The organism is Pseudomonas peradeniyensis (assembly GCF_014268935.2).
GTDB classification, from domain to species: domain Bacteria; phylum Pseudomonadota; class Gammaproteobacteria; order Pseudomonadales; family Pseudomonadaceae; genus Aquipseudomonas; species Aquipseudomonas peradeniyensis.
Genome location: NZ_JABWRJ020000005.1, coordinates 1 through 56125, shown reverse-complemented (window position 1 = coordinate 56125; position 56125 = coordinate 1). Strand labels below are relative to the sequence as shown.

53 protein-coding genes (1 of these 53 cut by a window edge) are annotated in these 56125 nt (G+C 64.4%); 22 read left to right on the top strand and 31 right to left on the bottom strand.

The genetic code is table 11. The features are described from left to right. A protein-coding gene (locus HU751_RS24505; protein ID WP_186733020.1) for an ABC transporter ATP-binding protein crosses the window boundary here: on the top strand, positions 1–1584 show its 3' portion. Its footprint begins 249 nt before the window's first position; the window shows 1584 of its 1833 coding nt (coding positions 250–1833); its start codon lies off the left edge, out of view; it ends in the stop codon at positions 1582–1584. A 120-nt stretch (positions 1585–1704) separates the two neighbouring features. On the opposite strand, the gene HU751_RS24500 is transcribed toward HU751_RS24505, so the two are convergent. Further along, positions 1705–2832: a GNAT family N-acetyltransferase gene (locus HU751_RS24500; RefSeq protein WP_186733022.1), complete on the bottom strand. Its 1128-nt coding sequence runs from the start codon at positions 2830–2832 to the stop codon at positions 1705–1707. 239 nt (positions 2833–3071) lie between these two features. Between HU751_RS24500 and HU751_RS24495 the strand changes: the two genes are divergently transcribed. After that, complete coding sequence (locus tag HU751_RS24495) at positions 3072–4316, top strand: putative porin (RefSeq protein ID WP_050706803.1); 1245 nt, start codon at positions 3072–3074, stop codon at positions 4314–4316. Between the two features lie 125 nt (positions 4317–4441). Here HU751_RS24495 and HU751_RS24490 read toward each other — a convergent pair whose 3' ends face one another. From HU751_RS24490 to HU751_RS24470, 5 genes are all read right to left on the bottom strand, one after another. Continuing rightward, positions 4442–5563, bottom strand: coding sequence for a beta-ketoacyl-ACP synthase III (locus HU751_RS24490; RefSeq protein ID WP_028693068.1), 1122 nt, complete (start codon positions 5561–5563; stop codon positions 4442–4444). A gap of 219 nt (positions 5564–5782) precedes the next feature. Then, complete coding sequence (gene hrpA, locus HU751_RS24485; protein WP_186733024.1) at positions 5783–9688, bottom strand: ATP-dependent RNA helicase HrpA; 3906 nt, start codon at positions 9686–9688, stop codon at positions 5783–5785. Between the two features lie 105 nt (positions 9689–9793). Then, positions 9794–10042: a hypothetical protein gene (locus HU751_RS24480; protein ID WP_186733026.1), complete on the bottom strand. Its 249-nt coding sequence runs from the start codon at positions 10040–10042 to the stop codon at positions 9794–9796. Between the two features lie 81 nt (positions 10043–10123). Next, the gene (locus HU751_RS24475) at positions 10124–10375 is read right to left on the bottom strand and encodes a hypothetical protein (RefSeq protein ID WP_050706807.1); all 252 of its coding nucleotides are present in this window, start codon (positions 10373–10375) and stop codon (positions 10124–10126) included. Positions 10376–10388: 13 nt separating this feature from the next. Continuing rightward, positions 10389–10886: a hypothetical protein gene (locus HU751_RS24470; protein WP_050706808.1), complete on the bottom strand. Its 498-nt coding sequence runs from the start codon at positions 10884–10886 to the stop codon at positions 10389–10391. A gap of 456 nt (positions 10887–11342) precedes the next feature. On the opposite strand from HU751_RS24470, the gene HU751_RS24465 reads away from it, so the two are divergent. Further along, positions 11343–12707, top strand: a complete 1365-nt coding sequence (locus HU751_RS24465; protein WP_186733028.1) for a glutamine synthetase family protein — start codon at positions 11343–11345, stop codon at positions 12705–12707. A gap of 29 nt (positions 12708–12736) precedes the next feature. Beyond that, positions 12737–14044: an NAD(P)/FAD-dependent oxidoreductase gene (locus HU751_RS24460; RefSeq protein WP_186733029.1), complete on the top strand. Its 1308-nt coding sequence runs from the start codon at positions 12737–12739 to the stop codon at positions 14042–14044. 131 nt (positions 14045–14175) lie between these two features. Here HU751_RS24460 and fadD1 read toward each other — a convergent pair whose 3' ends face one another. Both fadD1 and fadD2 read right to left on the bottom strand, forming a co-directional pair. Next, positions 14176–15873, bottom strand: a complete 1698-nt coding sequence (gene fadD1, locus HU751_RS24455; protein ID WP_028693064.1) for a long-chain-fatty-acid--CoA ligase FadD1 — start codon at positions 15871–15873, stop codon at positions 14176–14178. Between the two features lie 298 nt (positions 15874–16171). Beyond that, positions 16172–17860 (bottom strand): long-chain-fatty-acid--CoA ligase FadD2, encoded by a 1689-nt coding sequence (fadD2, locus tag HU751_RS24450; RefSeq protein ID WP_050706811.1) that lies wholly within the window; start codon positions 17858–17860, stop codon positions 16172–16174. Between the two features lie 201 nt (positions 17861–18061). Here fadD2 and HU751_RS24445 point away from each other — a divergent pair, with 201 nt between their 5' ends. Further along, the gene (locus HU751_RS24445; protein WP_186715733.1) at positions 18062–19006 is read left to right on the top strand and encodes an alpha/beta hydrolase; all 945 of its coding nucleotides are present in this window, start codon (positions 18062–18064) and stop codon (positions 19004–19006) included. A 35-nt stretch (positions 19007–19041) separates the two neighbouring features. Then, positions 19042–19512, top strand: a complete 471-nt coding sequence (locus HU751_RS24440; protein WP_186733031.1) for a MaoC family dehydratase — start codon at positions 19042–19044, stop codon at positions 19510–19512. A gap of 182 nt (positions 19513–19694) precedes the next feature. Here the strand turns inward: HU751_RS24440 and HU751_RS24435 are convergent, their stop codons facing one another. The 6 genes from HU751_RS24435 to HU751_RS24410 all read right to left on the bottom strand — a co-directional run bounded on the left by HU751_RS24435 (position 19695) and on the right by HU751_RS24410 (position 24319). Then, positions 19695–20933 carry an RNA polymerase sigma factor gene (locus HU751_RS24435; RefSeq protein WP_186733060.1) on the bottom strand — a complete coding sequence of 413 codons (1239 nt, stop codon included), beginning with the start codon at positions 20931–20933 and terminating at the stop codon, positions 19695–19697. Positions 20934–20974: 41 nt separating this feature from the next. Further along, the gene (locus HU751_RS24430) at positions 20975–21319 is read right to left on the bottom strand and encodes a YciI family protein (protein ID WP_028693059.1); all 345 of its coding nucleotides are present in this window, start codon (positions 21317–21319) and stop codon (positions 20975–20977) included. A gap of 42 nt (positions 21320–21361) precedes the next feature. Then, entirely contained in the window at positions 21362–21787 is a 426-nt protein-coding gene (locus HU751_RS24425; protein ID WP_186733033.1) for a YybH family protein, read from the bottom strand. Positions 21788–21881: 94 nt separating this feature from the next. Beyond that, entirely contained in the window at positions 21882–22334 is a 453-nt protein-coding gene (gene aac(6'), locus HU751_RS24420; protein ID WP_186733034.1) for an aminoglycoside 6'-N-acetyltransferase, read from the bottom strand. 24 nt (positions 22335–22358) lie between these two features. After that, positions 22359–23000 (bottom strand): LysE family translocator, encoded by a 642-nt coding sequence (locus HU751_RS24415; protein WP_186733035.1) that lies wholly within the window; start codon positions 22998–23000, stop codon positions 22359–22361. 365 nt (positions 23001–23365) lie between these two features. Beyond that, entirely contained in the window at positions 23366–24319 is a 954-nt protein-coding gene (locus HU751_RS24410) for a threonine dehydratase (RefSeq protein WP_186733037.1), read from the bottom strand. Positions 24320–24394: 75 nt separating this feature from the next. On the opposite strand from HU751_RS24410, the gene HU751_RS24405 reads away from it, so the two are divergent. Continuing rightward, positions 24395–25762, top strand: coding sequence for an aminotransferase-like domain-containing protein (locus HU751_RS24405; protein ID WP_186733038.1), 1368 nt, complete (start codon positions 24395–24397; stop codon positions 25760–25762). Positions 25763–25815: 53 nt separating this feature from the next. On the opposite strand, the gene HU751_RS24400 is transcribed toward HU751_RS24405, so the two are convergent. Next, entirely contained in the window at positions 25816–26073 is a 258-nt protein-coding gene (locus HU751_RS24400; RefSeq protein WP_028693053.1) for a DUF2790 domain-containing protein, read from the bottom strand. 332 nt (positions 26074–26405) lie between these two features. On the opposite strand from HU751_RS24400, the gene HU751_RS24395 reads away from it, so the two are divergent. After that, the gene (locus HU751_RS24395) at positions 26406–26855 is read left to right on the top strand and encodes a GNAT family N-acetyltransferase (RefSeq protein ID WP_186733040.1); all 450 of its coding nucleotides are present in this window, start codon (positions 26406–26408) and stop codon (positions 26853–26855) included. Here the strand turns inward: HU751_RS24395 and def are convergent. The 3 genes from def to HU751_RS24380 all read right to left on the bottom strand — a co-directional run bounded on the left by def (position 26810) and on the right by HU751_RS24380 (position 28647). Further along, the gene (gene def, locus HU751_RS24390; RefSeq protein ID WP_186733041.1) at positions 26810–27346 is read right to left on the bottom strand and encodes a peptide deformylase; all 537 of its coding nucleotides are present in this window, start codon (positions 27344–27346) and stop codon (positions 26810–26812) included. The genes HU751_RS24395 and def overlap by 46 nt on opposite strands. Beyond that, entirely contained in the window at positions 27346–28302 is a 957-nt protein-coding gene (locus HU751_RS24385; protein WP_186715740.1) for a YihY/virulence factor BrkB family protein, read from the bottom strand. Before HU751_RS24385 ends, def begins: the two co-directional genes overlap by 1 nt. A 165-nt stretch (positions 28303–28467) precedes the next feature. After that, positions 28468–28647: a CsbD family protein gene (locus tag HU751_RS24380; RefSeq protein ID WP_186661155.1), complete on the bottom strand. Its 180-nt coding sequence runs from the start codon at positions 28645–28647 to the stop codon at positions 28468–28470. 212 nt (positions 28648–28859) lie between these two features. Here HU751_RS24380 and HU751_RS24375 point away from each other — a divergent pair, with 212 nt between their 5' ends. Further along, on the top strand, positions 28860–29240 hold the full coding sequence (locus HU751_RS24375) for a hypothetical protein (RefSeq protein ID WP_050706820.1): 381 nt from the start codon (positions 28860–28862) through the stop codon (positions 29238–29240). Here HU751_RS24375 and HU751_RS24370 read toward each other — a convergent pair whose 3' ends face one another. Continuing rightward, positions 29241–30077 (bottom strand): CvfB family protein, encoded by an 837-nt coding sequence (locus HU751_RS24370; RefSeq protein WP_028693048.1) that lies wholly within the window; start codon positions 30075–30077, stop codon positions 29241–29243. A 130-nt stretch (positions 30078–30207) separates the two neighbouring features. Between HU751_RS24370 and HU751_RS24365 the strand changes: the two genes are divergently transcribed. Then, the gene (locus HU751_RS24365; RefSeq protein ID WP_186733043.1) at positions 30208–31068 is read left to right on the top strand and encodes a DUF6279 family lipoprotein; all 861 of its coding nucleotides are present in this window, start codon (positions 30208–30210) and stop codon (positions 31066–31068) included. A gap of 61 nt (positions 31069–31129) precedes the next feature. On the opposite strand, the gene aceK is transcribed toward HU751_RS24365, so the two are convergent. Further along, the gene (gene aceK / locus HU751_RS24360) at positions 31130–32845 is read right to left on the bottom strand and encodes a bifunctional isocitrate dehydrogenase kinase/phosphatase (protein WP_186733045.1); all 1716 of its coding nucleotides are present in this window, start codon (positions 32843–32845) and stop codon (positions 31130–31132) included. A gap of 224 nt (positions 32846–33069) precedes the next feature. On the opposite strand from aceK, the gene HU751_RS24355 reads away from it, so the two are divergent. Further along, positions 33070–33945, top strand: coding sequence for a DMT family transporter (locus tag HU751_RS24355; protein ID WP_110739181.1), 876 nt, complete (start codon positions 33070–33072; stop codon positions 33943–33945). Positions 33946–33984: 39 nt separating this feature from the next. Here the strand turns inward: HU751_RS24355 and HU751_RS24350 are convergent, their stop codons facing one another. From HU751_RS24350 to cysK, 3 genes are all read right to left on the bottom strand, one after another. Further along, complete coding sequence (locus HU751_RS24350; protein ID WP_186733047.1) at positions 33985–34866, bottom strand: DMT family transporter; 882 nt, start codon at positions 34864–34866, stop codon at positions 33985–33987. Between the two features lie 381 nt (positions 34867–35247). Next, a complete protein-coding gene (locus tag HU751_RS24345; protein ID WP_011535083.1) occupies positions 35248–36183 on the bottom strand; it encodes an aspartyl/asparaginyl beta-hydroxylase domain-containing protein in 936 nt (311 codons plus the stop codon). A gap of 269 nt (positions 36184–36452) precedes the next feature. Continuing rightward, the gene (gene cysK / locus HU751_RS24340) at positions 36453–37427 is read right to left on the bottom strand and encodes a cysteine synthase A (protein WP_186733049.1); all 975 of its coding nucleotides are present in this window, start codon (positions 37425–37427) and stop codon (positions 36453–36455) included. Positions 37428–37722: 295 nt separating this feature from the next. Between cysK and HU751_RS24335 the strand changes: the two genes are divergently transcribed. Together HU751_RS24335 and HU751_RS24330 are read left to right on the top strand one after the other, a co-directional pair. Next, complete coding sequence (locus HU751_RS24335; protein WP_011535085.1) at positions 37723–38568, top strand: AAA family ATPase; 846 nt, start codon at positions 37723–37725, stop codon at positions 38566–38568. Between the two features lie 13 nt (positions 38569–38581). Further along, a complete protein-coding gene (locus tag HU751_RS24330; RefSeq protein ID WP_050706827.1) occupies positions 38582–39760 on the top strand; it encodes a vWA domain-containing protein in 1179 nt (392 codons plus the stop codon). 100 nt (positions 39761–39860) lie between these two features. On the opposite strand, the gene HU751_RS24325 is transcribed toward HU751_RS24330, so the two are convergent. The 4 genes from HU751_RS24325 to HU751_RS24310 are packed head-to-tail and all read right to left on the bottom strand — an operon-like array spanning position 39861 to position 43564. Beyond that, positions 39861–40799, bottom strand: coding sequence for a 5-oxoprolinase subunit C family protein (locus HU751_RS24325; protein WP_186733051.1), 939 nt, complete (start codon positions 40797–40799; stop codon positions 39861–39863). Beyond that, a complete protein-coding gene (gene pxpB, locus HU751_RS24320) occupies positions 40796–41491 on the bottom strand; it encodes a 5-oxoprolinase subunit PxpB (RefSeq protein WP_186733052.1) in 696 nt (231 codons plus the stop codon). Before pxpB ends, HU751_RS24325 begins: the two co-directional genes overlap by 4 nt. Continuing rightward, on the bottom strand, positions 41488–42267 hold the full coding sequence (locus HU751_RS24315) for a 5-oxoprolinase subunit PxpA (RefSeq protein WP_186733053.1): 780 nt from the start codon (positions 42265–42267) through the stop codon (positions 41488–41490). The genes pxpB and HU751_RS24315 overlap by 4 nt, the downstream gene beginning before the upstream one ends. Positions 42268–42277: 10 nt before the next feature. Continuing rightward, complete coding sequence (locus HU751_RS24310) at positions 42278–43564, bottom strand: MFS transporter (RefSeq protein ID WP_050706835.1); 1287 nt, start codon at positions 43562–43564, stop codon at positions 42278–42280. 129 nt (positions 43565–43693) lie between these two features. Between HU751_RS24310 and HU751_RS24305 the strand changes: the two genes are divergently transcribed. The 5 genes from HU751_RS24305 (at position 43694) to HU751_RS24285 (ending at position 49709) form a co-directional block, all read left to right on the top strand. After that, on the top strand, positions 43694–44605 hold the full coding sequence (locus HU751_RS24305) for a LysR family transcriptional regulator (protein WP_186733054.1): 912 nt from the start codon (positions 43694–43696) through the stop codon (positions 44603–44605). Between the two features lie 235 nt (positions 44606–44840). Further along, positions 44841–46991, top strand: coding sequence for a T6SS effector BTH_I2691 family protein (locus HU751_RS24300; protein WP_217862552.1), 2151 nt, complete (start codon positions 44841–44843; stop codon positions 46989–46991). Continuing rightward, positions 46936–47994 carry a hypothetical protein gene (locus tag HU751_RS24295; RefSeq protein ID WP_186735937.1) on the top strand — a complete coding sequence of 353 codons (1059 nt, stop codon included), beginning with the start codon at positions 46936–46938 and terminating at the stop codon, positions 47992–47994. The genes HU751_RS24300 and HU751_RS24295 overlap by 56 nt, the downstream gene beginning before the upstream one ends. Before the next feature lie 2 nt (positions 47995–47996). Beyond that, the gene (locus HU751_RS26960) at positions 47997–48800 is read left to right on the top strand and encodes a DUF6708 domain-containing protein (RefSeq protein ID WP_225933405.1); all 804 of its coding nucleotides are present in this window, start codon (positions 47997–47999) and stop codon (positions 48798–48800) included. 390 nt (positions 48801–49190) lie between these two features. Beyond that, positions 49191–49709 (top strand): DUF6708 domain-containing protein, encoded by a 519-nt coding sequence (locus tag HU751_RS24285; RefSeq protein WP_217862551.1) that lies wholly within the window; start codon positions 49191–49193, stop codon positions 49707–49709. A gap of 172 nt (positions 49710–49881) precedes the next feature. Here HU751_RS24285 and HU751_RS24280 read toward each other — a convergent pair whose 3' ends face one another. The 3 genes from HU751_RS24280 to HU751_RS24270 are packed head-to-tail and all read right to left on the bottom strand — an operon-like array spanning position 49882 to position 51711. Then, positions 49882–50403: a DUF2937 family protein gene (locus tag HU751_RS24280; RefSeq protein ID WP_186735933.1), complete on the bottom strand. Its 522-nt coding sequence runs from the start codon at positions 50401–50403 to the stop codon at positions 49882–49884. Positions 50404–50412: 9 nt separating this feature from the next. Beyond that, on the bottom strand, positions 50413–51186 hold the full coding sequence (locus HU751_RS24275; RefSeq protein WP_110739193.1) for a class II glutamine amidotransferase: 774 nt from the start codon (positions 51184–51186) through the stop codon (positions 50413–50415). A gap of 15 nt (positions 51187–51201) precedes the next feature. Then, on the bottom strand, positions 51202–51711 hold the full coding sequence (locus HU751_RS24270) for an MFS transporter (protein WP_186735931.1): 510 nt from the start codon (positions 51709–51711) through the stop codon (positions 51202–51204). Positions 51712–51896: 185 nt separating this feature from the next. Between HU751_RS24270 and HU751_RS24265 the strand changes: the two genes are divergently transcribed. After that, positions 51897–53939 carry a S9 family peptidase gene (locus HU751_RS24265; protein WP_186735929.1) on the top strand — a complete coding sequence of 681 codons (2043 nt, stop codon included), beginning with the start codon at positions 51897–51899 and terminating at the stop codon, positions 53937–53939. Positions 53940–54115: 176 nt separating this feature from the next. After that, positions 54116–54589 (top strand): cyclic nucleotide-binding domain-containing protein, encoded by a 474-nt coding sequence (locus HU751_RS24260; RefSeq protein WP_186735927.1) that lies wholly within the window; start codon positions 54116–54118, stop codon positions 54587–54589. Here HU751_RS24260 and HU751_RS24255 read toward each other — a convergent pair. Beyond that, positions 54586–54861, bottom strand: a complete 276-nt coding sequence (locus tag HU751_RS24255; RefSeq protein ID WP_186735925.1) for a hypothetical protein — start codon at positions 54859–54861, stop codon at positions 54586–54588. The genes HU751_RS24260 and HU751_RS24255 overlap by 4 nt on opposite strands. A 132-nt stretch (positions 54862–54993) precedes the next feature. Between HU751_RS24255 and HU751_RS24250 the strand changes: the two genes are divergently transcribed. Further along, positions 54994–55359, top strand: coding sequence for a YajD family HNH nuclease (locus HU751_RS24250; RefSeq protein WP_050704320.1), 366 nt, complete (start codon positions 54994–54996; stop codon positions 55357–55359). A 73-nt stretch (positions 55360–55432) separates the two neighbouring features. Further along, the gene (locus tag HU751_RS24245) at positions 55433–55903 is read left to right on the top strand and encodes an RNA methyltransferase (protein ID WP_028693028.1); all 471 of its coding nucleotides are present in this window, start codon (positions 55433–55435) and stop codon (positions 55901–55903) included. Positions 55904–56125 lie beyond the last annotated feature (222 nt).

Here is a 56125-nt window from a genome sequence, read left to right as displayed (position 1 = left end):
CTGATCTGGATGCTGGTGGTGGTGCTGGTGCTGCGGCCGGTGTTCTTCGGCCTGCACGACCTGCTGGTGCACCAGACCATCAGCCCGGGCATGACCAGCCTGATCCGCTGGCAAAACCATACCTACGTGCTCAAGCAGAGCCTGAACTTCTTCCAGAGCGACTTCGCCGGGCGCATCGCCCAGCGCATCATGCAGACCGGCAACTCCCTGCGCGATTCGGCGGTGCAGGCGGTGGACGCGCTGTGGCATGTGCTGATCTACGCCATCAGTGCGCTGGTACTGTTCGCCGAGGCCGACTGGCGGCTGATGCTGCCGCTGCTGGTGTGGATCGTCTGCTACATCGGTGCGCTGTACTACTTCGTGCCACGGGTGAAGGAGCGCTCGGTGATCTCCTCCGACGCCCGCTCCAAGCTGATGGGCCGCATCGTCGATGGCTACACCAACATCGCCACGCTCAAGCTGTTCGCCCACACCGACTACGAGCAGCAGTACGCCCGCGAGGCGATCAGCGAGCAGACCGAGAAGACCCAGCTGGCCTCGCGGGTGATCACCAGCATGGACGTGGTCATCACCTCGCTGAACGGCCTGCTGGTGGTCACCACCACCGGCCTTGCCCTGTGGCTGTGGAGCCAGTCGCTGATCAGCGTCGGCGCCATCGCCCTGGCCACGGGCCTGGTGATCCGCATCGTCAACATGTCCGGCTGGATCATGTGGGTGGTCAACGGCATCTTCGAGAACATCGGCATGGTCCAAGACGGCCTGCAGACCATCGCCCAGCCGGTCACTGTCAGCGACAGGCCCGACGCCCCGGCGCTCAAGGTCAGCCGCGGGGTGGTGCGTTTCGACCATGTCGACTTCCACTATGGCAAGGGCAGCAAGGTGATCGATGCCCTGAACCTGGACATCCGCCCTGGCGAGAAGATCGGCCTGATCGGCCCGTCCGGCGCCGGCAAGTCGACCCTGGTCAACCTGCTGCTGCGCCTGTACGACATCGACAGCGGGCGCATCCTCATCGACGGCCAGGACATCGCCGAGGTCAACCAGGCCAGCCTGCGCGCGCAGATCGGCATGATCACCCAGGACACCTCGCTGCTGCACCGCTCGATCCGCGACAACCTGCTGTACGGCCGGCCGCAGGCCAGCGACGAGGAGGTCTGGGAGGCGGTACGCCGGGCCCGGGCCGACGAGTTCATCCCGCAGCTGTCCGATGCCCAGGGCCGCACCGGCTTCGACGCCCATGTCGGGGAGCGCGGCGTCAAGCTCTCCGGCGGCCAGCGCCAACGCATCGCCATTGCCCGGGTACTGCTGAAGAACGCGCCGATCCTGATCATGGACGAGGCCACCTCGGCGCTGGACTCGGAGGTCGAGGCGGCGATCCAGGAAAGCCTGGAGACGCTGATGCAGGGCAAGACGGTGATCGCCATCGCCCACCGCCTGTCGACCATCGCCCGCATGGACCGGCTGATCGTGCTGGACAAGGGGCATATCGTCGAAAGCGGCAGCCATGCCGAGCTACTGGCACAGCGCGGGTTGTATGCGCGGTTGTGGCATCACCAGACCGGGGGGTTTGTCGGGGTCGATTGACGCAGGTTTGATGGGCGGGTGTTCGTGGGAGCGGGCTTAACCCGCGATGGCGATGACCGGGATGGACGCTATCGCGGGGCAAGCCCGCTCCCACGCCCCCGCTCTCCCACGCAAAGGCAGTCAAACCTGACGATACGGCAACATCCCCCGCGCCTCCTCGGCGTAGGCCATCACCCCTTCGCGCTCCTGGCCCAGGAAGTCCGCGACCGCCCGGCGCAACCCCGGGTGCAGCAGGTAATGCCACGACCGCGTGATCACAGGCTCAAACCCGCGAATCAGCTTGTGCTCGCCCTGGGCACCGGCATCGAAGCGCTGCAGGCCTTCGCCGATCGCGAAGTCCATGCCCTGGTAGAAACAGGTCTCGAAATGCAGACGGTCGAATTCGTCCAGGCAACCCCAGTAGCGGCCATACAGGCTGTCGCCCCCCACCAGGCTGAAGGCCATCGCCACCTCGCGCTCTTGCTGCCGGGCAATCACCACGCGAATCGCCTCGGGCATGCGCTCGGCCACCAGGCTGAAGAACTCGCGGGTCAGGTACGGCGCCCGTCGCCGCACGGCATAGGTGTTGGCATAGCAGCGGTAGACGAAGTCCCACTGTGCCTCGCTCAGCTCATCGCCGCGGTACCAGGCGAAATCGATCCCCTGCCCCGCCACCTGCTCGCGCTCCTTGCGCATCTGCTTGCGCTTGCGTGAGCTGAGGGTGTCGAGAAAATCCTGGAAGTCCCGGTAACCGCGGTTGCGCCAGTGGAACTGGCAACCCAGGCGCTCCAGCCAGCCCGGCTGGCCGGCGATGGCCACGTCCAGCACGCTGTCGGTGAAATTGATGTGCGCCCCCGACAGCCCCCCCTTGCCCAGGTACTCGGGAATCGCCTGCAACAGCAGCAGGCCATCGGCTGGATCGGCGGCCAGCAGACGCGGCCCGGCGACCGGGCTGAACGGCACCGCGCCGAGCAGCTTGGGGTAATACGCGATGCCTGCGCGCTCGCAGGCATCGGCCCAACCATGGTCGAACACGTACTCGCCGAACGAATGCCACTTGCGGTAGGCCGGCAGCAGCGCCCGCACCTCGCCATCGCGCTCCAGCACCAGGTGTTCGGCGGCCCAGCCGGTGTCGGGCACCACGCTGCCACTGTCTTCCATGGCACTGAGAAAGGCGTGGCGCAGGAACGGCTGCCCGTCGGGCACCAGCGCGTCCCAGGTGGTCGCCGGCAGGTCGCGCAGGTGGGCAAGGCTGTGAAGGCTGATCACGGTTGCAACTCGCTATGGACAGGGCGCCAGTATTGCCAAAGCCGCCGTGACACACAAATGACGGCCTGTTTACTTAACAACAGTGCCACTATTCGGACATTATTCTGTCATTCCCCCCCGCAATACTTGCGCCTGTTTTCCGGAACCCCAGAACCTGTCTAGTCAGGCCCTTTCCGAAGACATGCCAACTCGGGGGCGGGCGCTTGAGCCTCCCCACTTTTTCCAACAGGGAGAACCTTATGCGTCTTGTTTCTACACTTACCGGAGTGAGCCTCACCGGCATGATGCTGGCTCTGAGTACTCCGGCCAGTGCTGCTGTCGACGCCAAGCTGCTCGAAATACTCCGCGCCAACGGCTCGATCAACCAGGCGCAGTACACCGAACTGCAGGGCGACCTGGCAAAGGAAACCAAGGAAAAGGCCGACCAGAAAGCCCAGTCCGAGCGCCTGAGCTCCTTCGAACAAAAAGTGGCATGGGCCGCCAAGACCCAGATCAAAGGTGACGTGCGTCTGCGCTACGAAGACGTCAACGTCGACAACCCCAACAGCCGCAGTGGCAACCAGGACCGCGAGCGTGTGCGTGCCCGCGTCGGTTTCTACAGCGAGATCAACCCGCAGGTCGACGCCGGCATTCGCGTGGCCACCGGCAGCAGCTCGGACGCCCGTTCGACCAACCAGAGCCTGGACAACTACTTCGACAAGAAATCGCTGTGGGTGGACCTCGCCTACCTCGACTGGCACCCGACCGCCGTGCCGAACCTGCACCTGATCGGCGGCAAGATGCTGCAGCCGTGGGTGAGCATGGGCGACATCATCTGGGACAGCGACATCAACCCGGAAGGCGTGGCCGTCACCTACAAGACCAACCTGGGCGGCGCCGAAGTGTTCGGCAGCGCCGGTCACTACACCCTCAAGGACAACGTCGACGGCGACGGCGTGCAGTTCAAGCACGACGCGCAGCTGTACCACGGCCAGTTGGGCACCAAGTTCAACCTGGCTGACAGCGTCAAGGTCACCGTCGGCGGCAGCCTCTACGGCTTTGACAACGACAAGAAGTCGGCCGTGCTGCGCAGCTTCGGCAACACAACCACCGAGTTCAACCTGGCCGAAGGCTTTGGCCAGGTGGACTTCACCGGCTTCGCCATCCCGCTGTCGGCCTATGGTCAGTTCGTCAAGAACACCGACAGCACCGACGGCGAGGACAAGGCCTGGCTGGCGGGTCTGAAGACCAAGCTGGGCGCCTGGAGCCTGGACTACAACTACCGCGACGTACAGCGCAACGCCGTGGTCAGCCTGTTCACCGACTCCGACTTCGGTGCCGGTTTCACAGGTTCACGTGGCCACAAATTCAAGGTCGGCTACGAGATCGACAAGAACTTCTCCCTGGGCGCGGCCTACCTGATGGCCAAGACCGACCTGTCGCAGTTGCCGAACAACAATGCTGACGTCGACACCCTGCAGGTCGACCTGGAAGCCAAGTTCTAAGCGCTACGCTCCCTTGCTCCACGCTGAGGCGGGAAATGCCGACCCCATCCGGCATTTCCCGCTTTTTTTTTGCCTGTCAGATAGCTGGGGGCTGCTTTGCAGCCCCGGCATTCTCGAACTGAAAATCAGCGCTTGCGCAGCACCACACTACCAATCGAATATCCAGCACCAAACGAACTCAGCACCCCCAGCGAACCCTTGGCCAGATCATCCTGATACAGGTGGAAGGCAATCACCGACCCCGCCGAACTGGTGTTGGCATAACGATCCAGGATCACCGGCGCATCTTCCTCGGCCACTTCACGCCCCAGCAGCTTCTTGACGATCAGGTGGTTCATGCTCAGGTTGGCCTGGTGCAGCCAGAAGCGCTTGACGTCCGACGGCTGCAGGTCGTTCTCGGCCAGGTGCTGGCCGATCAGCTCGGCGACCATCGGGCAGACTTCCTTGAACACCTTGCGGCCTTCCTGCACGAACAGCTTGTCGCGGGCACCGATGCCCTCTTCCGCGGCGCGGTTGAGGAAGCCGAAGTTGTTGCGGATGTTGTTGGAGAACGCCGTCAGCAGCTTGGTGCTGACTATGTCGAACTGGTGTTCGGAGGTCGCCAGGTCGGCACGCTCGACCAGCACGGCGGTGGCGGCGTCGCCGAAGATGAAGTGGCTGTCGCGGTCACGGAAGTTCAGGTGGCCGGTGCAGATCTCCGGGTTGACCACCAGCACCGCGCGCGACTGACCCAGCTGCACGCTGTTGGCGGCGGTCTGGATGCCGAAGGTGGCCGACGAGCAGGCCACGTTCATGTCGAAGGCGAAGCCCTGAATGCCCAGTGCCTGCTGCACTTCGATGGCGATGGCCGGGTACGGGCGCTGCAGGTTGGAACAGGCGACGATCACCCCGTCGACATCGGCGGCGGTGCGCCCGGCACGCTCCAGGGCTTGGCGGGCGGCGGCCACGCCCATTTCGCAGAGGATCGACTGTTCGTCGTTGCCGCGCTCGGGCAGGCGCGGCTTCATGCGCTGCGGATCGAGAATGCCGGCCTTGTCCATGACGAAGCGGCTCTTGATGCCCGAGGCCTTCTCGATGAAGGCGGCGTCGGACAGCGGCGCCGCCTCGACCTCGCCACGCTCGATGGCGGCGGCGTTGTCACGGTTGAAACGCTGTGCCCAGGCGTTGAAGGATTCCACCAGTTCTTCGTTGGAAATGCTTTGGGCCGGGGTGTACAGGCCGGTGCCGCTGATGACGACGTTGTGCACGGTCGTTCCTCTGGTCTGGGGCCATCGCCACAAGGCGCTGGCCGGAATAAGGGCAACTTAATGGCACCTTGGTACCAATTTTGAGGCGAGGGCTGCGCCCTCGTTCGCGGCACAAGGCCGCTCCTACAACATCGGCGTTCGCCTGTAGGAGCGGCCTTGTGCCGCAATCGGCCGCACAGCGGCCGCAAATTCCACCAAGTTTGCCACAACTTGAGGGGCTTAGGCTTCCACCTGACTCCACTGTTTGCCCAGTCGCTTGTCGGAAACCGGGACCTTCGTCCCCAGTTGCTGGGCAAACAACGACACCCGGTATTCCTCCAGCAGCCAGCGGTACAGGGTCAACTGCTCATCGCGCTTGCCTTCCTGGGCATGCTTGTCGGCGCGGGCCTGGTACTGCGCCCAGCAATTGGCCAGCTCGGCGCTCCACACCCGATCCTTCTGCACCTGCGAGCCCAGCTTCTCCAGGCGCAGCTCCACCGCCTTGAGATAACGCGGCAACTCCTTGAACCAGACCCCCGGCGTTTCCCGCACGAAGCCCGGGTACACCAGGTTGGCCAGCTGCTGCTTGATGTCGTTGAGCGCCACCGCCTGGCTCAGGTCGATCTTGCCCTTGAAGCGCTTCTGCAGGCCATGCCACAGCTTCAGCACCTCCAGGGTCAGACGGGCCAGGCGTTCGGCGTGCTCGGTCCAGTTGCCGCGCTTGCGTTCGGCCAGCGAGGCCAGGCCCGCGCCATCACGCGGCAGCGGCTCTTCGCCTTCCAGCACACAACTGTCGAGGCTGGCCAGGAGGATATCCTCGACCAGCGCCTCGACCCTGCCCAGTTCACGGTACAGCAGCCCCAGCTCGGTCAGCCCCGGCAGCTTGCCGCGCAGGAACTTGGCCGGTTCCGCCAGCTGTTGCAGCAACAGGCGCTGCAAGGCGCGACGGTGCTGGAACTCGGCTTCGGCCTGGGTCGAGAAGCGTCCCTCGCGCACCGTGCCGTTGTCCTCGACCAGCGCCGGATAGACCGTCATCGACAGCCCGGCGATCTTCTGCTGGGCGGTCTGCGCCACCTGCGCGAAGGCCTTGGCCTGTACCGGCTGCTCGGCCTTCTCGCTGCGCGGCAGGGCCAGTGCAGCCTGGCTGGCGGCGGCGAAGCGGGCGGTCAGCTCGGCCAGGTCGCGGCCTTCGCCGAGGAACTTGCCCTGGGCGTCGACCACTTCGATGTTCATGCGCAGATGGCCTTCCACCAGCCCGGCCGCCTCCGCCCAGGCCTCGTCCGACACCCGCGCCCCGGTCATGCGCAGCAACTCCTGGCCCAGCGCTTGCGGCAATGCCCCCTGGCCGAACGCCAGGCGCGACAGCGCCGCCTTGACGAAGTCGGGCACCGGCACGAAATTCTTGCGCAGGGCCTTGGGCAGGTTGCGCACCAGGGCGATGCACTTGGCCTCCAGCAGGCCGGGCACCAGCCATTCCAGGCGCTCGCCCGGCAGGTTCGGCAACAACGGCGCCGGCACCCGCACGGTCACGCCGTCACATGGGTGGTTCGGCTCGAAGTGATAGCTCAGCGACAGGCGCAGTTCCCCCACCTGCAGGTGGTCGGGGTACTGCGCGGCGGTGACCTCGCTGGCCTCGCGGGCGAGCACGTCCTCTTCGCGCATGATCAGCAGGTTCGGATCCTTCTGGCTGTTCATCCGGTACCAGCTGTCGAAGGTCGCGGTCTGGTGGATCTCTTCGGGCAGGCGCGCCTCGTAGAAGGCGTACAGCGTCTCCTCGTCGGCCAGAATGTCGCGCCGACGGGCCTTGGCCTCCAGCTCGTCGAGCTGCTCGAGCAGGCGCTTGTTGGCCGCCAGGCACTTGGCCCGGGACTGGATCTCACCACCGACCAGGCCGTCGCGGATGAACAGCTCGCGGGAAGTGACCGGGTCGATCGGGCCGAAATGCACCGGCCGGCGGCCGACCAGGATCAGCCCGTAGAGAGTGATCTGCTCGTAGGCCACCACCTGGCCGCGCTTCTTCTCCCAGTGCGGTTCGAAGTGGTTCTTCTTGATCAGGTGGGTGGCCAGCGGCTCGATCCAGTCCGGCTCGATCTTGGCCACCATGCGCGCATACAGCTTGGTGGTCTCCACCAGTTCCGCGGCCATCACCCACTGCGGGCGCTTGCGGCCGATGCCCGACGACGGGTGAACCCAGAAACGCCGCTGACGCGCGCCCTGGTAGTCGCCCTCCTCGGTCTTTTGGCCGATCTGGCTGAGCAGGCCGCTGAGAATCGCCTTGTGCAGGGGCTGGTAGTCGCAGGCGTCCTTGTTGACCGTCAACTGCAGGTCGCGGCAGATCAGCGCCAGCTGGCGATGGGCGTCGCGCCACTCGCGCAGGCGCAGGTAGTTGAGGAAGTTCTTGCGGCACCAGTTGCGCAGCGGGCTGGCGGTCAGCGCCTGGCGCTGCTCCTCGAAACCGCGCCACAGGTTGACCAGCGCGGCGAAGTCGGAATCGACATCCTTCCACTGCGCGTGCGCCTGGTCGGCGGCCTGCTGGCGCTCCGGCGGGCGCTCGCGCGGGTCCTGCACCGACAGCGCGCTGGCGACGATCAGCACTTCCTGCAGGCTGCCCTGGCGGGCGCCTTCGAGCAGCATGCGGCCCAAACGAGGATCGATCGGCAGACGCGCCAGCTGGCGGCCCAGTGGTGTCAGCTGGTTCTCGCGGTTGACCGCCGACAGCTCCTGCAACAGGTTGAAGCCGTCGCTGATGGCCTTGCCATCCGGCGGCTCGATGAACGGGAAGGCATCGATGGCGCCCAGGCGCAGGTGCAGCATCTGCAGGATCACCGCGGCCAGGTTGGTACGCAGGATCTCCGGGTCGGTGAACGCCGGCCGGCCGTTGAAATCGTCCTCGCTGTACAGGCGGATGCAGATGCCCGGCTCGACCCGGCCGCAGCGGCCTTTACGCTGGTTGGCGCTGGCCTGGGACACCGCCTCGATGGGCAGGCGCTGGACCTTGGCGCGGTAGCTGTAGCGGCTGATGCGCGCGGTGCCGCTGTCGATCACATAGCGGATGCCCGGCACGGTCAGCGAGGTTTCGGCGACGTTGGTCGCCAGCACCACGCGCCGGCCGCTGTGGGACTGGAAGATCCGCTGCTGCTCGGCCGGCGACAGCCGCGCATACAGCGGCAGGATCTCGGTGTGGCGCAGCTGCGCCTTGCGCAGGATCTCGGCGGCGTCGCGGATCTCGCGCTCGCCGGGCAGGAACACCAGCACATCGCCCGGGCCCTTGCCCTGGCTGCGCTCGTGCTGGGCGATCTCGTCGAGGCTGGCAAGGATCGCCTGGTCGACGGAAAGGTCCTCCTCGACCTGGTTGCCCTCCTCGTCGTGCTCGCTGGTCAGCGGCCGATACCAGGTTTCCACCGGGTAGGTGCGCCCGGACACCTCGATGATCGGCGCGCCGTCGAAGTGCTTGGAGAAGCGCTCCAGGTCGATGGTCGCCGAGGTGATGATCAGCTTCAGGTCCGGGCGGCGGTGCAGCAGGGTCTTGAGGTAGCCGAGCAGGAAGTCGATGTTCAGGCTGCGCTCATGGGCCTCGTCGACGATGATCGTATCGTAGCGCTCGAGGAAACGGTCGTGCTGGGTCTCGACCAGCAGGATACCGTCGGTCATCAGCTTGACCAGGGTGTTCGAATCGCTCTGGTCCTCGAAGCGCACCTGGTAGCCGACCAGCGCCCCCAACGGCGTGCCCAGCTCCTCCGCGACCCGCGCCGCGACGCTGCGCGCAGCGATCCGCCGGGGCTGGGTGTGGGCGATCAGGCCATGGCTGCCGCGGCCCAGCTCCAGGCAGATCTTCGGCAACTGGGTGGTCTTGCCGGAACCGGTCTCGCCGGCGATCACCAGCACCTGGTGCTCGGCCAGGGCCTTCTTGATCTCGTCGCGCTTGGCGGCGATGGGCAGGCTGTCGTCGTAGCGAATGCTCGGCACGCTCTGCTGGCGCGCGGTGACCTGGGCGCAGGAAGCCTGGACCTTTTCCACCCACTGCGCGAGCTTGCCCTCGTCGGGGCGCTTGCGCAGCTCGTGCAATTGCCGGCGCAACCGATGGCGGTCGGCGATCATGGCGTGGTCGAGGTTCTTCAGCAATTGGTCGATGGCGTGGTCTGTCATGGGGCTTTTTAATGATGCAGGCGAGTGCTGCTTTTTCATGATCGGCAGGCGTAAGAGGCGGGATTGTCGCAGATTTGCGAAATCGATGCTGCCTGTGCCCGCCGTTCAGTCGCGGTCACGATCGAAATAGCGGGAGCGCTTGAACAACAACGGGGTAGCAATTGCCACGAAAAAAGCTGACCAGCCAATACCATCAAGTTGCAGGAACTGCTCTTCACCCAGTTGATTACAGGCGGTAATCCCCGTGACGTTGAAGACGATATAGAGAAGAAACCTGATGCACCTTGACCGGCATGCCCAGTCGACCAACGTGCCGACCACGAGGGCATAGCAAATACCATAAAGCACCCACATATCCGCTCCCCTTCAGATAATCAACATCAGGCTGCTGGATTGGGGACCAATACCGCCTTTCACGGTTGCTGTGCCCGCCGTTCAGTCGCGGTCACGCTCGAAATAGCGGGAGCGCTTGAAAAGCAGCAGCGTTGCAACTGCATCACAAAGAATCCACCAGTACATCCCATCCAGCCGCAAGAATTCACGTTCGCCAAGTTGTGTGCACGCCGTTATGCCAGTTGCCATCAGCGCCACGCAGACGCAGCATCTGAGCGTTGCTGAGCGACATGCCCAGTCAAGCAATAGGCCGGCGACCAGCCCATAAAGGGTAAGAAGAAAGATCTCAGTCATGGCTACCCTTCAATCACATGATGAACATCAGGCTGGACGTCTGAGGACCTATGCCGCCGTGAACCTTGGCTGACAGCGACACCAGAACATCGCCCACGTGAAAGGTCGGTATTGAGCGCAGCATTGCCCAGCCAGCAACAACACTGACCGCCCCTCCAGTGATCGCCCCCACGGGCGTACCCGCCAGCGGGCCTGCAACACTTGCGCCTGCTTTACCTGCAAGCCAGCCGACTACAGTCGAAACCCTCTGCCTTTGCTGATTTAGGATGTCCCCTTGCTGTCGTGAAATCGGCCGAGATACTGCAACCGTCATATGGCAAGGCCGTTCCCCCGCCTGCATTCGGTCATAAAGCTCTGCCATCTTTTCAACGACCTGATAGTGCCCGGCATGCACGAATGGCAGCCCCGCCTGCCGGATCTGACAACATTCCCCTGGCTGGATGATGAACTCGCTGACATCGAAGATGATCGCGTGATGGGCGATTACCTGATAAGTCCTTTGCGCTTGCATGGCGATCCCTGACCATTCCTACAAAGAAAGGGACTTTCACCGCTGGCGCGCCACCTGCCAATTAGCCTAGGTCCGATAAAACTGTGGGAAGCTTCCTAAGCTGCTGCGACGCGGCGAGCAGACCTTGCCAATGTTTAGCTACCACCGGAATGAACGTCGCCATTCACTGCTTTAATCAACCTTACAGGCCATGTGAGTATCCAGGGATGCTTCCCGACCCGATGATTGCCCGCCCGGTGCCCTACCCTTCGCTGCCGAAGGCCCGGGCCCGTGCCGGTGAAAATCCGCTGGTCCATATCATCCTGGCGTTCTGGGCGCTGTGGCATTGCCGTCACGCGCGCCCACCGGACACGTCGCTCACGCACTCCTGACCCGACCCGGCCGCCTTCTGGCCGATTGACTCAGCCTGACCGCTCGCCTGCGCGGCGGTCACGTGTGCCCCAGAGCGAATCCACCATGCACTTTGCCCCCGCAGAGCAAGCCAGGCGTTTCCTGGCCGACAACCCCGATATCGACCTGATCGAGCTGTTCATCCTCGACGCCAACGGCGTCCCCCGCGGCAAGCTGCTGCACCGCGAGGAGCTGCTGGCGGTGTTCGAAAGCGGTCGCCCGCTGCCCAGCACCATCCTCGGCCTGACCCTCAACGGCGATGATGTCGAAGACTCGGGCCTGGTCTGGGACGTCGGCGACATCGACTGCCGCGCCTACCCACTGGACGGCAGCCTGGTGCGCCTGCCCTGGCGCCGGGTGCCGACCGCCGCCGTGCAGGTCAGCATGCACCCCAGCGAAGGCCTGCCGGCCAGCGTGGCCGATCCGCGCCATGTCCTGCTGCGGGTGATCGACGCGCTCAAGGCCGATGGTTTCCACCCGGTGATGGCCTGCGAGCTGGAGTTCTACCTGCTCGACCAGCAGCGCGACGCCCACGGCCGGCCGCAGCCGGCGCTGGACAGCGACGGCGGACGTCCGCGCGGGACCCAGGTGTATGGCCTGCGCGAGCTGGAGCAGATCGAACCCTTCCTCGCCGACCTCTATGCCGCCTGCAAGACCCAGGGCATCCCGGCCCGCACGGCGATCTCCGAGTACGCCCCCGGCCAGGTGGAGATCACCCTGGAGCACGGCGACGCACTCGAGGCAATGGACCAGGCCGTGCGCTACAAGCGCCTGGTCAAGGGCATCGCCAACGCCCACGGCATGCAGGCCTGCTTCATGGCCAAGCCGTTCGCCCAGCTGGCCGGCACCGGCATGCACATGCACCTGAGCCTGGCGGACGCCGCCGGCAACAACCTGTTCGCCAGCGAGGACAAGGCCGGCACCCCGCTGCTGCATCATGCGGTGGCCGGCATGCTGCGTCACCTGCGTGAATCGCTGCTGCTGTTCTGCCCCAACGCCAATTCATTCCGCCGATTCCAGGCCAACAGCTATGCGCCGCTGGCGCCGACCTGGGGCGTGGACAACCGCACCGTCAGCCTGCGCGTACCCGGCGGCCCGGCCAACAGTCGGCATGTCGAACATCGCATCTGCGGCGCCGACGCCAACCCCTACCTGGCCGCCGCCGCGATCCTCGCCGCCACCCACCAGGGCATCCGTGAACAACTCGATCCCGGCGCGCCGGTCGAAGGCAACGGCTACGCCCAGGCCAGCGAACACCTGCCCACCGACTGGCTGACCGCCCTCGAGGCCCTGGAGCGTTCGACCTGGGCCCGGGAGGCGCTGGGCGAGGCCTTCCTCGGCGTCTACCTGAAGGTCAAGCGCGCCGAGTACCGCCAGTTCATGGCCGAGGTCGGCGAGCAGGACTGGCGCTGGTACCTGCACCAGGCCTGATGCCCACGAGATTACAAGAAGGAACAAGCATGAACGCAGCAGTGAACAATGGCCCGGCCCAGCGCGCGCCGTCCTATTACAGCGCCACCCTCAACGACACGACCGAATACCCCACGCTCAAGGGCACGGTACAGGTGGACGTGGCGATCATCGGCGGCGGCTTCACCGGTGTGGCCACCGCGGTGGAACTGGCCGAGCGTGGCCTGAAGGTGGCCATCGTCGAGACCAACCGCGTTGGCTGGGGCGCCAGCGGGCGCAATGGCGGCCAGGTCACCGGCAGCCTGTCGGGCGACGAGGCCATGCGCACGCAGATGCGCGACCGGCTGGGCGCCGAGGTGGACGATTTCATCTGGCACCTGCGCTGGCGCGGCCACCAGATCATCGAGCAGCGCGTCGAGCGCTACGGCATCCAGTGCGACCTCAAGCACGGCCACCTGCACGCGGCGATGAAACCGTCGCACATGAACGAGCTGCGCGCCTTCGAGGCCGAGGCCCAGCGCCGTGGCATGGGTGACCAGGTGCAACTGCTCGACCGCAGCGCCATGCAACGCCACCTGCAGAGCCCGCTGTACCTCGGCGCGCTGAAGAACCGTCGCAACCTGCACCTGCACCCGCTCAACCTGTGCCTGGGCGAGGCCCGCGCCGCCCACGGGCTGGGTGCGCTGGTGTTCGAAAACTCCGAGGTGCTGGAGATCGTCCACGGCCCGCGCCCGGCGGTGGTCACCGCCCAGGGACGGATCGAGGCACGCCAGGTGATGCTGGCCGGCGATGTGTATCACAAGCTGGAAAAGCGCCAGCTCAAGGGCAAGATCTTCCCGGCCATGGGCGGCATCGTCACCACCGCGCCGCTGGGCGAGCTGGCCGAGCAGATCAACCCGCAAGACCTGGCGGTTTACGACTGCCGTTTCGTCCTCGACTACTACCGCCTGACCGCCGACAAGCGCCTGCTGTTCGGCGGCGGCGCCAACTACTCCGGGCGCGACTCGCGGGACATCGAAGGCGAGCTGCGCCCGTGCATCGAGCGCACCTTCCCGGCGCTCAAGGGCGTGCCGATCGAGTTCCAGTGGAGCTGCGCCATGGGCATCGTGGTCAACCGCATCCCGCAGCTGGGCAAGCTGTCGGACAACGTCTGGTATTGCCAGGGGTATTCCGGGCACGGCATCGCCACCAGCCACATCATGGGCGAGATCATGGCCGAGGCGCTGACCGGGACTCTGGAGAAGTTCGATACCTTTGCCGGGTGCCGGCACATCAAGGTGCCGATGGGCGACCTGCTGGGCAATCCGCTGCTGGCGGCGGGGATGTGGTACTACCAGATGCTGGAAAAGCTGCGCTGAGTTTCCTATATCGCAAACGTAGGAGCGGGCTTGCCCCGCGATGGCGTCGACTCGGGCAACAACGTTACCTGAGCTGACGCTATCGCGGGGCAAGCCCGCTCCCACGTTTCAATCCCAAAGCACGCTGGGGATCAGGCGATCTTCTTCAGGCCCTGCTTCTTCAGCTCTTCGTCGCGCAGCTCACGGCGCAGGATCTTGCCGACGTTGGTGGTCGGCAGCGCGTCGCGGAACTCGATGGCCTTGGGCACCTTGTAGCCGGTGACGTTGGCGCGCATGTGCTCCATCACCTGCTCCTTGGTCAAGGTCATGCCCGGCTTGACCACGATGAACACCTTGATCACCTCGCCGGACTTCTCGTCCGGGATGCCGATGGCCGCGCACTGCAGCACGCCCGGCAGCGCGGCGAGCACATCTTCGAGCTCGTTGGGGTACACGTTGAAGCCGGACACCAGGATCATGTCCTTCTTGCGGTCGACGATGCGCATGTAGCCGTCCGGCTGGATCAGGGCGATGTCGCCGGTCTTCAGCCAGCCGTTGCTGTCGATGATCTCGGCGGTGGCGTCTTCACGCTGCCAGTAGCCCTTCATCACCTGCGGCCCCTTGATGCACAGCTCGCCCACCTCGCCCAGGGGCAGCTCCTGGCCGTTGTCGTCGATGATCTTGCACAGGGTGGACGGCACCGGGATGCCGATGGTCCCCAGCTGGTTGGCCGAAGTCGGGTTGACCGCCGCCACCGGGCTGGTCTCGGTCATGCCGTAGCCTTCGCAGATGGCGCAGCCGGTCACCGTCTTCCAGCGCTCTGCCACGCTCTGTTGCAAGGCCATGCCGCCGGACAGGGTGATCTTCAGCGCCGAGAAGTCGAGGTTGCGGAACGTCTCGTTGTTGCACAAGGCGACGAACAACGTGTTGAGGCCGACGAAGCCGCTGAACTTCCACTTGCCCAGTTCCTTGACCATGGCCGGCAGGTCGCGCGGGTTGCTGATCAGCACGTTGTGGTTGCCGATGAGCATCATGGCCATGCAATGGAAGGTGAAGGCATAGATGTGGTAAAGCGGCAGCGGGGTGATGAGGATCTCGCAGCCTTCGTGCAGGTTCGAGCCCATCAGCGCGCGGCACTGCAGCATGTTGGCGACCAGGTTGCGGTGGGTGAGCATCGCGCCCTTGGCCACGCCGGTGGTACCGCCGGTGTACTGCAGCACGGCGACATCGCCGGACTGCGGGTTGGCCTCGGTCACCGCGCCGCCCTTGCCCAGCGCCAGGGCGTCGTTGAAGCGCACGGCGCCCGGCAGGTGGTAGGCCGGCACCATTTTCTTCACGTACTTGATGACGCTGTTGATCAACAGGCGCTTGAGAGGTGGCAACAGGTCGGCCACTTCGGTCACAATGACATGTTTGACCTGGGTCTTGGGCACCACCTTTTCCGCCAGGTGCGCCATGTTGGCCAGGCACACCAGGGCCTTGGCCCCGGAGTCGTTGAACTGGTGCTCCAGCTCCCGCGCGGTGTACAGCGGGTTGGTGTTGACCACGATCAGGCCGGCACGCATGGCGCCGAACACGGCAACGGGATACTGCAGGACATTGGGCAGCTGGACCGCGATGCGATCACCCGGCTTCAGGTCGGTGTGCTGTTGCAGCCAGGCGGCAAAGGCGCCGGACAGGGTGTACAGCTCGCCGTAGGTGATGGTCTTGCCCAGGTTGCTAAAGGCAGGTTTGTCGGCAAAGCGTTGGCAGGATTGCTTGAGTACCGCCTGGATATTGGGGAATTCGTCAGGATTGATGTCCGCCGTGACCCCGGCTGGGTACTTATCCTTCCAAAAATGTTCGATCATGGAAGCCCGCTCCTTCAGCAACAGCGAATTCGGTACGCGTCGATGCGCTTATTATTGATATGAGAGGCCGGCTCATTGCAAACCGGATCCTCTGAAAGCGCGCCGAGAGTAACAGCTTTGCAAGGGGTCGCCTAGAGGCCGAAAAAGGCCGACAGGTCACGAAAATGACTCAATGAACAATACAGGTCATTTTTAGAGTATTTATACAAAATATCGCGAATCCGCCTGAAAGCCCTGCCCTAGAGAGGGCCTGCGGGAACGGCGTTGCGCCGATCCCACAGGATTGGATTAGCCAGCGTCAGGCAATGTCGCGCAACTCCCGACGCAGGATCTTGCCCACCGGAGTCATCGGCAGCGATTCGCGCAACACGATGTGCTTGGGTACCTTGTAGCCGGTGAAGTTGGTCTTGCAGAACGCCTTGAGCTCATCGACGCTCACCCCACCCGCCCGCGGCACCACGAACAGCTTCACCGCCTCGCCGGTGCGCTCGTCCGGCACGCCGATCACCGCGCAGCTGGCCACCTGCGGATGGCCCATCACCACGTCCTCGATCTCGTTGGGATACACGTTGAAGCCCGAGACAATGATCATGTCCTTCTTGCGGTCGACGATGCGGGTGAAACCGTCCGGATCGATGACAGCGATGTCGCCAGTCTTCAGCCAGCCCTCGGCATCCAGCACCTGGGTGGTGGCCTCTACCTGCTGCCAGTAGCCCTTCATCACCTGCGGCCCCTTGATGCACAACTCGCCACGCTCGCCCAGCGGCTGCTCGTGGCCTTCGTCGTCGATCACCTTGAACGCCGTGCCGGGCACCGGGAGCCCCACGGTCCCCAGACGCGCCAGCTGGCCATAGGGGTTGGTGCTGGCCGCCGGCGAGGTTTCGGTCAGGCCATAGCCTTCGACGATGCGACAACCGGTGAGGGCTTCCCAGCGTTCGGCGGTGGCCTTGACCAGCGCGGTTCCGCCGGAATTGGTGATCTTCAGCGCGGAGAAATCCAGCGACTTGAAGCCCGGATTGTCCATCAGCGCGACGAACAGCGTGTTCAAGCCCACCAGCGCCGAGAACCGCCACTTGCCCAGCTCCTTGATGAAGCCGGGGATATCGCGGGGATTGGTGATCAGCACGTTGTGGTTGCCGGTCACCATCATGCACATGCAGTTCGCGGTGAAGGCATAGATGTGGTACAGCGGCAGCGGCGCGATCATCACCTCCTGCCCTTCCTTGATCAGTGGCTGGCCATCGGGGCCATGCTGGCCGAAGCAGGCCAGCACCTGGAGCATGTTGGCCACCAGGTTGCCGTGGGTGAGCATGGCGCCCTTGGCCAGCCCGGTGGTGCCGCCGGTGTACTGCAGCACGGCAATGTTTTCCAGGGTCTGCGCCACCGGTTTGTGGGTAAGCCCGCGCCCCTGGCGCAGCACCTGCTTGAACGATACGGCCTGGGGCAACTGGTAGGCCGGCACCATCTTCTTCAGCTTGTCGACCACGGTATTGACCAGCCAACCCTTGGCCGTCGGCAGCAGGTCGCCCATCTTCGCCTCGATCAGGTACTCGATGCCGGTGTCGGGCAGCACCTCCTGCACGCGCTTGCCGAACATGTTCAGGTACACCAGGGCACGGGCGCCGGAGTCCTTGAACTGATGACGCATCTCGCGCTCGGTGTACAGCGGGTTGGTGTTGACCACGATCAGGCCGGCACGCATGGCGCCGAACACCGCGATGGGGTATTGCAGGACATTGGGCATCTGCACCGCGATGCGGTCGCCCGGCACCAGCTCGGTGTGCTGTTGCAGCCAGGCGGCAAAGGCCGCCGAATGACGCTCGAGGTCGGCATAGCTCAGGGTGACCCCGAGGTTGCTGTACGCCGGGCGGTCGGCGAAGCGCTTGCAGCAGCGCTCGAAGACATCGACGACGGATGTGTAGGCATTCATGTCAATGGTGGAGGGTACGCCCGCCGGGCGCTTGTCGTTCCAGAAATCGGCTTGCATTTATTGTTGTTCCTCTGCCGGGACATCCCTGACCTGATCGCCTGCTGGCAAAAAGGTGTTCAGCCGACGTTAGCAGCTCTGTCGATGGTGGCAAATACGCCAAGTGCCGCCATTAACATTGTGAATCTCTTTTCTGCCCTTCCTGCAATCGATGGCTTTGCGCATACACTGTTGGGCAACCTCCGCGCGCAAGGACCCGCCATGCCCCACGACGCCTTCTGGCTCCCCGCCAGCGAGCATTGCAGCCTTTATGTCCACCAATGGCTGCCGGCCACACCGGTCAAGGCCGTGGTGCTGCTGGCCCATGGCATGGCCGAGCATGCCGGGCGCTACCAGCGCCTGGGCCATGCGCTCAACGCGGCCGGCTACGGGCTGCTCGCCCCCGACCTGCGCGGCCACGGCCGCACCGCCGAGCTGGGCAGCCTGGGCCTGTTCGCCCGGCAAAATGGCTGGAATGCCGTACTCAACGACCTGGGCCTGCTGGCCCAGCACATCGGCCAGCAGTTTCCGGGGACCCCGCTGTTCCTGTTCGGCCACAGCATGGGCAGCTACATCGCCCAGGCCTACCTGCTGCACCACAGCGCCAGCCTGCAGGGCGCGATCCTCAGCGGCTCGAACTTCCAGCCGGTGGCGCTGTACCGCGCGGCGCGCCAGATCGCCCGTCTCGAGGCATGGCGCCAGGGCCCGCTGGGCAAGAGCGCGCTGATCGACTGGCTGTCGTTCGGCTCGTTCAACAAGGCGTTCAAGCCCAACCGCACCGCCTTCGACTGGCTCAGCCGCGATGCCGCGGAGGTGGACAAGTACATCGCCGACCCGCTGTGCGGCTTTCGCTGCAGCAACCAGCTGTGGCTCGACCTGCTGCAAGGGCTGGCGCAGATCAGTCAGAAGAAGAACCTGGCGCAGATCGATCCGAACCTGCCGATCTTCGTGCTGGGCGGTGAATGTGATCCGGTGAGTGCCGGCAAGCGTCTCACCCATCTGGCCGACGCCCTGCGCGCGACCGGCAACCGTCATGTACAGTTGCGCATCTACCCCGGCGCACGTCACGAAGTGCTCAACGAAACCCATCGCGACGAGGTCACCGCCGAGATCATCGGCTGGCTGGAGCAGGCGCTGGCCCTTGGCCGCCCCGCCCGCAGTGAATGATCGGCAGCCTCGCCCGCCCCACAAGGAAGCCCCTGATGACCCAGGTCACCAACACGCCTTACGAAGCCCTCGAAGTCGGCCAGAAAGCTGAATACAAGAAGTCCGTGGCAGAACGCGACATCCAGCTGTTTGCCGCCATGTCCGGTGACCACAACCCGGTGCACCTGGATGCCGAGTTCGCCGCCAAGAGCATGTTCAAGGAACGCATCGCCCACGGCATGTTCAGCGGCGCGCTGATCAGCGCCGCGGTGGCCTGCACCCTGCCCGGCCCGGGCACCATCTACCTGGGCCAGCAGATGAGCTTCCAGAAGCCGGTGAAGATCGGCGACGAGCTGACCGTGCGCCTGGAAATCCTCGAGAAGCTGCCCAAGTTCAAGGTGCGCATCGCCACCAACGTCTACAACCAGAACGACGAACTGGTGGTCGCCGGCGAAGCCGAGATCCTCGCGCCGCGCAAGCAGCAGACCGTCGACTTGGTGAGCCCGCCGGAATTCGTTGCCAGCTGAGACTCTCACGATCACTGTAGGAGCGGCCTTGTGTCGCGAGAGGGCCGCAACGCGGCCCCAGGATTTCGGCGTTGACGCAAAGATTTCTGGGGCCGCTTCGCGGCCCTTTCCGACCGGTCCGACGCCTCGGCAAGGCCGCTCCTACAGGTATTGTGCCTAGCCTGAAGACTACCTGCAGGCGCTCATCCCAGCTCGCGCAAGCGTCGCTCGATATGCCGGCGCTCCGGTCCCTGCCGGGTCAGCGTCAGCGCCTGCTGCCAGGCCTCGCGGGCCTGCACGGTGTTGCCCAGTTGCCGATGCAGTTCGGCCCGCGCGGCATGGGCCAGGTGGTAGTCGCCCAGCTCACCCCGCTCGAGAATCGCCTCGACCGCGCGCAACCCGACCTGCGCGCCATCGCGCCGGGCCAGCGCCGCCGCCCGGTTCAGCTCCACCACCGGTGATGGCCAGTGGCGCTGCAGCACATCGTACAGGCCGACGATCTCGTCCCAGTCGGTGGCCTCGGCACTGGGCGCTTCGGCATGCAGCGCGGCAATCGCCGCCTGCACGCTGTAGGGGCCGAACTCCCGACTGCTCAGTGCCTGACGCACCAACTGGCTGCCCTCCTCGATCTGTGCCTGGTCCCACAGGCCGCGGTCCTGTTCGTCGAGCAACACCAGCTCGCCCTGTGCATCGCTGCGCGCGTTCTGCCGCGAGGCCTGCAACAGCATCAACGCCAGCAGCCCCAGCACTTCGGCATCCGGCAGCAACTGCGCGAGCAAGCGGCCCAGGCGGATGGCTTCGTCGGTCAGCGCGCGCGTGGTCAAATCCTCGCCCGAAGACGCCGAATAGCCCTCGTTGAACACCAGGTAGATCACCCGCAGCACACTCTCCAGCCGCTCCGGCAACTCGCCCAGCTCTGGTACCTGGTAGGGGATCTGCGCATCGCGAATCTTGGCCTTGGCCCGCACGATGCGCTGGGCGATGGTCGCCGGGCTCTGCAGGAAGGCGCGGGCGATCTGCTCGGTGGTCAGGTCGCAGACCTCGCGCAGCGTCAGCGGCACCTGGGCATCGAAGGCCAGGGCCGGGTGGCAGCAGGTGAAGATCAGGCGCAGTCGATCATCGACCAGCAGCTCCTGCTCGCCCGGGTCCTGGGCCTCGCCTTCCAGCAGCATGATCAGGTCCGCGTGGGAGCGGTCGAAGCGGGCACGCCGACGCAAGGCGTCAATGGCCTTGAAGCGGCCGGCGGAGACCAGCCAGGCCCGCGGATTGTCCGGGATGCCATCGCGCTGCCAACGTTCGACGGCAATGAAGAAGGCGTCATGCAAGGCCTCCTCGGCCAGGTCGAAGTCTCCCAGCAGGCGGATCAAGGTGGCCAGGATGCGCCGGGAGTCGCGGCGGTAGACCGCCGCCACTTCATCACGGATTTGCCCTTCGCTGTTCATCAGCCCGGCGATACCTGGGTCATCGTGGTTCTCCATTCACGTCAGGGTTGCAACTCTCGCACCGGGCGTACCTCGACGCTGCCGACCCGCGCCGCCGGAATCCCCTTGGCGATGTTCAACGCTTCATTGAGGTCGCGTGCATCGACCAGGTAGAACCCGGCCAACTGCTCCTTGGTCTCGGCGAACGGGCCGTCGGTCAGGCTCATGCGCCCGGCGCGCACGCGCACGGTGGTGGCCGTCTGCACGGGCTTGAGCGCCTCGGCGGCGATCATCCGCCCGGAGCCCTGGATGGACTCGGCGTAGGCCATGCATTCGGCGTCCTCGGGGCTGTCGGGCAGGCTGTGCAACAGCGCTTCATCACAATAGACCAGGCACAGGTATTTCATGATCGTCTCCGGGGCAAGGTGGCGATAGGCGGTCGAGGGCGTTCAAGGTTTGAGATCGAACAGCGCTTTTTGCGTTTCCATGTCGAACGGCGCCGACCAGTGTTCGTGGATGACCTGCCATTGGCCGCCACTGCGCCGGTAGCCGACAGTGGCGCGCATGAAACCGCACTGGCTCTCATCGTCGCCCGGGCCACAGCGGTTGAGCCAGTGGGCCAGGCCCAGGTCGCCGTCGGCATGCACGGTCAGTTGCGCCAGTTCGAACACCATCGGCCCGGTGCACATGCCCATGCACATTTCCCAATGGGCGCGGTAGGCGGCCTTGCCCTTGAATTGCAGGGCCTGGATGGCGTCGAAGGCAAGAATGTCGTCGGCGTAGGGGGCGACGATACGGTCCACATCACGCTCGCGCACGGCTTGCATCCACTGCTCGATCAGTTGCTCCAGTTCACGCTCGGCTGCAGTGTTCATCGGTGTTTCCTCCGAAGATTCATCAGGGTTGGTGGTGACGCTTTCAACACTGGTCGAACGGGAAAACGGCAAATCGACAACTGCCCGGAAATTTTCAGTCGAGGGGCGCGACTGGCTTGAGGAAGTACACGACACGCTCGGTCTCGGCAAAGCCCAGGGCCGCGTGCATGCTCTGGCTGCCGAGATTGTCCAGCGCGGCGTCCGAGGCCAGTTCGCGGCAACCTTTGCCATCGGCCCACCGTTCGACAGCCGCGATCAGCTGGCGGGCGACGCCCTGGCCGCGTGAAGCCTGTTCGACAAAGACGCCTTCAAGGTACGCCACCGGCGAAGTATTGCTGCCATTGACATAGTCATGACGCACCGACGCCTCGGCCAGCCCTTGCGCCCTGCCCTGCTCGTCATACGCCAGCAAGGCCACGAAGGTTGCAGGGCGGCCGGCGATATCGGCCATTTCCGCCAGGTGATCAGTCGCCGCACTGTCGGGCCACAAGGCGCTGCGCAAGTGCAGCCAGGCCGGACTGCCCGGGTCCGTGCAGGGTTGGATCATTGCCACTTCTGGGAACTCCATGACTCAAACAGGTGTAGACAAGATGAACTCACGATAACCGGAGAGAATCACGTACACCGCGAAATAACAGAAAATGGCCGCCGACAGCAGGTAGGACCATGTCAGCAGCCGGTCCCCAAGCAAGCGCCCACCATGGCTGGCGATGCCGCAGAGCGACACACACCAGGCCAACCCGGCGGCGAAGAAGCCCCCGAGGAACAGACCCGCGTCGAGCAGGCTGCCGCCACCGGACCTGGAGATCAGCACCCCACCCACCGCCGCGAACCAGAGAATCGCGCTGGGCGATGACATGGCCAGGAAGATCCCGCGCAGGAACTCGCGCCAGCCCGATTCCACCACCACCTCGCCCCGCGACTCCAGATGCCCGCCGCGCCAGGCCGCCAGCAACATCTTCACGGCAAACCACACCAGCAGCGCCGAACCGCCCAGCCACAGGGCCCAGCGCACGCTTTCGAACTGCAGCAGCACGGTCATTCCGGCCAGAGCAGCAATTGCATAGACCAGGTCGCCGACGCAGGTACCCAGGCCCAACCAGAATCCCTGGAGGAATCCGCGCTGCATGGCCAGGGTGATCATGGCGATATTGGCCACCCCGATATCCAGGCAAAGGGACAGACTGAGCAGAAAACCGTTGGAGAAAGGCATGGCGCACTCTGGGCGTATTCAGGGGTGCACATTGAACCCGAGGGTGCGCTTGCCGTACAGAAAGAAAGTTCACTCGCTCAGACAGATTCCGACTGGCCTGTGCAGTCGGAGACATAGTCTTCCACGGCTCGTTGAAACGCTTCGTGCAACCCATGCAGAGTGCTGGCGTGAAAACTGATGATACCGATCATGCCGAGTACACGTCCGACGAAGATCTGGTCATGCACATCGTATTCGACGCTAGCCTCGTAGCCCCTGTAGTGTATGTAGTTCATCGTCGATCCCCAGAGCCGCCTCGCAGGTAGACAAGTATGCTACCAAACCGGGGAAGCTCTTATGCCTCGACATTCATTCAGGATTTTTCATCACCCCGCCAACACCTGCGCATAGGGCCCACGATCCACATTGGCACCACTGAGCACCACCGCCACACGCTTGCCGGCCTGACGCCCACGCTCTTGCATCAGCGCGGCCAAGGCAGCGGCACCGGCACCCTCGGCGGTGTTGTGGGTGGTCTCGTGGTAGAGCCTCATGGCCTCGGCGATCTCGTCGTCGCTCACCCGCACGATGCGTGCGGCATGCTCGCGCACCAGCGCGAAGGCATCGGGGTGCGGCACGCGGCAAGCCATGCCATCGGCGAAAGTGTCGGCGCTGGCGGTGGTGACGATACGCCCCCGCTCGAAGCTCTGGGCATAGGCATCCGCAGCACTGGAGACCACGCCGACGATCTCGGTGTCCAGCCCCAGCAGGTTGCGCGCCTGGATCAGCCCGCAGATGCCCGAGCCCATGCCGATCGGCACGTACACGCAATCCAGGTCGGCCACCGCCTCGAACAGCTCCAGCGCATAGGTGGCCACGCCGCGCACCAGTTCCGGGTGGAAGGATGGGACCATCTGGTAGCCGCGTTCCTCGGCCAGGCGCGCCGCCTCTTCACGGGCAACGTCGAAGTCCACGCCGTGCTCCACCAGTTCCGCGCCCAGGGCACGCATGGCGGCGTTCTTCTCTCGCGAGTTGCCTTCAGGCACCACGATCACCAGCGGCAAGCCCGCCTGGCGCGCCGCCAGGGCCATGCTCTGGCCATGGTTGCCGCGGGTGGCGGTGACCAACCCGCGGGGGACTTCACCACCGGCCAGCAGGGAACGCACGTAGACCAGCCCACCACGCACCTTGAAGGCACCGGTGGGGGCATGGTTCTCGTGCTTGACCCAGAGCTGGCAACCCAGCCGCTCGGCCAGCAGCGGCCAGGCATGCTGCGGGGTCGGCGGAACGTGCTGGTGAACAAAGGCGGCGGCTTCACGCAGGGCGGGCAAGTCGAACATGGCGATCTTCCTTCATCGGTAGGGCTTGATCCGATCCTAAGCGCCGGTCATTGTATGGGTCCAAATATATATTGCATGGGTAGCAATTTCGTGTGGATCCCTTCCCTCCCAGACAACGACCAGCCGCGCTACCTGGCGCTGGTCGAGGCCATCGCCGGTGCCATCGAACAAGGTGAGCTGAAAGCCGGTGAGCGCCTGCCGCCCCAGCGTCGCCTGGCCTGGGCGCTGGGCCTGAACCCGAGCACCACGCAACAGGCCTACCGCGAAGCCGCGGCGCGGCACCTGGTGTCCGGGGAGGTGGGACGCGGCACCTATGTGCTGGCCAGCAGCAAGGAGGCGACGCTGTTTCGCCTCAAGCTGCCAGACCGTCGGCATCAGGTGATCGACCTGTCGACCAACGTACCGGTGGCCGATCCGCACAATCTCGACCTGGAGCACAGCCTGCACAGGCTGCTCGAACAGGGTGCAACCGCCCTGCTCGACCATTACCTGGGGCCGGAGCAACTGCTGCTGGGGCGGATCCAGGGCGCCCGCTGGCTGGCCAATCGCGGTCTGGAGCTGAGGCCAGAGGAAGTGCTGCTCTGCGGTGGTGCCCAACAGGCCTTGCTCCTGGTGCTGCAGTCGCTGTGCCAGGCAGGCGAGCCGGTAATGGTAGAAGCGTTGACCGCCCCGGGCATCAAGGCGGCCTGTCGTCAGCTGCGCCTGCCGGTGCAGGGGGTGGCCCTGGATGAGCAGGGTTTGCGCCCGGACGAACTGGACCGCGTCGTGCGGGCCAGTGGCGCGCGGATACTGGTGACCACCCCGACCCTGCACAACCCGACCGGGGCATGCATGGACGAGGCCCGGCGCCAGGCGCTGGCGGAAGTCGCCAGGCGCCACGACTTGCTGGTAATCGAGGATGACGTGTATGGCGCCCTGACTGATCAGCCGCCGCTCTACCCTTTGCTCGAAGGCCGCGGCGTGCTGATCAGCAGCTTGTCCAAGACCGTGGCCGCCGGCCTGCGCCTGGGCTGGATCGTGGCCCGGCCAGCGTTGTTGGAGCAGATCGATCCTTATGCCCAGGCCACCCACTGGTCGGTGTCGCCGTTGAACCTGCACATCGCTTGCCAATGGATTTCGGACGGGACGGCCGCACGGCGACTGGCCTGGCAGCGGGAGGAACTGGCCGAGCGTTGGCGCCTGGCGCGGGCGTTGCTGGGCAATGCACTGCCGGTGGACGGCGTGCCTTCGCCCCATGCCTGGCTGGCCACGCCTGGGGAGGCCGAAGTGCTGGTTGCCCGGTGTCGGGCGCAAGGGGTGGAGATCGTGCCGGCCAGCGTGTTCACGGTGGGCACGGAGCGTGTGCGGGCGGTGCGGGTCAGCCTGTCGGCGGCGCACAGCCGGGCGCAGTTGAAGCAGGGGCTGGAGCTTGTGGGGGCGGGCTTGACCCGCGATTGCAACTGATCGCCATCGCGGGGCAAGCCCGCTCCCACGAGCCGTGTCTTGGCCAGACAGGCTCAATTCAGCCGGCAACCCTCGCCCAGGGCACGGTACTGAAGGGTGTGCACCTGCCCTTGATGGTCCTCGTAGGTCATGGTGGCGGGCACCACTTCACAGACGTTGGGGATCGTCGACAGGCTGATCACGCGCTTGATGTCGAGGTTGGTGGAATAGTCGTACTGCTCGACCACGGGTTGGGTGTCTGCGGTCTTGACCTGGTCCGCGAAGGCGAGCGAGGACATACCGACCAATGCAAGAATCAGTAGGGCTTTCATGGATAACGACCTTGATGGCTATCAAGCTGATCGCGTGACTTCTGATGCCGTCAATGGCGCGGAGAAGTTGTCATCGACTGCGAAGATGACACGAAGTACCGATCCCGCTTTATCGTACTGCCGGGGGGATGAGTGAAAGTCTACTCCCCAGTCAGAATAGTTGAACCCCGAAGTCGGTTATTCACCCTTGCCGGATTTGCAACAATCTGCGACAAAGCACCGTCATTTTTCCTGCACAGGCCCTGTCGCGGGACAAGCCCGCTCCTACAGGTTGCATGCGACCTTGTGGGAGCGGGCTTGCCCCGCGATGAGCCACACAGCGTGAGCCACGCATGCCGCCCCTGACCTGCACCCGCCTGCCCCCGATCCAGCGCCGCCTGCTGGAGCAGTTCTATCGCCAGCATGGCTCGCGCATGCGCGCCGCCGGTGACGGCGAGCAGTGGGTGGCGCGCAGCGGTGAAATCGTCGGAGGGATGAGCCTGTCAGCCGTCGAGGGCGGCCAATGGCTGACCGGCCTGTTCATCGCCCCGCAATGGCGTGGCCAGCAAATCGCTTCACAGTTGCTGGAAGCCGCGTTGGGCGCTGCCACTACCCCGACCTGGCTGTTCTGCCATCCGGACCTGGCGCCCTTCTACCAGCGCCTGGCCTTCTCTCCAGCCAATACCCTCCCCGAGTCACTGGCCTCGCGCCTGGCCCGTTACCAGCGCAGCAAGCCCCTGGTGGCGCTGGTGCGGGATCAGTCGTCGGCCACATCGAGCCCGGGGAACAGCACATCGGTGTAGCCGAACTTGCTGAAGTCCTGGATGCGCGAGGGGTACAACCGGCCAATCAGGTGATCGCACTCATGCTGCACCACCCGTGCATGAAAACCATCGGCAAAGCGGTTGATCGGGTTGCCCTGCGGGTCGATGCCCGAATAGCTGATGTGCTTGTAGCGCGGCACCACGCCACGCAGGCCCGGCACCGACAGGCAGCCCTCCCAGCCGTCCTCGACCTCCGTGGCCAGCGGCGTGATCACCGGGTTGAGCAAGATGGTCCGCGGCACCGGCTCGGCGTCCGGGTAGCGCTCGCTGCGCTCGAAGCCGAAGATCACCAGTTGCAGGTCGATGCCGATCTGCGGCGCGGCCAGGCCGACGCCACCGACATGGGCCATGGTTTCGAACATGTCGTCGATCAGTTGCTTGAGCTCGGGGCTGCCGAGCATGTGCTCCGGCACGGGCGGGGCGATGCGCAGCAGGCGTTCGTCGCCCATCTTGAGAATGTCGCGGATCATCAGGTATTCGGCTCGCGGGTCTGGGGTTCGGGTGTCACCGGGTGCTCATGGCCGAGCACGGTGACGGTCTGTTGCGGATTGTCCTGGGCGAATTCCTTCTCGCCGGGGTTCTTGCCCTCGGCGGACATATGCTCGATCACCGCGTTCATCTCGGCCCCCAGCAGCAGCACGGCAGCGGAAATGTAGAAGTACAGCAACAGCACGATGATCGCCCCGATACTGCCATACATGGCGTTGTAGTCGGCAAAGGTCTTCACGTAGTAGGCAAAGCCCAGCGACGCGATGATCCACACCACCACCGCCAGCACCGAGCCTGGGGTGATGAAACGGAATTTCTGCTTCACATCGGGCATCACGTAGTAGATCAGCGCCACCGCCACCATCATCAGGATAATGATCGCCGGCCAGCGCAGGATGGTCCAGACGACCACCACCGCCTCTTCCAGGCCCACCTGGGAGGCGATCCACCCCATGACCTGCGGCCCCAGCACCATCAGCGCGGCAGCCGCCAGGAGCATGCCGGCGACGCCGACGGTGTAGATGATCGACAGCGGGATACGCTTCCACACCGGCCGCCCTTCGGGCACGTCGTAGGCGGCATTCATCGCGCTCATCATCAGGCGCACGCCCGCCGAGGCGGTCCACAGCGCGATCACGATACCCACCGACAGCAATCCGCCCTTGGACTGCTGCAACTGGTCGATCACCGGGTTGACCTGCTCCAGGGCCTGGGGCGGCAGCACCAGCTCGGATTGCAGGCGCAGCCAGGAGAAGAAGTCCGGCAAATGCAGGAAACCGATCAGGGCGATCAGGAACAACAGGAACGGGAATAGCGAGAACAGCATCTGGTAGGCCAGCGCGGAGGCATAGGTGGACATCTCGTCGTCGAGGAACTCCTTGACGGTGCGCACCAGCACGCGGTGCAGGGGCAGGCCGCGCAGGTCGGGGAAAATCATAGCGTCTCCTTTCGCCGCTTGATCGGGGTGGCAATGCAACAAGTCTAATAGACCAGGCGGCGGGCGTGCTGTTCGCTGGCGCGTTGCCAAACGCACAACGCAATCGCGGGGCAAGCCCGCTCCCACCGGATGAGAGCGCACTGCCCCGCGACAATGCCACTGCGATCAAGGTTTCTTCACGGCATCCTTGACCTTGCCCACGGCCTGCTGCGCCTCGCCCTTCAACTCCTGGGCCTTGCCCTCGGCGCGCAGCTTGTCGTTGCCGGTCACCTTGCCGACGCCCTGCTTGATGTTGCCCACGGCCTCGTTGGCCAGGCCTTTCGCTTTATCCTTGGTGCCGCTCATGGGATGTCTCCTTGCCGAAAAGACACGGAAAATCGTGTCGACACCTGATCGACCCACGGCCATCGGCAGGAGTTTCAATTAGTTTGCCTGGTCCCAGCCCAACGGCCTCGCGTTTTCCCCATGGGAGCGGCGGCGCGCCGATGCGACTTGCCCCACGATGAGCCCACCCGCACAATATCAGGCCAATCTAGCGTCAACCCGCAGGAACCTGCATGAAACTCGACAAACCCACCGCCATCGCTCGCCGTAACGAAGCGCTGACCCGGCCGGTGCTCAACCGCGACAACACCCTGTTCGCCATCCTCGACAAGAAGCGCAACCTGTGGTGGTTCGAGGTGCCGGTGGCGCTGCTGCGCAAAGGCCAGCCCGACTGGGTCAACCTGCTGCTGCACACCCCGGAAACCGATGAACTGCAGCACCTGAAGGTGCCGACCAACTTCCTGCGCGCTCACCAGGAGCAGATGGAAGTGCGCAACGCCGGCAAACGCCGCTCGACCATCAGCCTGGCCCTGAGCGCCGACCGCGACTCGCTGCTGCGCGACAGCCGCCCGGGTGGCGAGCAGCTGGACTTCAGCACTTTCGTGCAGGCCTGATCAGGCCCGCTCGATGCGATCGTCATGGATGACGATCCGGCCCTGCTTGAACAGAGCGCCGATGGCTTTCTTGAAGTTGCCCTTGCTGACATTGAACATCTGGCTGATCAGCGCCGGATCGCTCTTGTCGCACACCGCCAGCACGCCGCCATTGGCCTCCAGGCGCTGCATGATCTGCTCGGGCAAGCCGTCGGCCAGGGCCTGGCCCACCGGCTGCAGGCTCAGGGCGATCTTGCCGTCGGCGCGCACTTCCTTGATGAAGCCCTTCTCGTGCATGCCCGAACGCAGGAACTTGAACACTTCGTTCTTGTGGATCAGGCCCCAGTGGCGGTTGTTGATGATCGCCTTGAAGCCCATCGGCGTCTCGCCGGCCACCAGCAGCTCGACCGGCTGGCCGACCTGGTAGTCCACCGGGGTGCGGTCGAGGTAGCGGTCCAGCTTGGCGGTGGCGGTGATGCGCCGGGTGCGTTTGTCCAGGTAGGCGTGGACCACGCAGTAATCACCGATTTTCAGTGGCCGGGACTCTTCCGAGTAGGGCATCAGCAGGTCCTTGGACAGGCCCCAGTCGAGGAAGATGCCCGCGCCGTTGATGTCCTTGACCTTGAGGCTGGCGAACTCGCCCACCTGCATCTTCGGCTTTTCGGTGGTGGCGATCAGCTGATCCTCGCTGTCGAGGTAGATGAACACGTTGAGCCAGTCGTCCAGCTCGAGCTCGGCATCCTTGGGGAAGTAGCGCCGTGGCAGGAGGATCTCGCCGTCGGCGCCGCCGTCCAGGTACAGGCCGAATTCCACGTGTTTCACGATTTGCAAACTGTTGTAACGCCCAAGCAGAGCCATTTCCGAAGATCCTCAAGACAAGGCGGCTATTCTAACACTTGACCCGCCCGTCCGCCCGAGCGCGCATGCGCCGGAACCCTCGGGCCCACCTTGCGTCCACCGCCTGGCCAGCCTGTGCAAGGATTCGCTCATGCCCCGACGCCTGACCCACGCCCTGCTGCTCGTCATTGGCTTCGCCCTGGCCCTTGTGGCCTGCAGCCGCATCGACCTGGCCTACCGCAACCTCGACCGCCTGGTGCCCTGGTCGCTGGACGATTACCTGGACATGAACCGCGAGCAGAAACAGCTGCTCGACGAACGGCTCAGGCAACAACTGGCCTGGCACTGCAAGACGCAACTGCCCGGCTACCTCGACTGGCTCGACCGGGTGCGGCTGATGGTGGCCGACGACGCGGTCACCGACCAGGCCCTGGAGCAACGTACCCTCGAAGCTCGCCAGGCCATCGGCCGGGTGGCCACGGCGATCACCCCCTCGGCCACCGAACTGCTGCGCGGGATGAGCGACTCCCAGGTCGCCGAGATGCGCCAGGCGTTTCGCGCCGACATCGACAAACGCCGCAAAACCTATGACGAAACCCCGTTGCCCAAACAGATCGAACAACGCGCCGCGCGCATGCAGAAACGCCTGGAACCCTGGCTGGGTGAACTCAGCGCGCAGCAACGCTTGCGGGTGATGAGCTGGTCCCAGGCCCTGGGCGACCAGAACCGCCAGTCGATAGCCAATCGCGCGCACTGGCAGCAACAACTGGTGCTGGCGATGGACCAGCGCGCCACGCCTGGCTTCGAACCGCGCCTGGCGCAACTGCTGCAGCGCAAGGAAAGCCTGTGGACGGCGGAGTACCGCCAGGCCTATGAAAACAGTGAACAGCAGGGGCGCAGCCTGCTGGTCGACCTGATGAAGCAGAGCAGCCCTGCGCAGAAGCAGTTCCTGCAACAGCGCCTCGGCAAGGTGCGGGCGGATTTCAGTGAGCTCAAGTGCCTGAAAGGTTGAAAAGAGTCGGGCCGCTCAAGCCATACGCAATCCCGTGTAGGGGTACGTATTCGAGCGCCAGTCAGCGCCCCTTGCGCCGATACGGAAACACATCGATCACCTTCCCCGCCCGGATCGCCTCCTGCAAGCCTTTCCAGTAATCAGCGTCATACAGCTCGCCATGCAGGCGGCTGAACAAACGGCGCTGGCCGATATCGGCGAACAGGAACGGCGGAAACTCCTCGGGGAACACGTCGTGCGGCCCGATCGAGTACCACGGCTCGCCCGACATCTCGTCCTCCGGGTAGCGCGGCGGCGGAATATGACGGAAGTTGACCTCGGTGAGGAAGCTGATCTCGTCGTAGTCATAGAACACCACCCGACCATGGCGGGTGACGCCGAAGTTCTTCAACAGCATGTCGCCGGGGAAGATGTTGGCCGCCGCCAGCTGCTTGATCGCCAGCCCGTAGTCCTCCAGCGCCTCCAGCACCTGGGCTTCGCTGGCGTGTTCGAGGTAGAGGTTGAGCGGGGTCATGCGCCGCTCGGTCCAGCAGTGACGGATGAGTACCGTGTCACCCTCCAGCGCCACGGTGGAGGGTGCCACTTCCAGCAGCTCGGCGAGGCAGTCGGGGTCGAACTTGGCGCGGGGGAAGCGAAAATCGGCGAACTCCTGGGTATCGGCCATGCGCCCGACACGGTCCACGCTCTTCACCAGGCGATATTTCTCGATCACCGTGGCACGGTCGACGGTCTTGGACGGCGAGAAACGGTCCTTGATGATCTTGAACACGGTGTTGAAGCCCGGCAGGGTGAACACGCTCATCACCATCCCGCGCACCCCCGGCGCCATGATGAAGCGGTCGTCGCTGTTGGCCAGGTGGTTGATCAGCGCGCGGTAGAACTCCGACTTGCCGTGCTTGTAGAAGCCGATCGAGGTGTACAGCTCGGCGATGTGCTTGCCCGGCAGGATGCGCTTGAGGAAATTGACGAACTCCGCCGGCACCGGCACATCGACCATGAAGTACGAACGGGTGAAGGAGAAGATGATCGACACCTCCGCCTCGTCGGTGATCAGCGTATCGGCCTCGATGCCATGGCCTTCGCGGTGCAGCAGCGGGATCACCAGCGGCCACTGCTCATCCGGGGTGTACAGGCGCCCGACCAGGTAGGCGCCCTTGTTGCGGTAGAGCACCGGGGTGAACAGCTCCACCGCCAGCGCCGGGTCCTTGCACACCCAGTCGGGCAGGCATTCACGCAGTTGGTCCTGCAACCGCGACAGGTCGCCCTCCAGGTCCCCGTAGGGCACATCGAAGCGGTAATCGGCGAAGATCGCCCGCAGCAATCCCTTCAGTCCGCCATCCAGTGCATAGGTGCGCGTCTGCGCCGCGCGTTCGTGGCCACGCATGGACGGGCGGGTGGTATGGATGAACATGCAGCCGTCGCTGATCTGGTCATGGCTGAACAGGCTGCAGAACAGCGAGTTGTACCAGGTCTCGGACAGCTCATCGTCCAGCCGCGGGTCGATCAGGCGGATGTAGGCGTTCTTCACCAGCGGCCACTGCTCGACGTCCAACAGTTGGGAGGCCTCGAAGCCCTGGCGCAGCCAGCCGTTGACCTCGGCGACCTTCTCTTCGTAGAGGTTGATCCGCGCCGCCGCGGCGCGCTGGATATCCTGCCAGCGCGCCTGCTCGAAGCGCTCGCGGGCACCGAGGGTGATGCGGCGAAAATGCTCGCGGTAGTCGTCGAAGCCATCGAGGATCATCCGGGCGATATCGGCGGCGGGCCAGGGTTGGGTCATGCGCGGGATCTCATGGCAAGTTGAGTTAGATAGCTTAGTCGTCCGTAAGCGGCTCGCAGGCTGTGTGGGCCTTATCGCGGGGCAAGCCCGCTCCCACGCCGCCAGTGTTCCACACGTGGGAGCGGGCTTGCCCCGCGATAAGGCTTACACAGCAAGAAAGCACAAGAATCCCGCTTGCCCACTGACGTACACTCGCGCCCCTGCCCCACCGCCGGAGACCACCCGTGAGCCCCATCGCCCTTGCCCGTCTGTTGACCCTTGCCGCCGTCTGGGGCGCCAGCTTCCTGTTCATGCGCATCATCGCCCCCGAACTCGGCACCGTGCCGACCGCCTTTTTCCGCGTGTCGATCGCCTGCCTGGGGCTGATCGCCATCCTCGCCGCCGCCCGCGTGCGCTGGAATTTCGAGGGCAAGCTGGGCGCCTGCCTGGTGCTGGGCATGATCAACTCGGGCATTCCGGCCACGTTCTATTCCGTGGCGGCGCAGGTGCTGCCGGCGGGCTACTCGGCCATCTTCAACGCCACCACGCCACTGATGGGCGTGCTGATCGGCACCTTGTTCTTCCGCGAGGCGATGACCCTGCCCAAGCTCTGCGGGATCTTCCTCGGCCTGTTCGGCGTCGGCATCCTCAGCGGCGCCGGCCCGGTGGCGCTGGACATGGCCCTGGTGCAAGGCGCCCTGGCGTGCCTGGCGGCGACCACCTGCTATGGTTTCGCGGGTTTCCTGGCGCGGCGTTGGGTGGGAACGCTGGACAGCCGTCTGTCGGCCCTGGGCAGCATGCTCGGTGCCACCCTGCTGTTGAGCCCGCTGTTCGCCTGGAGTGCGCTGACCCAGCCGCCGGCCAGTTGGGGCGGCTGGCAGGTCTGGCTGTCGCTGCTGGGCCTGGGGCTGCTGTGCACCGCGTTCGCCTACATCCTGTACTTCCGCCTGCTGAACGAGATCGGGCCGGTCAAGGCCAGTACCGTGACCTTCCTGATCCCGGTGTTCGGCGTGCTGTGGGGCGCGTGGCTGCTGGATGAGCCGCTGTCGATGGCGCACCTGTATGGCGGCCTGCTGATCGCTGCGGCGCTCTGGCTGGTGCTGCGCCCGGCACGGTCGTGATGTGGGAGCGGGCTTGCCCCGCTCCCAGCGTTTCCTTTCTCAGGCCTCGGCCGTGCGCAACGCCGGCTTGCGGAACACGAACAGCAACCCGACCACGATCAACCCCATTCCCAGCAGGCTGAGCGGTGCCAGGCGGTTACCGAAGATGGCGAAGTCCATCACCGCCGTCACCGCCGGCACCAGGTAGAACAGGCTGGTGACATTGACCAGGTTGCCCCGGGCGATCAGCCGGTACAGCAGCAACGTAGCCAGCAGCGAGACCACCAGCCCCATCCACAGCAGCGCGCCGACGAAGCTGGCGTTCCACTCGACATGCAACGGCTGGAACGGCGCGAACAGTGCACACAGGGCAAAACCGGCCAGGTACTGCAGCGGCAAGGTGCCCATCGGGTTGTCGGTGATGCGCTTCTGCAGGATCGAGCCGAAGGTCATGCTGGCCAGCGCCAGCAGGGCGAACAGCATGCCCGCCAGGGACACCCCGCCAAGGTTGATGCCCTGGTAGACCACCATCACCAGGCCGCCAAGCCCCAGGCCCAGGCCGAACAACCGGCTCCAGGAGCGCTGGCGCTCCATCAGCACCACGGTAAGGATCGGTTGCACGCCCATGACCGTGGCCATGACGCCGGGGGTGACATGGGTATTGAGTGCCAGCAGGTAGAAGATCTGGTAGGCGCCCAGCAGCACGCAGCCGGTCCCCAGGGCGCGAACAATGCCGCCCCGGGTACGTGGCCAGCGCAAGCCGAGTAACGGACCGATCAGCAACAGACCGAAAAGCGCCAGGGCCGAACGCAGCAGCAGGAAGGCGAAAGGACTGGCCTGGGCCAGGCCAAGCTTGGAAACGATCGCCCCGCTGCTCCACAGCAGGACGAACAGGCTGGTGGTGGCCGCCGAGGCCACGGATGCTTTGTTGAAAACAGACATGTATGCCACCTGTATACGGGCAAATGAGCCGTACGGAGGGCTTATCGCGACTTGCGGGGATAGCCGACCGTGTTCAGTAGGTTGCGAGTGCGGTGGGGAGCGGCCAGCGGCCGATCAGCCCAGCACCACGACTGCGCAAGGAGGCGGAGCTACGCCGCCTACGACGCCACTGACAGGTGGTGGGTAGTGACTGATCATGGCCGGCTGTTGGCTGCCACGCACGACCACGCCCGCGACAGGCGCGAGAACGTAAGCGGTGGTGGAAGGGATGGCGGGCATGAGCAGGTCTTCTGGGAAGAGAGTGTTTCGGAATATAGCGGGGGAATCATCGCGGGGCAAGCCCGCCCCCACCAGGAGCGAGAACGAGCTTGCACAACCGGATCAGAACAGCCAGCGGTACAGCGCGTAGGCAACGACAACCGCCAGCACCGGCCGCAGCACGCGGTAGGCCTTGGGGTTGGCGCGTTTGAACTGCTTGACCCGGGTGCTGATGACGTTGCTGAAGCGCTTGCTCCAGGCATAGGCCTGGTTGATCCCGCCGACGCGCTCGTCATCGGTGTTCTGCGGCGCGGTGGCGCGGCCGAGGAAGGCGCTGACCTTGCGGTTGATGCGGGTCATCAGCGGGCTGTTGAGCGGGCGCTCGACGTCGCAGAACAGGATCACGCGAGTGACCTCGGTCTCGTTCTTGACCCAATGCACGAAGGTCTCGTCGAACATCACGTCCTCGCCGTCACGCCAGGCGTAGGGCTGGCCGTCGACGTAGATGCGGCAGTTGTCCGAGTTCGGCGTGGACAGGCCCAGGTGGTAGCGCAGGGAGCCGGCGAACGGGTCACGGTGCGGGTTCAGGTGGCTGCCGCCGGGCAACAGGGCGAACATCGCGCCCTTGACGTTGGGAATACCGCTGACCAGCTCGACGGTCTTCGGGCACAGCGCCTCGGCCGAGGGCAGCGGCTTGTCATACCACTTCAGGTAGAAACGCTTCCAGCCTTTCTTGAAGAACGAACCGAAGCCTGCGTCGTTGTCTTTCTCGGCAGCGCGAATATAACCCTCGTCGAACAGGCGCATGGCCTCTTCGCGGATCACTTCCCAGTTGTCCTTGAGCACATCCAGCTCGGGGAAGCGCTGGCGGTCCAGGTAGGGCTTGGAAGGCACGCCGGAGAACAGGTACATCAGGCTGTTGTAGGGGGCGAACAGCGCCGAATGGTTGACGAACTGGCGCAGCACCGGTAGGCGCGCCTTGCCGCGTAGGTGCACGAACAGCACGCTGCCGAAGAACACCAGCAGGACACCTGCCTTGGCGACGAAGGAAAAGGTCATGCAACACTCCTTGGAGGGGAAATCTGGCCATCCCCAGATAGCCGGACATCATAAACCCATCCGGGCCGGGTAAAAACAACCGGTGCCGGATCGCAGTGTTAAGGATTGTGCAATAAAGGAATGAGGCCGACATTGCGCCGGATCAGCGGTGGGGCGGATATCCCGGTGCCGCTGCGCGCCCCATCGCCGGCAAGCCGGCTCCCACAAAGGCAACGCAATCGGTGTGGGAGCCGGCTTGCCGGCGAAAGGGCTGCGCAGCAGCCCCAGGCTTACTGCTGGTTTTCCTGCTCGGTGAACATGTCGCTGAACAGCATGCTCGACAGGTAGCGCTCGCCCGAGTCCGGCAGGATCACCACGATGGTCTTGCCCTGCATCTCGGGTTTCTCGGCCAGGCGCACCGCCGCCGCCATCGCCGCGCCACAGGAAATGCCGCAGAGGATGCCCTCCTCCTGCATCAGGCGGATGGCCATGGTCTTGGACTCGTCCTCGGTGACGGTCTCGACCTGGTCGACGATCGACAGGTCGAGGTTCTTCGGCACGAAACCGGCGCCGATGCCCTGGATCTTGTGCGGGCTGGGCTTGAGTTCCTCGCCGGCCAGGGTCTGGCTGATCAGCGGCGAGTTCACCGGTTCCACCGCCACCGACAGGATCGACTTGCCCTGGGTGTGCTTGATGTAGCGCGACACACCGGTGATGGTACCGCCGGTACCGACACCGGCCACCAGCACATCGACCGCGCCGTCGGTGTCGTTCCAGATTTCCGGGCCGGTGGTCTTCTCGTGGATGGCCGGGTTGGCCGGGTTGTCGAACTGACCCGGCAGGAAGTGCTGGGCAGGGTCCGAGGCGACGATCTCGTTGGCCTTCTCGATGGCGCCCTTCATGCCCTTGGCCTTGTCCGTCAGCACCAGTTCGGCGCCCAGTGCCTTCAATACCTTGCGTCGCTCCAGGCTCATCGAGTCCGGCATGGTCAGCACCAATCGGTAGCCACGGGCCGCGGCGACGAACGCCAGGCCGATGCCGGTGTTGCCCGAGGTGGGTTCGACGATGGTCATGCCCGGCTTCAGCTTGCCGCTGCTCTCGGCGTCCCAGATCATGCTCGCGCCGATCCGGCACTTCACCGAATAACCCGGGTTGCGCCCCTCGATCTTGGCCAGGATGGTCACTCCGCGCGGGGCGATGCGGTTGATCTGCACCAGCGGCGTGTTGCCGATGGAATGTGCGTTGTCGGCGTAGATACGGCTCATGGCAGGGGTCCTTGAATGCAGGGGCTGGCAGGTGGACCTAAAAGGGTAAGCCTGCCGGGGTGGGGCGTAAAGCCCGCTCTGTTACCGGGGGTGACGGACCATTCAGGGACTGAATACCCGGTCTGCGTTTGCAGGCGGCGGGTGCGGGGTTATAGTCGCTGACACATCAATAAACATGCGTTGGCTGCACTGCGCTCATCGCGGGACAAGCCCGCTCCCACAGGTTGCGCTCAAATCCTGTGGGAGCGGGCTTGCCCCGCGATGAGTCGGGCCCAGCCACCCAGAGGATCGGTTCATGAAGTTCGAAGGCACCCGCGACTACGTCGCCACAGACGACCTGAAGCTGGCGGTCAACGCGGCCATCACCCTGGAGCGCCCGCTGCTGGTCAAGGGCGAGCCGGGCACCGGCAAGACCATGCTCGCCGAGCAGCTCGCCGCCTCCTTCGGCGCCCGCCTGATCACCTGGCACATCAAGTCCACCACCAAGGCCCACCAGGGCCTGTACGAGTACGACGCGGTCAGCCGCCTGCGCGACTCGCAGCTGGGCGTGGACAAGGTCCACGACGTGCGCAACTACCTGAAGAAGGGCAAGCTGTGGGAGGCGTTCGAGGCCGACGAGCGGGTGATCCTGCTGATCGACGAGATCGACAAGGCCGACATCGAGTTCCCCAACGACCTGTTGCAAGAGCTCGACAAGATGGAGTTCTACGTCTACGAGATCGACGAGACCATCAAGGCCAAGCAGCGCCCGATCATCATCATCACCTCCAACAACGAGAAGGAACTGCCTGACGCCTTCCTGCGCCGCTGCTTCTTCCACTACATCGCCTTCCCCGACCGCGCCACCCTGCAACAGATCGTCGACGTGCACTACCCCAACATCAGCCAGTCGCTGGTCAGCGAGGCGCTGGATGTGTTCTTCGACGTGCGCAAGGTCCCGGGCCTGAAGAAAAAGCCCTCCACCTCCGAACTGGTCGACTGGCTCAAGCTGCTGATGGCCGACAACATCGGCGAGGCCGTGCTGCGCGAGCGCGACCCGACCAAGGCCATCCCGCCGCTGGCCGGGGCCCTGGTCAAGAACGAGCAGGACGTGCAACTGCTCGAGCGCCTGGCCTTCATGAGCCGGCGCGGCAACCGCTGACAGGAGCCGGGCCATGCTGCTCAACCTGTTCAATGAAATGCGCGCGGCCAAGGTACCGGTGTCGGTGCGCGAGCTGCTCGACCTGCATCACGCCCTGCAGAAGGGCGTGGTGTTCGCCGACATGGACGCCTTCTACTACCTGGCCAGGGCCATCCTGGTGAAGGACGAGCGTCATTTCGACAAGTTCGACCGGGCATTCGCCGCCTACTTCAAGGGCCTGGAGAACCTCGATCGGCATATCGAAGCCCTGATCCCCGACGACTGGCTGCGCAAGGAGTTCGAGCGTTCGCTGACCGACGAGGAACGGGCGCAGATCCAGTCCCTGGGCGGCCTGGACAAGCTCATCGAGGAATTCAAGAAGCGCCTCGAAGAGCAGAAGGAGCGCCACGCCGGCGGCAACAAGTGGATCGGTACCGGCGGCACCAGCCCGTTCGGCTCCGGCGGCTTCAACCCCGAGGGCATCCGCGTCGGCGAGGCCGGCAAACGCCAGGGCAAGGCGGTGAAGGTGTGGGACCAGCGCGAGTACAAGAACCTCGACGACCAGGTCGAGCTGGGTACGCGCAACATCAAGCTGGCCCTGCGCCGCCTGCGCAAGTTCGCTCGCGAAGGCGCCGCCGAGGAGCTGGACATCGACGGCACCATCGACCACACCGCCCGTGACGCCGGCCTCTTGAACATCCAGATGCGCCCCGAGCGGCGCAACACGGTCAAGCTGCTGTTGCTGTTCGACATCGGCGGTTCGATGGACGCCCATGTGAAGGTCTGCGAGGAATTGTTCTCGGCCTGCAAGACCGAGTTCAAGCACCTGGAGTACTACTACTTCCACAACTTCATCTACGAGTCGGTGTGGAAGAACAACCTGCGCCGCACCTCGGAGCGCTTCTCCACTTTCGACCTGCTGCACAAGTACGGCGACGACTACAAGGTGGTGTTCGTCGGCGACGCGGCCATGGCGCCCTACGAGATCACCCAGCCGGGCGGCAGCGTCGAGCACTGGAACGAAGAGGCGGGGTATGTGTGGATGCAGCGCTTCATGGAGAAATTCAGGAAGATCATCTGGATCAACCCGTATCCGAAGCAGGCCTGGGAGTACACCGCTTCGACCCATCTGGTGCGGGACCTGATCGAGGACAGGATGTTTCCGCTGACCTTACAGGGGTTGGAGGACGGGATGCGTTACCTGTCCAAGTAGTGTTTTTCAGGGCCGGCCCTGTCGCGGGGCAAGCCCGCTCCCACGTCCAGACCTCGATCAGGCGTGGGAGCGGGCTTGCCCCGCGATAGGGCTGATAGCTTCATCCCCAACGGCTCAGATAAGCCTGCTGCTCCCGCCACGCTTCATCCTGCACCATCGCCCGAAACCGCACCACTGCCCCCGGCATGCACTGCGCCAGCTGCGCCAGCGCCAACGGCGTCAATGCCCCCAGCCTTGGATACCCACCGATGGTCTGCCGGTCATTGAGCAGCACGATCGGCTGCCCATCCGGCGGTACCTGCACGGCGCCGAGCGGGATCCCCTCGGAGATCATCGGCGCGCCCTGGTAGACCAGTTGCGGCCCGAGCAGGCGAATACCCATGCGATCGGCCCGGCTGTCCAGCGTCCAGTCACGGTTGAACGCCTCGAACAGGCTGGTGCCGCCGAAGTCACCGATCTGCGCGCCCATCACCAGGTCCAATACCGGTTTCTCGGCATACACCGGCCGCAGCGCTTCGGGCACGTGGGAGCGGCGGTTCGGCGCCCCGATTTGCCCCGCGATGGCCCCGACAGCATGCAGTACCTCCCCTTTAACCAATGCCCGGCCCTGGCCGTCTACTCCACCTAGTTCTTCCCGTACCACGGTGGAACAACTCCCCAGCACCGACTCGCCCACGAACCCGCCCGGCACCGCCAGGTAAGCACGTACCCCCTGGCGAGGCTGACGCAGCGTCAGGCGCTGGCCCTTGCCCAGGTTGAAACTGGTCCAGGGCGCCACGGCCTGCCCGTCGACCTGCGCATCCAAGTCAGCCCCGGCCAGCGCCAGCACGCAGTCCTGCTCGGCGACCACGCTGAAGCCGCCGAGGGCGATTTCCACCACGGCGCTGTCCAGGGCATTGTCCAGCAGCCAGTTGGCCCAGCGCATCGCCACCCAGTCCAGCGCGCCGCCCTGGGTCACGCCCAGGTGCCGCACACCAAAACGTCCGGCATCCTGCAACAAGCACAGCGCGGTGCTGGCCTCGACTCTCAACTGGCTCATGCCTGGGCCTCCAGCGGGCTGTCGTCACCGCCCAGCTTGATGAATTCGGCCCGTTCGACGGCCACGAAACGCACCCGATCGCCAGGCTGCAGCAGGCTGTAGCCCTCGCGCTCGCGGTCGAACAGGCGCACCGGCGTGCGACCGATCAGGTTCCAGCCGCCCGGCGACACAGCCGGATAGGCGGCGGTCTGGCGCTCGGCGATGCCGACGCTGCCCGCCGCCACGCGCTTGCGCGGAGTGCTCAGGCGCGGCGTGGCCAGGCGTTCGTCGACCAGGCCCATGAAGCCGAAGCCCGGCGCGAAACCCAGGGCGAACACCGGGTAGTCGCGAGCACAATGCAGGCGGATTACCTCGACCTCGCTCATCCCTGCGCGCGTGGCCAGCACCGGCAGCTCGGGGCCGACGCTGGCGTGGTACCACACCGGGATCTCGTGCCGGCGCCCGGCCTGGCCGGCATCCGGCCGCAGGCCCTCCAGCGCCTGCAGGATACGCTGGCGCGCCTCGCCCGGCGCCAGGTCGAACTGCACCATCAGCGTGGTATAGGACGGCACCAGGTCGATCAGCTGTTGGCCAAAAGCATCCCGCAAGCGCTGGCTGGCGGCGAGGATCCACGGCATGTTGCCTTCATCGATGGCATCGAACAGCCGCACCATCAGGCTGTCGATGGCCACCACCTCGATACGTGGCGTCATGCTTGCTCCAGTGCATCCAGGGCCTGGCGGATCTGGCGCACGGCGGCCACCGAGCCGTCGTTGTCGCCGTGCACGCACAGGGTGCTGGCGTTCAAGCGCACGTCGCTGCCGTCGTCAGCCACCAGGGCTTCGCCCTTGGCCAGGCGCAAGGCCTGCTCGACCACCAGCGCCGGATCATGGTGCACCGCGTTCGGCAGGCGCCGCGACATCAGGTGCCCGCTGGCGGTGTAGCCACGGTCGGCGAAGGCCTCGAACCACAGCGGCACGCCGACTTCGTCGCCCAGGGCCTGGGCGGCGCTGTCGTCGGCGGTGGCCATGAGCATCAGCGGCAGGCCGCTGTCGAACGCCGCCACTGCTTCGAGCACGGTGCGCAGGATGTCCGGGTTGGCCATCATGTCGTTGTACAGCGCGCCGTGGGGCTTGACGTAGGCCACCCGGCCGCCGAGCACCCGGCAGATGCCGTCCAGGGCGCCGATCTGGTAATGCAGCAGGTCGCGGATCTCGTCGCTGCTGCAGGCCAGGGAACGGCGGCCGAAGCCCATCAAATCCGGGTAGGCCGGGTGCGCGCCGATGGCCACCCGGTGCTCCAGGGCCAGGGCCACGGTGCGGCGCATGGTGCCCGGGTCGCCGGCGTGGTAGCCGCAGGCGATGTTGGCGCAGTCGATGAACGGCATGACCTTGGCGTCCTGGCCCATGCGCCAGTTGCCGAAGCTCTCGCCCATGTCGCAATTGAGTAGCAGGCGTTTCACCTGGCGGACCTCCGTATCAATGTTCATGATGCCTACCTTAGCGCGCCTGGAGCGCTTTGCCGCGGGTTTCCGGCAGGCTCAGGGCCGCCAGGATCACCACACCGTAGGACACTGCGGCGAAGGCGCCAATCCCCAGGCCCAACGGCACTTTCTCGCCGAGCAGGCCGATCAGCAACGGGAACATGGCCGCGACCACCTTGCCGATGTTGTAGCAGAAGCCCTGCCCCGATCCGCGGATCCGGGTCGGGAACAGTTCGGTGAGGAACGAGCCCATGCCGCTGAAGATGCCCGAAGCAAAGAAGCCCAGGGGGAAGCCCAGCCACAGCATCACCCCGTCGCTGACCGGCATCTGCGTGTAGAGCAGGACGATGACGAACGAGCCCACGGCGAACAGGATGAAGTTCTTCCTGCGCCCCAGCAGGTCGCACAGGTAGGCGCTGACCACGTAGCCGATGTAGGAGCCGACAATGACCATCGCCAGGTAGCCGCCGGTACCCAGCACGCTCAGGCCGCGCTCGTTCTTGAGGAAGGTCGGCAGCCACGAGGTGATGGCGTAGTAGCCGCCCAGGGCGCCGGTGGTCAGCAGCGAGGCGCGGATCGTGGTCCAGAGCATGCCGGGGGCGAAGATCTCGTAGAACTGCGCAGGCGCCTCGGCCTGCTCGACGGCCTTGGCCTGACGGTAGATCTCCGGGTCCTTGACCAGGCGCCGGACGAAGATCACGAAGATCGCTGGCAGCAGGCCCAGCAGGAACAGCGCGCGCCAGGCCTGCTCGGCCGGCAGCCAGGAGAACAGCAGGGCATAGAGGATCGCCGTCAGGCCCCAGCCGATGGCCCAGCCCGACTGCACCATGCCCACCGCCTTGCCACGGTCCTGGGCACGGATCACCTCGCCGATCAGCACCGCGCCGGCGGTCCATTCACCGCCGAAGCCGAAGCCCATCAGGGTACGGGCGATCAGCAGTTGCTCGTAGCTCTGGGCGAAGCCGCAGAGGAAGGTGAAAAAGGCGAACCACAGCACCGTCAGCTGCAGGGTGCGCACCCGCCCGATGCGGTCGGACAGAATGCCGGCGATCCAGCCGCCCAGGGCCGAGGCGATCAAGGTGCTGGTGTGGATCAACCCGGCCTCGGCGGTGCTGATGCCCCACACCATGATCAGGGTGGGGATGACGAAACTCAGCATCTGGGTGTCCATGCCGTCCAGGCCGTAGCCGATCTTGCAGCTCCAGAAGGTGCGTCGTTGCTGGGAGTCGATGTCGCGGTACCAGGCGAAGGGGCCGCTCGAGGTTCGGGCGGGGGCCTGCTGCTGCACGCCGGTCGGGTTCATGGTTGCCTCGGCTTGTTGGTATTGTTCTATGGGCGACGTCGGGCGTCGCGGCCTGGGCTTCATGTTCAGAGGCCGCGCCGCCTGCGTCCAACGAGAAAAACCGCCGGTCTGGAACAAGAAAAACTGATCATGAACCTTCGTTTCCTCGAAACCTTCGTCTGGGTCGCCCGGCTCAGGAGCTTCCGCCTCACCGCCGAGAAGCTGTTCACCACCCAGGCCTCGGTGTCCAGCCGCATCGCCGCGCTGGAGGCCGACCTGGGCGTGAAACTGCTGCTGCGCGACTCCCGCGGGGTCAGCCTGACGCCGGAAGGCGCCAAGGTGCTGGAGTACGCCGAACGCATGCTCGACACCGCCAAGGCCATGAAGCAGTCGCTGGACAGCGACCGGGCGAAGACCGGGCGCATCCGCCTGGGGGTGATGGACACGGTCATCCACACCTGGATGAGCGCCCTGGTGGCGGAGCTGGGCGAGCGCTACCCGCAGGTGGAGATCGAGCTGGTGGCCGATACCGCGCTGAACCTGCGCGAGCAGTTGCAGAAGGGCTTTCTCGACGTGATCCTGCAGACCGACCTGCTGCGCGAGCAGTCGATCCGCAGCCACGACCTGGCGCGCTACCCGATGGGCTGGATCGTCGCCGCCGACTCCCCGCACCACCGCACCTACGCCTCGCTGGCGGAGCTGGCCCGCGAACGCATTGTCACCTTCTCGAAGAACTCGCGGCCGCACCAGGAGGTGCTCGGCCTGCTGCAGGCCGCCGGGGCCGAGGCGCCGCGCCTGAACTGCGTGAACTCGGTGGCGGCCATCACTCGCCTGCTGCGCGACGGATTCGGCATCGGCGCACTGCCGCCGGCGCTGGTGGATGGCGAACTGAGCCGCGGCGAGCTGGTGTTGCTGGAAGGCTTGCAGCCACCGCCGAGCCTGGAGCTGGTGGTGGCCTGGCAGACCGGTGTGGCGCTGGTGGATGAGGTGGTGGGCGTGTGCCGGCAGGTGCTGGAGCGCTATGCGCGGGATGTGGGCGGACAGCGGATCGTGCTGGTCTGAAAGGCCCGTCGCGGGCTAACTCATGACCCTCGAATCCATAAAGCTAAAAACAGAGAATTTTCCCACGACCATTTAGGAAGTCATGATCGAGACTTCCTCCTGTATCGCTCCTAAGGTCACTGTCCTGTAACGGCTTCTCCTTCTCCGGAGAGCACGGCAAAACTGGACAGGGACTTTCCATGCCTACTCAATCCGATCTGAATTACCGCTTCGAGCCGTTGGCACGGAGCTATCCATGACCCTCAGCCTCAGTCAGTCCATCCTGGACGCACAACGTCAAGCCATTCCCGTCCCCAAGCCCCGCTGCTCCGCCTGCCAGCGTATCGGCCTGCCCATCCTCCTGCTGCGGACCGCCTACGCCCCCAGCCCCAAGACCCTGAGCACGCGCAACCTGCCCAACTACAACGGTGTCGCCGGCATCCCCATGCACAACGAACAGTTGCGCATCCTGCGCCAGGGCTATGTCTACGTGCTGCTCGACCAACGGGTCTGGCACGCCTACCAGGTCACCCCCGAAGGGGCACTGCGCCAGTTCCCGGCCTTCCAGCCACCCCCGCAAGCCGGCAAACCCTTGTCCACGGCCTGCCGGCAAGAACATCACGATGTCATCGCGTCGTTCATCAACATCAACACCCTGCTGTACTCGACCGCCTGGATCGCCTTCGCCAACGATCCCTGGCCCAAGCCCGTGCTGGACCAGTACAAGCATGCCATTGCGAACAACGACCCCGAGCTCACCAGCCGCTTCCAGGCTCTCGACCTGAAAGCGGCCCGCGAAGCGCCCGCCAGCGTGGGCCGGGCCATGCACGCAGACCGCTTGCAACTCGACGAGGTCCTGGAATACGCCGTGCCAAGCACCGGCCCCTTCACCAGCGTCCATGGCTTCTACCCTCGCCTCGAGCGCCTGGCGGCCACGCGCACGTACATCGCTGCCCTGATACAACGCGAAGAGCTCGCCGACGGCGTGCTCGCGCTGACGGTGCCAGACCCCGTCGGCATGGTCCAGGAGTGCAACGCGCAACGCCTCGCCTGGGTCCAGGCCCTGCAGACCTGGCGCGCCGAGCCGCAACGGCACTTCGAGCATTTCACCTCCCTGGCCCTGCTCGGCATCCGCGAGCTGAACGCCACGCTGGCCGCCGGCGAGGCCGCCGCCGAAGTCGAGCGAGAAGCACGCGAGGTGGAGCGCTGGAACAGCAGCCCCCTGCTCGCCGCCAAGGCTCCCCTCCCCGCCGTGGATGTCGAGGCCCAGTTGCCGCGTAGGATCGAGCGCAAGCAGCAGGAAGCACGGGAGCGCTTCGAGGAACGCTACGACGAGGGCGCACGCAGCGCCTTCGCCAGCGCCTACGAGACCGAACTGCACAACCGCCAACAGCTGATCGACCAGCTCGCTACCTTGTATGCCGAGCTCTACGCCGCCCCGGCGTTTCAGCGCATCGCCTATAACGACTACAGCGCCACCGACTGGCGCTCGGTGGAGTACTTCGTGAGCATGATGGGTTCCTGCCTGTACGGCGGCCCCAGCGAAACCCAGCCGCAGGACGGCGCCGCGCTCGGCGCGAGCCAACGGCTGTGGCAACAGGAACTGGAAAACCCCGACAGCCTGCTGTACCAGGCCCTGGTCGCCAAGCACCAAGGGCTGCTCCGGCAACTGCTGGAGGCCTTGACCAGCCAGGACCTGAGCAAGGTCTACGACACGGTCAAGGGCCTTACCACCAGCTACGAGGGCCAGCAGCTGATGGTCAAGCCGGTGCGCGACGCCATCGGCCAACTGCTCGGCGCCACCGCCAATGCCGGCAACACCCTCCACCAACACCTGTCCGCCGGCGCCCGGCAGATGATCGGCTACGTGCACAGCGCGGCGCTGCTGCGTTTTGCCGGGCAGCACATGACGCAGCTCGTCGTGCCGCTCAGGGCGGGCGAATACCTGAAGCTGCTCAACGAAGGCCTGCAGGCGCGCACCGATGCGCTGCTGGGCCAGCTGGACCAGGCCTTTCGCAAACCCGCCGCGCACAAGGTCAACGCCATGCTGCTCAGCGGCGCCATCACTGCGGCGGTGTCCGGCAAGCACGGCAAGGTCGTGGAACTGGTGCTCTGGACCATGGAGAGCGCCGAGGACCTGCAGGCCCGGTTGCAGCACCTGCAGGCCAGCGCGGGTACCAGCGCTGGCGAGGCGTTGCGCAGCGTGCGCATAGGGGCAGACAGCCTGCAATACCAAGCCACCCACAGCCTGCGCCTGCTCAGCCTGAGCGCGGAGCAGACCCGCGCCCTGGCCCGTGAGGCCATGGGCAACCTGCGCAGTGGCTTGTCTGGCCTGGGGCCGGGCGGACTTGATGTTGAGCCTGGGTGGGTTGTGGTTCCAGCAGGACAGCCTGCGCAGGAATCATGACGCGCTGAGCGCGATCCCGGGCAATGCGGAGACCGAAGCGTTGGCAGCGGTGTGGTCGTCGTCCATTGGGGTTTTGGGGTTGAGTATTGAAGCGACAGGGAAAGCGATCGAGATATTGCGGCCTGCCCGGGCCGCCGTGACGGCGGGTTCGACATTGATGCAGGGGACGCAACTGGTGAGGTACGGTGGTGCCATTGCTGCCGTGGCCGGTATTGCAGATGGGGCTAATTATTTATTAGCAGCTCAACGAGCAGCTTCACAAGAGGACAAACCATCGAAGTATTTCTATACCGCAGCTGGGTTTATTTCACTCCTATCAGCAGGAGCAGGAATAAGCACGCTTATATTCGGATCTGGTTTCCTAGGACCTGTAGGAATAGCACTAGCACTTTCACTAACGGCCTACACGCTTGCAACAATCGCTAAAAAAAACGAATCTTCCCCACTGGAGATCTGGGCACGCCAGTCCAGGTGGGGACTGCCGGCGTCACATCGTGAATGGCAGGCCGCAGAAGACAATGACAACGCTATAGGTGCTCTCAATGCAGCCCTATTGGGTATCACTGCGCACGCCTCAATAGATATAACATTCAAAGAAACACACCCTCCGAAAACGATAGAGCCGTTCGTCACGCTGAGGGACAGCTTCTCGGTTCCACTCGAAACACGCCTGAACTACACAATCACCATTCCTAATTTTGTTCACGGACAGGCAAAATACGAATGGACACTGGTAGTTTATTCACCGGGCAGAAACACCGTACCGACCGTGTACTCCGGAGACAGCGATAAGGAAAAAACCGAGTTATATGAGAACACTGGCAACCCAGATGATAGTTCTCAACAAGGAAAGACCCTAAGAATAGAAGGAAGCACATCAACCGCGAATTCAAAAACTATCGACGCCTTTGAGTTAACAGTCAGCTATTGGCCCAACAAGAACGACAGTACAAACCTAGCGAGACTAGTAAAAAAACAAGACAAACTAGATACAAGGGGATAAAAATGAAACGACCCGCCCTAATTCCTCCATGCCCAGGCTGGAAAGAGGACTTCAATCTCCCAAACGACCTTCCCAAGGTCAAGCCTAACCCCGGATTAGTAAATGCAAACCACCAGGAAGACTCCTATTTAGAAACTTCCCGACACTCCCTAAACATGCGAGGCTTGCTATTCATATGCATCCCAACAAGCTTCCCTGCGTTAATACTACTCCCAGACATGCTACTGGAAAGCCTGACCGATAGAAATTACACATTTTTTCTCATCGGGCTAATCATACTATTGATTGCAATCTGGCAAACAACTCTATTTCTGCGCCTACTTCGCCTCACTCCACGTGATGAACCGATACGATTTAACCGCGCCCGACAAAGAATCTACGCTTACAATTTTTCTTACTGCTGGTGGAACCCTTTCATTCCATGGCCAGTAAAAACAGTCAGCTACGAGTGGAAAGATGTACGCGCTGAGCGCTGGAAAAAACAGGGCGTCACGCATCAGGGTTCGCACGTCGTAAAGGTCGGGATCATGCTGTCAATCGTGGAGCCGGGCACAAACAAAGTCATCGACCGATTCCCTTTAACCAACCTGGTTGATGAAGAATCAGTTTGGGCCTATATATGTACTTACATGCAACATGGCCTCTCCGCTGTTCCACCCGCCCCTCTCAACAGAGATCACAACGATCTCCTCTGGTGCCAGTTCGCCATGCGTCTGGCGCCAGAGGTTAAGTGGCCTGAGAAGATAGACCACGAATCTCGAACTACCCCGCAGGCCATTCCACCTGTGAAGGTGGCGTTACCATGACACATGCCTCTGTCTGAGTATCGGTTGCCGACCCGACAAGAATAACGTCAAAAACTTAGTCAGCCCTACAAAAAAAACACAACTAAGCATAACGAGAAAGCCATGAAATATAGGCCTACCCTAGTTCCTCCGTGCCCAGGCTGGAAAGAGGACTTCAACCTCCCAAACAACCCGACTAAAGTCGACCCTTCTCCCATACTGCTAAGCTCAAACCATCAAGACGACATCTACTTAGAAACACCTCGCAACTCAGTCCGCACTGGAGGACTACTATTCCTATGCTTACCGCCTAGCATCACATTAATAGCAATATCCATAGAGCCAATAATAGACAGCATCCGACATAGCGATCTCGGGCGCCTACTTATTGAAGTGGTAGTTCTTGCCATTGTGAGCTGGCAAGCAGCATCTTTTTATCGTCTTGTCCGCTCCACACCACGTGATGAGCCAATACGTTTCAACCGTGCCCGTCAAAAAATCTACGCTTACAACTTTACTTTCTGTTGGTGGAACCCTTTCATTCCATGGCCAATAAAAATCGTCAGCTACGACTGGAAGGATGTACGCGCCGAACGCTGGAGAAAACAGGCTGTCACCCACCAAGGCTCGCACCTCGTGAAGACAGGGATCATGTTGTCCATCGTCGAGCCGGGCACCAACAAGGTCATCGACCGGTTCTCTTTGAGTAATACGTACGGGGAAGAGTCCATCTGGGCCTACATCTGCACTTACATGCAACATGGTCTCGATGCTGTTTCACCTGCCCCACACAATGAAGATCACAACCTTCTCCTCTGGTATCAGTTCGCCAAGCGTCTGGCACCAGAGGTCAAGTGGCCAGAAGCGATAGACCACGAATCGCGAACGGCCCCACACGCCGCTCCACTTGCAAAGGTTGAGTTGCCATGAAGCCAGTCGACCTCGACGGAAGTCGTCACCATAGCCCTATCCATAGGGCATTAATGGCGGGATCAGCGAGAGCGATGCACTCATACGCCTATTCGTGTGATTACACGAGTGTGAAGTGAAGCTTGGTCGTGCCACCCAACAACTGGCCTCTTGAGTAAGCGGGCACTGAAGGCTAGCGCCAGCTTTCCTTCACCACCTTGCGCCGCCCGCCAAGAATCACCCAACCAATCACCAGCAACAGGCTCTCGACCACAAACGCCAGCACGAACCCGCTGCCGATACCCCAGCCAATCGCCTCGGGCACCAGCAGGATCTGATAGCTGTAGCCCTTGAGCGTCTCCTCGCGCAGTGCCGGCTCCGGCTGTACCAGCACATGCCAGGTGCGACTCATCCACGAGCCTTGCAGGGCCTGCCATTCATGCTCGAGCAACTGGTTGCGGATCAGCAGGCTCTCGATGCTGTTGGCATCGCTGGTGAACACCGGATCGTCGCTGCCCCGGTAATGCCGCACCAACGCCTGCAGGTCACCGCTAAAGAAGCGCTGCGCGGTCTGGCGGAAGCCGTCGAGCGCCTGGCGCGATTCGAGCAGGTGCGCCTCGACGCGCTGGCTGTAGTCCTTGACCAGCCCCGGCACCTGGAGACCGGCCAGCAGGCCGAAGGTGAACAACAGCAAACGCAGGTAACTTCTGAACATGCAGCTTCCTTAACTCTGGCCGTGGGCAATGCACTCGCCATGCCGCCAGAGCCCCCATTGGCCCGGCTCGTAGCGGTTCCAGGTCTCATTCTCGGTCAGCGGCTCGGTGGCGATCACCGTGACCACGTCGTTGGGGGTGGTTTGCGTGTGGAAGTCGACGATCAGGTCGACATCCTTCAAACGCGCCGCGCCGAACGGTGCGCGGCGGGTGATGTGCACCAGTTTGGTCGAGCAGAAGCAGAACAGCCAGTCGCCGTCGCTGAGCAGGCAGTTGAACACGCCTTGGCCACGGTACCCGGCGCAGGCTTCGACCAGCACCGGCAACAGTTGCTCGACCTCGACCGGTTCGGGGAAGGCTTCGCGCACGCGGTTGAGCAGGTCGCAGAAGGCCGCTTCGCTGTCGGTATCGCCGATAGGCCGGTAGAACGTGCGCTGGCCGGTGAAATCACCCAGCTGGCCATTGTGTGCGAAACACCAGTTGCGGCCCCACAGCTCACGCACGAACGGGTGGGTGTTGGACAGGCAGACCTTGCCGACGTTGGCCTGGCGGATATGGCCGATGACCACTTCGCTCTTGATCGGGTAACGCTGCACCAGGTTGGCCACTTCCGACTCGCTGCTCGCCGCCGGGTCCTGGAACAGGCGCAGGCCGCGCCCTTCGTAGAAACCGATGCCCCAGCCATCGCGGTGCGGGCCGGTGCGCCCGCCGCGCTGCATCAGGCCGGTGAAGCTGAAGACGATGTCGGTGGGGACATTGGCGCTCATGCCCAGCAGTTCGCACATGTTGCGGCTCCTGGCTTAAAGACGGGGTTCGACGCGGCCCTGCCCGGGGCCGGAGCGGCGCACAGGGGCGGGGGGCGGGTCGTCGCGGTAGCGGTCTTGACGGTTGGCGGCCAGGGACGCTTCGGCCACGACCTCGTGTTCTTCCTTGGCCTGGCGCTGGGCGGCGGCCTCACGCTGGGCGCGGCGCTCGCGGGCACGCTTTTCCAGCGGCCAGCGGATCAGCACGAAGACGATGTACAGGGCAAAGGCGAGCATGCCGTACATGGCCAGGTCAGAGGCGGCGCGCCAGGCGTTGTTGCCGACCTTGAAGGCGACGTCCAGCGCGGTGATGGCGATGGCCGGGGCGAAGCTTTCCTTGACCGGGTCGACGATGGTCGGCGAGAACAGCAATACGGCGATGATCACCCGCAGCGGCTCGCGCAACCAGCGCCACATCCAGCCGGTCAGCTTGAAGCCCACCAGCAGGCAGCCCAGGGCGGCAACGGCGTACAGGCCCCAGGCGAGGGTATAGTCGTGTTCGGTCATGGTGTGGGTGCAAGCCAGGCAAAGAGATGCCTATGATAAACACTTTTCCCGGCGCAGGCTGCCCCCGCCCCGCAAGGGACCTGCAGCGGCCCTTCGCGGGGCAAGCCCGCTCCCACCTCCAGACCTCGATCAAGCGTGGGAGCGGGCTTGCCCCGCGATGGGGTCCACAATCTATGAGATCACCCATGCCCCTACCCCTTCCCGCCCCGATCGCCCATCAAGCCGAAGGCCAAGACCCCTATGCCTGGCTGCAGCAGCGCGACACCCCCGAGGTCCTGGCCTACCTGGAAGCGGAAAACGCCTACCAGCAAGCCGTCCTCGCCGACCAGGCGCCGCTGCGTGAACAGCTGTTCGAAGAGATCAAGGGCCGCATCCTCGAGACCGACCTGTCGCTGCCCTCGCCCTGGGGCCCGTACCTCTACTACACCCGCACCACCGCAGGCGACGAATACCCGCGCCATTACCGCTGCCCGCGCCCGGCCGACGACAGCAACACCGTCGATGAAAGCCGCGAGGAGCTGCTGCTCGATCCCAACGCCCTGGCCAATGGCGGCTTTCTTTCCCTCGGCGCCTTCAGCGTCAGCCCCGATCACGGCCTGCTGGCCTACAGCCTGGACACCAGCGGCGACGAGATCTACACCCTGTACGTCAAGGACCTGGCCAGCGGCGCGCTGATCACCCTGCCCTTCGATGACTGCGATGGCAGCATGACCTGGGCCAACGACAGCCGGACACTGTTCTTCGCCGAACTGGACGACACCCACCGCCCCTGGCGCCTTCGCCGTCACACCCTGGGCGAGACCAACGCCGCCACGGTGTTCGAGGAGCCCGACGGGCGCTTCTTCCTGCACTGCTACCGCGCCAGTTCCGAGCGCCAGCTGGTACTGCTGCTCAACAGCAAGACCACCAGCGAGGCCTGGGTGCTCGATGCCGCCACGCCACAGGCTGACTTCACCTGCCTGGCGCCGCGGGTCGAAGGCCACGAATACTTCCCCGACCACGGCCAGCTCGACGGTCAGTGGCGCTGGTTCGTGCGCAGCAACCAGGACGGCATCAACTTCGCGCTGTTCCACGCGCCGGCCGACAGTGTGCCGACCCGCGATCAGTGGCAGGTACTGGTACCGCACCGCGACGACGTCATGCTCGAAGGGCTCAGCCTCAACGCCACGGCGCTGTCCCTGAGCCTGCGCGAAGGCGGCCTGCCGATCATCGAAGTGCACCCGCAGGGCCTGCCGGCCTACCGCGTCGAGCTGCCGGACGCCGCCTACAGCCTCTACGTGCAGGACAGCCTGGAATTCGCCAGCACGCGCATCCGCCTGCGCTACGAAGCCCTCAACCGCCCGGCCCAGGTGCGCCAGCTGGAGCTGGCCACGGGTGACCAGCAGGTGCTCAAGCAGACCCCGGTGCTCGGCGCCTTCGACGCCGACGACTACGTCAGCCAGCGCCTGTGGGCGGTGGCCAAGGATGGCACGCGGGTGCCGATCAGCCTGGTGCGCCGCCGCGTCGACGAGGGCAAGAGCGTGCCGCTCTACCTCTACGGCTACGGCGCCTACGGCGAGAGCCTCGACCCGTGGTTCTCCCACGCCCGCCTGAGCCTGCTGGAGCGCGGCGTGGCCTTTGCCATCGCCCATGTGCGCGGCGGCGGCGAGCTGGGCGAGGCCTGGTACCGGGCCGGCAAGCAGGAGCACAAGCACAACAGCTTCGACGACTTCATCGCCTGCGCCGAACACCTGGTCGCCGAAGGCGTGACCACCCGCGAACGCCTGGCGATCAGCGGTGGCAGTGCCGGAGGCCTGCTGATGGGCGCGGTGCTCAACCTGCGCCCCGAGCTGTTCCGTTGCGCCATCGCCGAAGTGCCGTTCGTCGACGTGCTCAACACCATGCTCGACCCCGAGCTGCCACTGACCGTCACCGAGTACGACGAATGGGGCAACCCCGAGGAGCCCGAGGTGTACGAACGGATCAAGGCCTACGCCCCCTACGAGAACGTCAAGGCGCAGGCCTACCCGGCGCTGCTGGTGGTCGCCGGCTACAACGACAGCCGCGTGCAGTACTGGGAGGCGGCCAAGTGGGTGGCGCGCCTGCGCACGCGCAAGACCGACGACAACCTGCTGCTGCTCAAGACCGAGATGGGCGCGGGCCACGGCGGCATGAGCGGGCGCTACCAGGGGCTGCGCGACGTGGCGCTGGAGTATGCGTTCGTCTTCAATGAGCTGGGCGTGGCGTAAAACGCGATTTTCGTTGTCATAGGGTTCGCAACGGCGAGGGCTTTGCCCTCGTTTCGCGACACAAGGCCGCTCCCACAGGCTCCGCGCTATCCGTGTGGGAACGGCCTCGTGTCGCGAAAGGGCTGCGCAGCGGCCCCCGACAATCCCAGGACAGCACCCGGTGAGAACAACAACACATGCCCGACACCCAGCACCTGAACGCCGAGATCCGCGACATGCTCATGGACTGCGGCCTGTTCGACACCCTGCAGCCCGGTGACTTCCTCGCCGCCGCCGGCTACTTCAGCCTCACCGCAGTCGCCCAGGGCCAGACCCTGTTCAGCGAAGGCGACGCCGGCACCTTCATGTGCATCCTCCATCGTGGCGTGGTCTCGGTGCGCAAGACCGACGGCAACGGCGCCCAGGTGGAGATCGCCACCCTGCGCAAGGGCCGGGCCTTCGGCGAGATGGCCGTGCTCGACGGCGAACGCCGCTCGGCCACCTGCGTGGCCGCCAGCGACTGCCAACTGCTGACCCTGGGCAAGGACGCGCTGGAAAAGATGCTCAACGAAGCGCCGCGCATCGCCGCCCGGATCATCCGCGCCCTCGCCGTGGCGTTGTCAAGACGCCTGCGCATGCAGGATGGCCAGCGCCTGGCGCAGCAAGTCTAGCGGCCCTTGTCAGGCGCTTTCGGCGGGTCCTGGCTCAGCCCGGGCAACGGCTGGTCCTTGGGTGGCCCCGGCAGCGGCATCGGCGGCAACAGCGGCGCGCCTGGCCGGTTGGCGCCGGCCTTGGGCGGCGTGCTCGGGGTGATCTGCGGGTAAGGTGTCGGCGTCGCGGTACCGGGCGCGCCGGGAACCGTCGTGAGCGGCCGCTGCTGGCCCGCGGCGTCGGCCGTGGATACAGCGCCAAGCAACAGCGCGGCGAGGATCGCATGCAACATCGGCAGCCTCCTGTCAGAAACCTCCCTACAGGCTACGCCCAATGGCGCGATTTTGCCTGTCCGCCCGCCCCACAGGCGCGCTAGACTCAAAGGCATAACCGTCATTGCCCTGATCAGAAAAAAGGTAACACCATGAGTTCCACCTCCGACGCCACCGCCCGCCTCGACCGCATCCTCGCCGACGCCAAGCGCGACAAGGAAATGGGCTACCGCGACAAGGCGCTGAAGATGTACCCCCACGTCTGCGGCCGTTGCACCCGCGAGTTCTCCGGCAAGCGCCTGTCGGAACTGACCGTGCACCACCGCGACCACAACCACGACAACAACCCCCAGGACGGCTCCAACTGGGAGCTGCTGTGCCTGTACTGCCACGACAACGAGCACGCCCGCTACACCGACCAGCAGTATTTCAGCGAAGGTTCGCTGAGCACGCCGAAAGTCGCCGTGGCCACCCACAACCCGTTCGCCAACCTGGCCGCGCTGATGAAGAAGGACTGAACGTCGATTCACGCCCCCGGCGTGCCGGCAAGCCCGTATAATCGCGCTCTTTTTTTGCGAAGGGCCCCGACACGTGGCGAACAAACGGTACAGCTGCATCGGCCTGTTCAACCCCAAATCCGCGGAAAACGTAGGCTCGGTGATGCGCGCCGCGGGCTGCTATGGCGTCAACTCGGTGTTCTACACCGGCAAGCGCTATGAGCGCGCCCGCGACTTCGTCACCGACACCAAGCGTGTGCACTACGACATCCCGCTGATCGGCATCGATGACCTGCAGCGCATCATTCCGCTGGGCTGCACCCCGGTGGCCGTGGAGCTGGTGGAAGGCGCACGGCCATTGCCTGAGTACACCCACCCGGACCGGGCGATCTACATCTTCGGGCCTGAGGATGGCTCGTTGAGCGAAGACGTGCGGGGCTGGTGCGAAGAGACGATCTATATCCCGACAGAAGGCTGCATGAACCTGGCGGCGACGGTGAATGTGGTGCTGTACGACCGCATGGCCAAAGGCTTGAACACCCGCTCGGGGCCGAAGTTCAAGTAGCCATCACGCCTTGCGCCCCCCAATCCGGCTCCCGTGCAAGCCAGGCGTCTACGCGGCGAAATAAACGCTACTGTAGGCCGTTACCGTTGCCGTTGCCGTTGCCGTTGTGCTTTTGCTTTTGCTTTTGCTTCTAAGCGCGCGATATTCCAGGCGACACAAATTGCGACTTCAGGAGGCCGAACGCAGGCCTTGCGGAGGGAGGTGACGGGCATGGATGCCCGT

Coding starts and splice junctions, on each gene's coding strand:
- HU751_RS24305 (WP_186733054.1), top strand. CDS start 43,694: ATGAACCTTCGTTTCCTCGAAACCTTCGTCTGGGTCGCCCGGCTCAGG.
- HU751_RS24365 (WP_186733043.1), top strand. CDS start 30,208: ATGCCCCGACGCCTGACCCACGCCCTGCTGCTCGTCATTGGCTTCGCC.
- HU751_RS24325 (WP_186733051.1), bottom strand. CDS start 40,799: ATGAGCCAGTTGAGAGTCGAGGCCAGCACCGCGCTGTGCTTGTTGCAG.
- HU751_RS24370 (WP_028693048.1), bottom strand. CDS start 30,077: ATGGCTCTGCTTGGGCGTTACAACAGTTTGCAAATCGTGAAACACGTG.
- cysK (WP_186733049.1), bottom strand. CDS start 37,427: ATGAGCCGTATCTACGCCGACAACGCACATTCCATCGGCAACACGCCG.
- HU751_RS24430 (WP_028693059.1), bottom strand. CDS start 21,319: ATGAAATACCTGTGCCTGGTCTATTGTGATGAAGCGCTGTTGCACAGC.
- HU751_RS24270 (WP_186735931.1), bottom strand. CDS start 51,711: ATGACCGAACACGACTATACCCTCGCCTGGGGCCTGTACGCCGTTGCC.
- HU751_RS24425 (WP_186733033.1), bottom strand. CDS start 21,787: ATGAACACTGCAGCCGAGCGTGAACTGGAGCAACTGATCGAGCAGTGG.
- HU751_RS24315 (WP_186733053.1), bottom strand. CDS start 42,267: ATGAACATTGATACGGAGGTCCGCCAGGTGAAACGCCTGCTACTCAAT.
- def (WP_186733041.1), bottom strand. CDS start 27,346: ATGATCCGCGACATTCTCAAGATGGGCGACGAACGCCTGCTGCGCATC.
- aceK (WP_186733045.1), bottom strand. CDS start 32,845: ATGACCCAACCCTGGCCCGCCGCCGATATCGCCCGGATGATCCTCGAT.
- HU751_RS24265 (WP_186735929.1), top strand. CDS start 51,897: ATGCCCCTACCCCTTCCCGCCCCGATCGCCCATCAAGCCGAAGGCCAA.
- HU751_RS24395 (WP_186733040.1), top strand. CDS start 26,406: ATGCCGCCCCTGACCTGCACCCGCCTGCCCCCGATCCAGCGCCGCCTG.
- HU751_RS24310 (WP_050706835.1), bottom strand. CDS start 43,564: ATGAACCCGACCGGCGTGCAGCAGCAGGCCCCCGCCCGAACCTCGAGC.
- fadD2 (WP_050706811.1), bottom strand. CDS start 17,860: ATGCAAGCCGATTTCTGGAACGACAAGCGCCCGGCGGGCGTACCCTCC.
- HU751_RS24335 (WP_011535085.1), top strand. CDS start 37,723: ATGAAGTTCGAAGGCACCCGCGACTACGTCGCCACAGACGACCTGAAG.
- HU751_RS24440 (WP_186733031.1), top strand. CDS start 19,042: ATGACCCAGGTCACCAACACGCCTTACGAAGCCCTCGAAGTCGGCCAG.
- HU751_RS24460 (WP_186733029.1), top strand. CDS start 12,737: ATGAACGCAGCAGTGAACAATGGCCCGGCCCAGCGCGCGCCGTCCTAT.
- HU751_RS24250 (WP_050704320.1), top strand. CDS start 54,994: ATGAGTTCCACCTCCGACGCCACCGCCCGCCTCGACCGCATCCTCGCC.
- HU751_RS24255 (WP_186735925.1), bottom strand. CDS start 54,861: ATGTTGCATGCGATCCTCGCCGCGCTGTTGCTTGGCGCTGTATCCACG.
- HU751_RS24445 (WP_186715733.1), top strand. CDS start 18,062: ATGCCCCACGACGCCTTCTGGCTCCCCGCCAGCGAGCATTGCAGCCTT.
- fadD1 (WP_028693064.1), bottom strand. CDS start 15,873: ATGATCGAACATTTTTGGAAGGATAAGTACCCAGCCGGGGTCACGGCG.
- HU751_RS24415 (WP_186733035.1), bottom strand. CDS start 23,000: ATGCCTTTCTCCAACGGTTTTCTGCTCAGTCTGTCCCTTTGCCTGGAT.
- hrpA (WP_186733024.1), bottom strand. CDS start 9,688: ATGACAGACCACGCCATCGACCAATTGCTGAAGAACCTCGACCACGCC.
- HU751_RS24495 (WP_050706803.1), top strand. CDS start 3,072: ATGCGTCTTGTTTCTACACTTACCGGAGTGAGCCTCACCGGCATGATG.
- HU751_RS24345 (WP_011535083.1), bottom strand. CDS start 36,183: ATGACCTTTTCCTTCGTCGCCAAGGCAGGTGTCCTGCTGGTGTTCTTC.
- HU751_RS24470 (WP_050706808.1), bottom strand. CDS start 10,886: ATGCAAGCGCAAAGGACTTATCAGGTAATCGCCCATCACGCGATCATC.
- HU751_RS24410 (WP_186733037.1), bottom strand. CDS start 24,319: ATGTTCGACTTGCCCGCCCTGCGTGAAGCCGCCGCCTTTGTTCACCAG.
- HU751_RS24350 (WP_186733047.1), bottom strand. CDS start 34,866: ATGTCTGTTTTCAACAAAGCATCCGTGGCCTCGGCGGCCACCACCAGC.
- HU751_RS24475 (WP_050706807.1), bottom strand. CDS start 10,375: ATGACTGAGATCTTTCTTCTTACCCTTTATGGGCTGGTCGCCGGCCTA.
- HU751_RS24300 (WP_217862552.1), top strand. CDS start 44,841: ATGACCCTCAGCCTCAGTCAGTCCATCCTGGACGCACAACGTCAAGCC.
- HU751_RS24330 (WP_050706827.1), top strand. CDS start 38,582: ATGCTGCTCAACCTGTTCAATGAAATGCGCGCGGCCAAGGTACCGGTG.
- HU751_RS24385 (WP_186715740.1), bottom strand. CDS start 28,302: ATGATTTTCCCCGACCTGCGCGGCCTGCCCCTGCACCGCGTGCTGGTG.
- HU751_RS24465 (WP_186733028.1), top strand. CDS start 11,343: ATGCACTTTGCCCCCGCAGAGCAAGCCAGGCGTTTCCTGGCCGACAAC.
- pxpB (WP_186733052.1), bottom strand. CDS start 41,491: ATGACGCCACGTATCGAGGTGGTGGCCATCGACAGCCTGATGGTGCGG.
- HU751_RS24260 (WP_186735927.1), top strand. CDS start 54,116: ATGCCCGACACCCAGCACCTGAACGCCGAGATCCGCGACATGCTCATG.
- HU751_RS24280 (WP_186735933.1), bottom strand. CDS start 50,403: ATGTTCAGAAGTTACCTGCGTTTGCTGTTGTTCACCTTCGGCCTGCTG.
- HU751_RS24480 (WP_186733026.1), bottom strand. CDS start 10,042: ATGTGGGTGCTTTATGGTATTTGCTATGCCCTCGTGGTCGGCACGTTG.
- HU751_RS26960 (WP_225933405.1), top strand. CDS start 47,997: ATGAAACGACCCGCCCTAATTCCTCCATGCCCAGGCTGGAAAGAGGAC.
- HU751_RS24275 (WP_110739193.1), bottom strand. CDS start 51,186: ATGTGCGAACTGCTGGGCATGAGCGCCAATGTCCCCACCGACATCGTC.
- HU751_RS24375 (WP_050706820.1), top strand. CDS start 28,860: ATGAAACTCGACAAACCCACCGCCATCGCTCGCCGTAACGAAGCGCTG.
- HU751_RS24380 (WP_186661155.1), bottom strand. CDS start 28,647: ATGAGCGGCACCAAGGATAAAGCGAAAGGCCTGGCCAACGAGGCCGTG.
- HU751_RS24405 (WP_186733038.1), top strand. CDS start 24,395: ATGGGTAGCAATTTCGTGTGGATCCCTTCCCTCCCAGACAACGACCAG.
- HU751_RS24295 (WP_186735937.1), top strand. CDS start 46,936: ATGTTGAGCCTGGGTGGGTTGTGGTTCCAGCAGGACAGCCTGCGCAGG.
- HU751_RS24435 (WP_186733060.1), bottom strand. CDS start 20,933: ATGAACAGCGAAGGGCAAATCCGTGATGAAGTGGCGGCGGTCTACCGC.
- HU751_RS24400 (WP_028693053.1), bottom strand. CDS start 26,073: ATGAAAGCCCTACTGATTCTTGCATTGGTCGGTATGTCCTCGCTCGCC.